55 protein-coding genes and 1 pseudogene (1 of these 56 only partly in view) are annotated in these 57671 nt (G+C 51.0%); 25 read left to right on the forward strand and 31 right to left on the reverse strand.

What is annotated here, in order from left to right:
• Positions 1-298: 298 nt before the first annotated feature.
• Both D6M16_RS13965 and D6M16_RS13970 read right to left on the reverse strand, forming a co-directional pair.
• Positions 299-1015: a DUF2799 domain-containing protein gene (locus D6M16_RS13965; RefSeq protein ID WP_120512474.1), complete on the reverse strand. Its 717-nt coding sequence runs from the start codon at positions 1013-1015 to the stop codon at positions 299-301.
• Positions 1016-1342: 327 nt separating this feature from the next.
• Positions 1343-2608, reverse strand: a complete 1266-nt coding sequence (locus tag D6M16_RS13970; RefSeq protein WP_120512475.1) for a D-amino acid dehydrogenase — start codon at positions 2606-2608, stop codon at positions 1343-1345.
• Positions 2609-2810: 202 nt separating this feature from the next.
• On the opposite strand from D6M16_RS13970, the gene D6M16_RS13975 reads away from it, so the two are divergent.
• Positions 2811-3725, forward strand: a complete 915-nt coding sequence (locus D6M16_RS13975) for a LysR substrate-binding domain-containing protein (RefSeq protein WP_120512476.1) — start codon at positions 2811-2813, stop codon at positions 3723-3725.
• Here D6M16_RS13975 and D6M16_RS13980 read toward each other — a convergent pair.
• Both D6M16_RS13980 and D6M16_RS13985 read right to left on the reverse strand, forming a co-directional pair.
• A complete protein-coding gene (locus D6M16_RS13980; protein WP_120512477.1) occupies positions 3714-4484 on the reverse strand; it encodes an ABC transporter permease in 771 nt (256 codons plus the stop codon). The genes D6M16_RS13975 and D6M16_RS13980 overlap by 12 nt on opposite strands.
• Positions 4477-5043 carry an ABC transporter ATP-binding protein gene (locus D6M16_RS13985; RefSeq protein ID WP_338048222.1) on the reverse strand — a complete coding sequence of 189 codons (567 nt, stop codon included), beginning with the start codon at positions 5041-5043 and terminating at the stop codon, positions 4477-4479. Before D6M16_RS13985 ends, D6M16_RS13980 begins: the two co-directional genes overlap by 8 nt.
• A gap of 263 nt (positions 5044-5306) precedes the next feature.
• Between D6M16_RS13985 and D6M16_RS13990 the strand changes: the two genes are divergently transcribed.
• Positions 5307-7175, forward strand: a complete 1869-nt coding sequence (locus D6M16_RS13990) for an ABC transporter ATP-binding protein (protein ID WP_120512479.1) — start codon at positions 5307-5309, stop codon at positions 7173-7175.
• A gap of 73 nt (positions 7176-7248) precedes the next feature.
• Here the strand turns inward: D6M16_RS13990 and D6M16_RS13995 are convergent, their stop codons facing one another.
• Positions 7249-8556: a cytochrome c peroxidase gene (locus D6M16_RS13995; protein ID WP_120512480.1), complete on the reverse strand. Its 1308-nt coding sequence runs from the start codon at positions 8554-8556 to the stop codon at positions 7249-7251.
• A 508-nt stretch (positions 8557-9064) separates the two neighbouring features.
• Here D6M16_RS13995 and betI point away from each other — a divergent pair.
• From betI to choV, 6 genes are all read left to right on the forward strand, one after another.
• Complete coding sequence (gene betI / locus D6M16_RS14000) at positions 9065-9655, forward strand: transcriptional regulator BetI (protein ID WP_120512481.1); 591 nt, start codon at positions 9065-9067, stop codon at positions 9653-9655.
• 86 nt (positions 9656-9741) lie between these two features.
• Positions 9742-11202, forward strand: coding sequence for a betaine-aldehyde dehydrogenase (gene betB, locus D6M16_RS14005; protein ID WP_120512482.1), 1461 nt, complete (start codon positions 9742-9744; stop codon positions 11200-11202).
• 56 nt (positions 11203-11258) lie between these two features.
• A complete protein-coding gene (betA, locus tag D6M16_RS14010; RefSeq protein ID WP_120513181.1) occupies positions 11259-12953 on the forward strand; it encodes a choline dehydrogenase in 1695 nt (564 codons plus the stop codon).
• Between the two features lie 153 nt (positions 12954-13106).
• Entirely contained in the window at positions 13107-14051 is a 945-nt protein-coding gene (locus D6M16_RS14015) for a choline ABC transporter substrate-binding protein (protein WP_120512483.1), read from the forward strand.
• Positions 14052-14122: 71 nt separating this feature from the next.
• Positions 14123-14971, forward strand: coding sequence for a choline ABC transporter permease subunit (choW, locus tag D6M16_RS14020; RefSeq protein ID WP_120512484.1), 849 nt, complete (start codon positions 14123-14125; stop codon positions 14969-14971).
• A gap of 2 nt (positions 14972-14973) precedes the next feature.
• Positions 14974-16182, forward strand: a complete 1209-nt coding sequence (gene choV, locus D6M16_RS14025) for a choline ABC transporter ATP-binding protein (RefSeq protein ID WP_120512485.1) — start codon at positions 14974-14976, stop codon at positions 16180-16182.
• Between the two features lie 129 nt (positions 16183-16311).
• On the opposite strand, the gene D6M16_RS14030 is transcribed toward choV, so the two are convergent.
• A complete protein-coding gene (locus D6M16_RS14030) occupies positions 16312-16584 on the reverse strand; it encodes a hypothetical protein (RefSeq protein ID WP_162941042.1) in 273 nt (90 codons plus the stop codon).
• A gap of 262 nt (positions 16585-16846) precedes the next feature.
• Between D6M16_RS14030 and D6M16_RS14035 the strand changes: the two genes are divergently transcribed.
• Positions 16847-18493 (forward strand): GMC family oxidoreductase, encoded by a 1647-nt coding sequence (locus tag D6M16_RS14035; RefSeq protein WP_120512487.1) that lies wholly within the window; start codon positions 16847-16849, stop codon positions 18491-18493.
• A gap of 75 nt (positions 18494-18568) precedes the next feature.
• Here D6M16_RS14035 and D6M16_RS14040 read toward each other — a convergent pair whose 3' ends face one another.
• On the reverse strand, positions 18569-19597 hold the full coding sequence (locus D6M16_RS14040) for an AraC family transcriptional regulator (RefSeq protein ID WP_120512488.1): 1029 nt from the start codon (positions 19595-19597) through the stop codon (positions 18569-18571).
• A 377-nt stretch (positions 19598-19974) separates the two neighbouring features.
• Between D6M16_RS14040 and D6M16_RS14045 the strand changes: the two genes are divergently transcribed.
• Complete coding sequence (locus tag D6M16_RS14045) at positions 19975-21945, forward strand: alkyl/aryl-sulfatase (protein WP_162941043.1); 1971 nt, start codon at positions 19975-19977, stop codon at positions 21943-21945.
• 76 nt (positions 21946-22021) lie between these two features.
• Here D6M16_RS14045 and D6M16_RS14050 read toward each other — a convergent pair whose 3' ends face one another.
• From D6M16_RS14050 to D6M16_RS14070, 5 genes are all read right to left on the reverse strand, one after another.
• On the reverse strand, positions 22022-22411 hold the full coding sequence (locus D6M16_RS14050; RefSeq protein ID WP_205576895.1) for a VOC family protein: 390 nt from the start codon (positions 22409-22411) through the stop codon (positions 22022-22024).
• A 15-nt stretch (positions 22412-22426) separates the two neighbouring features.
• A complete protein-coding gene (locus D6M16_RS14055) occupies positions 22427-23008 on the reverse strand; it encodes a sugar O-acetyltransferase (protein ID WP_120512489.1) in 582 nt (193 codons plus the stop codon).
• Between the two features lie 31 nt (positions 23009-23039).
• Positions 23040-23549 carry a GNAT family N-acetyltransferase gene (locus D6M16_RS14060; RefSeq protein WP_120512490.1) on the reverse strand — a complete coding sequence of 170 codons (510 nt, stop codon included), beginning with the start codon at positions 23547-23549 and terminating at the stop codon, positions 23040-23042.
• 110 nt (positions 23550-23659) lie between these two features.
• Positions 23660-24391, reverse strand: coding sequence for a type I methionyl aminopeptidase (gene map / locus D6M16_RS14065; RefSeq protein ID WP_240435649.1), 732 nt, complete (start codon positions 24389-24391; stop codon positions 23660-23662).
• A gap of 28 nt (positions 24392-24419) precedes the next feature.
• Positions 24420-24632, reverse strand: a complete 213-nt coding sequence (locus D6M16_RS14070) for a ParD-like family protein (RefSeq protein WP_027251232.1) — start codon at positions 24630-24632, stop codon at positions 24420-24422.
• Between the two features lie 169 nt (positions 24633-24801).
• Here D6M16_RS14070 and D6M16_RS14075 point away from each other — a divergent pair, with 169 nt between their 5' ends.
• Together D6M16_RS14075 and D6M16_RS14080 are read left to right on the forward strand one after the other, a co-directional pair.
• Positions 24802-25968 carry a glutathionylspermidine synthase family protein gene (locus tag D6M16_RS14075; protein ID WP_120512492.1) on the forward strand — a complete coding sequence of 389 codons (1167 nt, stop codon included), beginning with the start codon at positions 24802-24804 and terminating at the stop codon, positions 25966-25968.
• A 413-nt stretch (positions 25969-26381) separates the two neighbouring features.
• Positions 26382-27122 carry a hypothetical protein gene (locus tag D6M16_RS14080; RefSeq protein WP_120512493.1) on the forward strand — a complete coding sequence of 247 codons (741 nt, stop codon included), beginning with the start codon at positions 26382-26384 and terminating at the stop codon, positions 27120-27122.
• Positions 27123-27264: 142 nt separating this feature from the next.
• Here D6M16_RS14080 and D6M16_RS14085 read toward each other — a convergent pair whose 3' ends face one another.
• Both D6M16_RS14085 and D6M16_RS14090 read right to left on the reverse strand, forming a co-directional pair.
• Complete coding sequence (locus D6M16_RS14085; RefSeq protein ID WP_120513184.1) at positions 27265-27921, reverse strand: Qnr family pentapeptide repeat protein; 657 nt, start codon at positions 27919-27921, stop codon at positions 27265-27267.
• Between the two features lie 305 nt (positions 27922-28226).
• A complete protein-coding gene (locus tag D6M16_RS14090; protein ID WP_240435621.1) occupies positions 28227-28493 on the reverse strand; it encodes a hypothetical protein in 267 nt (88 codons plus the stop codon).
• Between the two features lie 462 nt (positions 28494-28955).
• Here D6M16_RS14090 and D6M16_RS14095 point away from each other — a divergent pair, with 462 nt between their 5' ends.
• From D6M16_RS14095 to D6M16_RS14105, 3 genes and pseudogenes are all read left to right on the forward strand, one after another.
• Complete coding sequence (locus D6M16_RS14095; RefSeq protein ID WP_120512494.1) at positions 28956-29912, forward strand: DnaJ C-terminal domain-containing protein; 957 nt, start codon at positions 28956-28958, stop codon at positions 29910-29912.
• Positions 29909-30226, forward strand: coding sequence for a chaperone modulator CbpM (locus D6M16_RS14100; RefSeq protein WP_120512495.1), 318 nt, complete (start codon positions 29909-29911; stop codon positions 30224-30226). Before D6M16_RS14095 ends, D6M16_RS14100 begins: the two co-directional genes overlap by 4 nt.
• 121 nt (positions 30227-30347) lie before the next feature.
• A pseudogene (locus tag D6M16_RS14105) lies at positions 30348-30479 on the forward strand (glutathionylspermidine synthase family protein); the annotation flags it as partial.
• 145 nt (positions 30480-30624) lie between these two features.
• Here the strand turns inward: D6M16_RS14105 and D6M16_RS14110 are convergent.
• The 10 genes from D6M16_RS14110 to rimK all read right to left on the reverse strand — a co-directional run bounded on the left by D6M16_RS14110 (position 30625) and on the right by rimK (position 39372).
• Positions 30625-30918 (reverse strand): antibiotic biosynthesis monooxygenase family protein, encoded by a 294-nt coding sequence (locus tag D6M16_RS14110; protein ID WP_120512496.1) that lies wholly within the window; start codon positions 30916-30918, stop codon positions 30625-30627.
• A gap of 89 nt (positions 30919-31007) precedes the next feature.
• Positions 31008-32609, reverse strand: coding sequence for a mechanosensitive ion channel family protein (locus D6M16_RS14115; RefSeq protein WP_120512497.1), 1602 nt, complete (start codon positions 32607-32609; stop codon positions 31008-31010).
• Between the two features lie 150 nt (positions 32610-32759).
• Positions 32760-33200 carry an NUDIX hydrolase gene (locus D6M16_RS14120; protein WP_120512498.1) on the reverse strand — a complete coding sequence of 147 codons (441 nt, stop codon included), beginning with the start codon at positions 33198-33200 and terminating at the stop codon, positions 32760-32762.
• Between the two features lie 115 nt (positions 33201-33315).
• Positions 33316-33648 carry a DUF3332 family protein gene (locus D6M16_RS14125; protein ID WP_120512499.1) on the reverse strand — a complete coding sequence of 111 codons (333 nt, stop codon included), beginning with the start codon at positions 33646-33648 and terminating at the stop codon, positions 33316-33318.
• Positions 33649-33831: 183 nt separating this feature from the next.
• The gene (locus D6M16_RS14130; RefSeq protein WP_120512500.1) at positions 33832-34227 is read right to left on the reverse strand and encodes a DUF2391 family protein; all 396 of its coding nucleotides are present in this window, start codon (positions 34225-34227) and stop codon (positions 33832-33834) included.
• Positions 34228-34418: 191 nt separating this feature from the next.
• Complete coding sequence (locus tag D6M16_RS14135) at positions 34419-35801, reverse strand: magnesium transporter (RefSeq protein ID WP_120512501.1); 1383 nt, start codon at positions 35799-35801, stop codon at positions 34419-34421.
• Between the two features lie 32 nt (positions 35802-35833).
• Entirely contained in the window at positions 35834-36430 is a 597-nt protein-coding gene (locus tag D6M16_RS14140; RefSeq protein WP_120512502.1) for a mechanosensitive ion channel family protein, read from the reverse strand.
• Positions 36430-37386, reverse strand: coding sequence for a zinc transporter ZntB (locus D6M16_RS14145; RefSeq protein ID WP_120512503.1), 957 nt, complete (start codon positions 37384-37386; stop codon positions 36430-36432). The genes D6M16_RS14140 and D6M16_RS14145 overlap by 1 nt, the downstream gene beginning before the upstream one ends.
• Before the next feature lie 50 nt (positions 37387-37436).
• Positions 37437-38480 carry a succinylglutamate desuccinylase/aspartoacylase family protein gene (locus D6M16_RS14150; RefSeq protein WP_120512504.1) on the reverse strand — a complete coding sequence of 348 codons (1044 nt, stop codon included), beginning with the start codon at positions 38478-38480 and terminating at the stop codon, positions 37437-37439.
• Positions 38467-39372 (reverse strand): 30S ribosomal protein S6--L-glutamate ligase, encoded by a 906-nt coding sequence (gene rimK / locus D6M16_RS14155; RefSeq protein WP_120512505.1) that lies wholly within the window; start codon positions 39370-39372, stop codon positions 38467-38469. Before rimK ends, D6M16_RS14150 begins: the two co-directional genes overlap by 14 nt.
• Positions 39373-39755: 383 nt before the next feature.
• On the opposite strand from rimK, the gene D6M16_RS14165 reads away from it, so the two are divergent.
• Positions 39756-40733, forward strand: a complete 978-nt coding sequence (locus tag D6M16_RS14165) for a DUF3187 family protein (protein ID WP_120512507.1) — start codon at positions 39756-39758, stop codon at positions 40731-40733.
• Here D6M16_RS14165 and D6M16_RS14170 read toward each other — a convergent pair.
• Entirely contained in the window at positions 40705-41616 is a 912-nt protein-coding gene (locus tag D6M16_RS14170; protein ID WP_120512508.1) for a LysR family transcriptional regulator, read from the reverse strand. The genes D6M16_RS14165 and D6M16_RS14170 overlap by 29 nt on opposite strands.
• 163 nt (positions 41617-41779) lie before the next feature.
• On the opposite strand from D6M16_RS14170, the gene D6M16_RS14175 reads away from it, so the two are divergent.
• A complete protein-coding gene (locus tag D6M16_RS14175) occupies positions 41780-42874 on the forward strand; it encodes an HlyD family secretion protein (protein ID WP_120512509.1) in 1095 nt (364 codons plus the stop codon).
• Positions 42867-44450: a DHA2 family efflux MFS transporter permease subunit gene (locus tag D6M16_RS14180; RefSeq protein ID WP_120512510.1), complete on the forward strand. Its 1584-nt coding sequence runs from the start codon at positions 42867-42869 to the stop codon at positions 44448-44450. The genes D6M16_RS14175 and D6M16_RS14180 overlap by 8 nt, the downstream gene beginning before the upstream one ends.
• A gap of 209 nt (positions 44451-44659) precedes the next feature.
• Here the strand turns inward: D6M16_RS14180 and D6M16_RS14185 are convergent, their stop codons facing one another.
• The 4 genes from D6M16_RS14185 to D6M16_RS14200 form a co-directional block, all read right to left on the reverse strand.
• Positions 44660-45151: a methylated-DNA--[protein]-cysteine S-methyltransferase gene (locus D6M16_RS14185; RefSeq protein WP_240435622.1), complete on the reverse strand. Its 492-nt coding sequence runs from the start codon at positions 45149-45151 to the stop codon at positions 44660-44662.
• Positions 45148-46554 (reverse strand): DNA-3-methyladenine glycosylase 2 family protein, encoded by a 1407-nt coding sequence (locus tag D6M16_RS14190; protein ID WP_120512511.1) that lies wholly within the window; start codon positions 46552-46554, stop codon positions 45148-45150. Before D6M16_RS14190 ends, D6M16_RS14185 begins: the two co-directional genes overlap by 4 nt.
• Positions 46555-46686: 132 nt before the next feature.
• Positions 46687-47001 (reverse strand): YbjQ family protein, encoded by a 315-nt coding sequence (locus D6M16_RS14195; protein ID WP_046221044.1) that lies wholly within the window; start codon positions 46999-47001, stop codon positions 46687-46689.
• 80 nt (positions 47002-47081) lie between these two features.
• The gene (locus D6M16_RS14200; protein WP_205576896.1) at positions 47082-47834 is read right to left on the reverse strand and encodes a dienelactone hydrolase family protein; all 753 of its coding nucleotides are present in this window, start codon (positions 47832-47834) and stop codon (positions 47082-47084) included.
• Between the two features lie 438 nt (positions 47835-48272).
• Between D6M16_RS14200 and D6M16_RS14205 the strand changes: the two genes are divergently transcribed.
• From D6M16_RS14205 to D6M16_RS14225, 5 genes are all read left to right on the forward strand, one after another.
• Entirely contained in the window at positions 48273-48605 is a 333-nt protein-coding gene (locus D6M16_RS14205; protein WP_202602042.1) for a YegP family protein, read from the forward strand.
• Between the two features lie 202 nt (positions 48606-48807).
• A complete protein-coding gene (locus D6M16_RS14210) occupies positions 48808-49575 on the forward strand; it encodes a (Fe-S)-binding protein (RefSeq protein WP_120512513.1) in 768 nt (255 codons plus the stop codon).
• The gene (locus D6M16_RS14215) at positions 49568-51013 is read left to right on the forward strand and encodes a LutB/LldF family L-lactate oxidation iron-sulfur protein (protein ID WP_120512514.1); all 1446 of its coding nucleotides are present in this window, start codon (positions 49568-49570) and stop codon (positions 51011-51013) included. The genes D6M16_RS14210 and D6M16_RS14215 overlap by 8 nt, the downstream gene beginning before the upstream one ends.
• Complete coding sequence (locus D6M16_RS14220) at positions 51013-51675, forward strand: LutC/YkgG family protein (protein WP_120512515.1); 663 nt, start codon at positions 51013-51015, stop codon at positions 51673-51675. Before D6M16_RS14215 ends, D6M16_RS14220 begins: the two co-directional genes overlap by 1 nt.
• Positions 51676-52297: 622 nt before the next feature.
• Positions 52298-53263, forward strand: a complete 966-nt coding sequence (locus tag D6M16_RS14225; RefSeq protein WP_120512516.1) for a TDT family transporter — start codon at positions 52298-52300, stop codon at positions 53261-53263.
• 39 nt (positions 53264-53302) lie between these two features.
• Here the strand turns inward: D6M16_RS14225 and D6M16_RS14230 are convergent, their stop codons facing one another.
• Entirely contained in the window at positions 53303-54487 is a 1185-nt protein-coding gene (locus D6M16_RS14230; protein ID WP_120512517.1) for an MFS transporter, read from the reverse strand.
• A gap of 97 nt (positions 54488-54584) precedes the next feature.
• Here D6M16_RS14230 and D6M16_RS14235 point away from each other — a divergent pair, with 97 nt between their 5' ends.
• Positions 54585-55469 (forward strand): LysR family transcriptional regulator, encoded by an 885-nt coding sequence (locus D6M16_RS14235; protein WP_205576933.1) that lies wholly within the window; start codon positions 54585-54587, stop codon positions 55467-55469.
• A gap of 114 nt (positions 55470-55583) precedes the next feature.
• Positions 55584-56390: a 2,5-didehydrogluconate reductase DkgB gene (dkgB, locus tag D6M16_RS14240; RefSeq protein WP_120512519.1), complete on the forward strand. Its 807-nt coding sequence runs from the start codon at positions 55584-55586 to the stop codon at positions 56388-56390.
• Here dkgB and D6M16_RS14245 read toward each other — a convergent pair.
• Positions 56359-57671: the 3' portion of a sensor histidine kinase gene (locus D6M16_RS14245; RefSeq protein WP_162941044.1), read on the reverse strand. The gene runs 145 nt beyond the window's last position; the window shows 1313 of its 1458 coding nt (coding positions 146-1458); its start codon lies beyond the right edge, outside the window — the gene reads right to left on this strand; it ends in the stop codon at positions 56359-56361. The two genes, dkgB and D6M16_RS14245, sit on opposite strands and share 32 nt — an antisense overlap.

The raw sequence follows: 57671 nt of genomic DNA on the forward strand, positions 1-57671 counted from the left end.
AAGCAGGAATTAAATTCGTTAAAACAAGATTTAATAATAATAAGCACTAAGGCAATCAGATGTTATCGGGAAGGTAACATACAGCACTCTGACACTCACAACGGTATGACACCTGATTGGATGTCAGTCTGGTATCTTTCGCTGAGGCGATCGCGCGATTCACTTTACCCTCACTTAAGATAATGCCATTCCCACAACAAATGGGCATTCATCAACGCATGAGGGCAAAGCAGAAAGGCAGGCTAAAGCCGTTAACGGCCATACTCAGAAAGCATGGCGAAAAGCCACTCAGTCACATTTAAAATAAATCAGCAATATTTTTGATATTCTGAATCGTATTTTCAGTGGTTGATAGCGTCTCGTAATATTTGCGCTGGCTGTTCAGACTGGCAAGACGTTGATTCAGCGCTGTCTTCTGCGATTGAGGCAGTTTATCCGAGGTCAGCTGGTTTTGAATCTGCCCCATTTCTCTGTCAATCTTATGAACGGCAAGCTCATATTCAAAACGATTGACGTCGAACTTCGCTCGTTCCATTCGCGACTTGGCAGATTTCAGCTCTGCTTTAAATGTTTTCCTGTCATCACTGGACAGCGTGTCCTCTTCCAGCCTCGCTTTATAATTATTCACACTGCTTTCTGCCGAGCTTAACCTGGATTGTGCTTGCGCCAGGTTATGGTACGGGGTATAGCCTGACAGAAAATCTCTGGCTAAATCAGCCGGACAGACATTGTCATAACTTGCATTAGACTGGCCCACCAGAGTGCCATTTTCGTAAGTGCAGTATGAGGTTAATCCTTCGCGGCGACCTTCCTGGTAAGATTTCAAATCAACAGATACGCCGTATTCAGCACATTCTTCACTGTAAATGGCCGAGTAATTCTTTTTCCCTTTTTGACCATCGGCCAATCCTATCTGATACCAATCACCCAATCTGCATTCTTCTTCACTGATTGAAGAACAGCCCGACAAGGTCAACATCATTGCCAAAGCTGGCATCACATATCGTTTATGCATTATTCGGATATCCCTGATTCACACTACGTCACTCTCTTTCCTTGAGTTAGTGCGGCGCAGTGTCTTTATTTGTTAACTCAGATAACCAGATGGCGCCAGAGATCCCAGCGCCTCATGGCGATAAAGTCCGTAAAGATACAGTACAACCGGTTTCACATCAAAGCTTTAGCTTAAGTTCAGTTAAATGACTGGCATGCATAGGATGCTCAGGTGAATAACTCAAAGCGCGAGCTGTCAGGATGGGGAGTGCGAGCGCACAAAGAGGCTGAAGAGTGTGAAAAAAGGAAGACCCCGGTCAGTCACTGACTGCCTGACCGGGTGAAGACATTAGCCTGCAGTGTGCAGATAACGGTGAATCGATAACCCGTCAGTGTCGATATCCGTGTCTTTGCCACTGACTATATCGGCCAGCAGACGGCCAGAGCCACAGGCCATGGTCCATCCCAGCGTGCCGTGCCCGGTATTGGTGTAAAGATTTTCGAAAGGCGTTTTACCTATAACCGGGGTACCGTCCGGTGTCATTGGCCTCAGACCAGTCCAATACTCGGCCTGATTCAGATCGCCGCCCTCAGGGAACAAATCATTCACCACCATAGCAATGGTTTCTTTGCGCTGCTCGGTCAGGTGCAGATTAAAACCCGCAAGCTCAGCCGTACCGGCCACACGGATTCGGTTATCGAATCGTGTCATGGCGACTTTATAGGTTTCATCAATCACGGTCGACACAGGCGCACCGTCACTGTCTTTCAGCGGCATGGTCAGCGAGTACCCTTTGACCGGGTAAACCGGCAGTTGCATACCCAGGGTGCCCAGCATGGCTGTTGAGTAACTGCCCAGCGCCACTACATAAGCATCCGCTTTGAACTCGCCTTTGTCAGTATCGACAGACACAATGCGCCCCGCTTCATGGCGCAGTCCTTTAATTTGAGTATCAAACACAAAAGTCACACCGGCCTGCTCGGCCAGGGCAGTCAGTTGCTGGCAGAATTTATAGCAGTCACCAGTCTCATCATCCGGTAACCGTAAGCCACCCGCCACTTTCTCCCGCACTTTTGCCAACGCCGGTTCTGCGGCGATACAGCCTGCAGGGTCGAGAAGTTCAAAGCGTATGCCGCTTTCTTCCAGCACCTGAATATCTTTACCGACAGCGTCGAGCTGAGCCTGGGTACGTAACAACTGCAAGGTGCCTTGCTGACGGCCTTCATACTGCAAATCATGTTGCTGACGCAACTCAATCAGACTTTCCCGGCTGTAATTTGCCACACGTAACATACGGGCTTTATTGCGTTGATAGCTGACATAATTGCAATTGGCCAGCATCTTACCCATCCAGCTGTACAAATCCGGCGATAACGACGGTTTGATTTTTAACGGTGCATGTTTCTGTACCAGCCACTTAATGGCTTTTGCCGGAATGCCCGGCGCTGCCCACGGTGAAGAGTAGCCGTAGGAAATCTGCCCGGCATTAGCAAAACTGGTTTCTTCCGCGCTGCGGGATTGACGGTCGATCACCGTCACCTGATGCCCGTTCTGCGCCAGATACCAGGCTGACGTCAGCCCGACAACACCGCTTCCTAATACAATGACTTCCATACGTTTCTCTCTTCGCTGTGGCTGATACAGGTGGGAAAGTGATCAACGTACTCTCCACACCTTAATAAAAGCGCAGATTGCGGGATTTACATCGCCTTAACAATCGATAATTATTAACACCAGCGTATAGTTTTTCTATAAGCTCATCGTTAAAGCCTAGCTGACTGACAATGTCAGCGCGACCCGTAGAGAGAAAGAGAAGATGTCAGTCATAAAAGGCAACCTGCTGGCAGCGCTGGCCACTTTTGATGTTGCCGCCAGAACCACCAGCTTTACCGGTGCAGCCAGTCGTTTACATATCACAACAGGTGCGGTCAGCCAGCAAATACGTCAGTTGGAGCAGCAACTTGGCTTTCCGGTATTTCAACGTCATGCCAGAGGCATCACGCTTACCGAACAGGGTCAGCGGCTGCACCAGGTTGTCAGCACGAGTCTGACTGATATTGCCGGGGTTATTCGAGAACTTCAGACTGGTCATCAACCCGAAGGGGAAATTCGCCTCAGACTTACCCCTTCATTTGCCTTTAAATGGCTGGTTCCCAGATTGCATGATTTCTATCAGCACTTCCCGGATATTAATATCCAAACCTTTGCCGATGGTGCTCTGGTGGACAGCCGGGACACAGATTGCGATTTAGTGATTGATTACCGCCGTCATAACGAAATAAAAGATGACGGCAAAACCAGCCTGTTGATGGCGGAATCCCTGCTGCCAGTCATGAGCCCTGACTATCAGGCAAAGTTCGACTGGCTGCACCCGCAGGCCTGGCACCAGGTGACATTACTGCATGATGCCATGCCGTGGCGCAATGCAGAGCGGGATACGGAATGGCGCTACTGGTTTAACAGCATGCAGATACAGGCCGACAGCCGCCGTGGCCATTTTTTTAACCGGACAGACATGGCAATGGCAGCCGCCGAAGCCGGATTGGGCGTCGCCATGGCGAGGCAGGCACTGATAGGTGATGATGTCAACAAAGGCCGGCTGGTGTCACCGTTTGCCCCCCTGCAGGCCAATGCCGGTTATTACCTGATCCGCCATCGCCACTCCGCGGCCATCGACTGTTTTGTGCAATGGTTAAGTGCCCAGATAAATACGATGGCGCTAGAGCATTAACTGACCATAACGATTGAAAGCAAAGCGGCTCATCATGCCTAAAGTGGTCGCAACACTCACTGAGACGGCCACCAGAATCGCAATCATGATCGCCAGCTGATACTTCACCGCCAGCACAGGCTCTGTGCCGCCGAGGATCTGACCAGTCATCATGCCGGGCAAGGCCACTATTCCCAGTGTACTCATGCTGGCTAGCTGCGGCATTAAAGCCGCTTTAACGGCCTCTCGCTGAAACGGCTGGATCGGGTGCGGCGCGCCCATCGCCAGATAAAACTGGTACTCGTTATTTTTTTCTTTCAGGCTGGCATACCAGCGCTCCAGCGCCAGCACATTGGCGGTCAGGGCATTACCGAGAATCATTCCGGCGACCGGGATCAGATATTGCGCCTGCCACCAGGGTTCAGCATGAATTAAACCAACCAGCATGGGGGGCAGCACCACAAACAAGCACACCAGCAAGCCAGTGATCACGGCCAGTGTGGCTTTTCCGAGCGCAATACCCGCACGACGGCAGATACTCAAACCCGCCACAGTCACCATGATACTCAGCCATAACAGATTCAGACCGAGATGCTGGAAATTAAACAGGGTTTGCAGATACAAACCCACGACAGCCAGCTGCAACGTCATTCGGAGCACGGCAGTGACGGTTGACTTAGTCAGCCCCAATTGCCAGCGATAAAATAACGCCAGAGGCACTAACAGCAACAGATAAAAACCGGCCAGCGACAGGTTTGAAATCGCAACAGCATTATTCATTACTGCCTCCCAGTTCAATCTGATACTCAGCCGATGCCAACCAGTGAGTATCATGTGACACAGACACACATGTCAGTGGTTGCAACGCCAGTTGGGCCATCACCTTATCACGGCTGGTACTGTCCAGCGCCGAGGTTGGCTCATCCAGCAGCCAGACGGGCCGATCCATCAACAGCGCCCGGGCAATGGCAACCCGTTGTTTTTCGCCGCCGGACAACTCGCTCACCGCTTTTTCCAGACCGTGCTCAATGTCCAGTGACAACAGCACATCCACACAGCGTTTATCGTCGGGCCTCTCGCCTTTCAGGGCTTTCAGGGCCCATGGCAGCCGCAAGGTATCCCCCACCGACTCAGCCCCCATCACTGGCGTTTGAGGTAAATAGCAGAATTGCTGACGCCACCAGCGCAAATTAGCGGCGCTGATTTCCTCTCCCTGCCACAGAAAATGGCCTGAACTGGCAGGTTGCAGACCAGCCAGCACTTGCAACAGACTTGACTTTCCGCTGCCTGAGCGGCCGGAAAGGGCAAGGTGTTTGCCTGCTGGCAAACTTACTGTCAATGCTTGATCCTGGGATGTTTCATATCCCGACCTCAACATGTCTATCTTTAACTCAACCTGACTATCAGACATTCTGTTCGCCTATTCACTCCGGACATCTAAAATTGATGCATCATTATGGTCAGATTCTGATAAAATATTGCCGTTATTTCTGACACATTAAAGAGCACTCAAACAGTAAACAGTGTTCAGCCGTATTACTTACGGCCATCCTTTAAGGCTATCGCCTATTGCGTCACATGCACAATTGGAATCAATAATTTATGTTTAAATTCTTTGAGAAACTGACGGCGCCTTTCCCGGACGAAACGCCTCAGCAGCCCCCCGGCAGCCTGCTGGCATTTTGCCGCTACTATACACGTGGTTTCGGTTGGCCATTATTAGCAATGTCTGTTCTCAGCGCCTGTATTGCCATTGTTGAAGTTACTTTATTGGGCTTCATGGGTCAGTTGGTTGACCTGCTGGCGCAACACTCACCAGACACTTTTCTGGCCGAAGAGAGCGGAAAGCTCTGGATGATGGGTCTGCTGATTGTGGTGGTGATCCCCTTCCTTGCTTTCACTCACTCCATGATCATGCACCAGACCCTGCTGGGCAATTATCCGATGTCGATCCGCTGGCTGGCTCACCGCTATCTGCTGCGCCAGAGCGTCTCGTTTTATCAGGATGATTTTGCCGGACGCCTCGCGACCAAAGTTATGCAGACATCGCTGGCCGTCAGGGAAACCGTAATGAAAATGGTGGATGTGCTGGTGTATATCAGTGTGTATTTCACCGCCATGATAGTCATGATGGGCAGCGCAGATTTCATCCTGATGCTGCCTATTCTGGTCTGGCTGATGGCCTATATCGGTATTCAGTTCTACTTCGTACCGAAAATGAAGAAAATCGCCACAGAACAGGCAGATGCCCGCTCTATGATGACCGGGCGTATTGTCGACAGCTATACCAATATCACCACAGTAAAACTGTTCTCGCACACCAACCGTGAAACCGAATATGCTGAAGAAAGCATGCAGGGTTTTCTGGATACGGTATATCGCCAGATGCGCCTGGCAACCAAATTCATTTTGAGTGTCGATGCCATTAACTACCTGCTGCTGTTTGTGATTGCTTCTGTCTCGATCGGGCTGTGGATGAACAGTGCCGTGACTGTGGGTGTGATTGCCGTTGCTATCAGTATTGCGCTGCGCGTGCAGGGCATGTCTAAATGGATCATGTGGGAAATCGGTGCGCTGTTTGAAAACATTGGTACAGTCGTCGATGGCATGAAAACACTGTCTAAACCGGTTACGATTGAAGACAAAGCCGATGCGCAACCTCTTGAAGTGACTCAGGGCGGCATTGAATTCGATAACATCAGCTTCCATTACGGCGAGAAAGATAAAGGCGTTATCGAGCAGTTGAACCTGCATATCAAGCCCGGTGAAAAAGTGGGTGTTGTCGGCCGCTCAGGCGCAGGCAAGTCAACCTTGGTCAACCTGCTGATGCGTTTCCACGACCTGGAATCCGGTGCCATCCGCATTGACGGCCAGAACATCGCTGATGTCACACAAGACTCTCTGCGCGGAAATATCGGGATGATCACTCAGGATACTTCTCTGCTGCATCGCTCTATCCGTGAAAACATTCTTTACGGCCGACCAGATGCAACAGAAGAAGAATTGCTGGCCGCTACCCGTCAGGCGCACGCCCATGAGTTTGTCGAAACACTGACCGATCCGCACGGCAATGTCGGCTACGATGCACAGGTCGGCGAGCGCGGCGTGAAACTGTCCGGCGGTCAGCGCCAGCGCATTGCCATTTCTCGTGTCCTGCTGAAAGACGCGCCGATTCTGGTGATGGATGAAGCGACCTCAGCACTGGACTCAGAAGTCGAAGCCGCGATTCAGGAAAGCCTGTACCAGCTGATGGAAGGCAAAACGGTCATCGCAATTGCGCACCGTCTGTCGACAATTGCAGCCATGGATCGCCTGATCGTCATCGACCAGGGCCAGATTGTTGAGCAAGGCAGCCATCAGGAACTGCTGAGCAAGAACGGCATTTATGCCCATCTTTGGGCCCATCAGACCGGCGGCTTTATCGCCTGTGATCTGGAAGAAAGCCAGCCTGAAGCGGAAATGGCCAAGTAACCAGCTCCCAACCTGAAACAGACAAAACCAGCCTGCGGGCTGGTTTTTTTATGCTTCCCTCAACCACTATTTATCAGGGCGTTTCACTCTCTGCGCTCGTCCCTTCCTGCTCTGGCGGGAAAGGATCACTGAAGATAGGATTGCTCAGAAAATTTTCATCGGTCAGGGTTTCGAGGAACGCCACCAGCGCTTCTTTGTCCGCCTGCGTTAATCCCATTCTGACGGGCCGTCCGGTGCGGTCTCTCAGATCAGGACTGAGATTAGCGTGATTATTGATGCCACTGTTGTAGAACTCAATCACTGACATCAAATCAGGCAAGTGCCCATCGTGAAAATAAGGGGCGCCGACGGCAATATTCCGCAGCGATCCTGTTTTGAAAAATCCGGACAGATTACCGCCCACTCCCTGATCCGGGTCATTATTAGTGACTGAGCCATTGTTGTGATTCCTGTCCAGCACAAAGGCGGTAGTGGTGTGACAATTAATGCAGTTCAGGTTGTCAAACAAATCCAGCCCTCTGAGCTCCTGCTCACTGAGCACAGGCGTTGTGTCATTGCTCAGCTCGGCCTGAACAGCCTGATCAAACTTGGACTCATAGCTCACCATGGCCCGCATAAACTGCGCCAGGGCCATTTTAATGCGTCCTTCAATAATTGCTTCATCACCGAACGCATCGGTAAACAGCTGGCCGTAAAAACTGGTCTGTCCCAGTTTAGTTTCCAAGTCAAGTATGTTCATCCCCATTTCAACTGGATCCTGAATCGGCATCACTGACTGCTGTTCGAGCGTTTCAGCCCGTTCATCCCAGAAGAAACGGCCGGGATCGTAATAGCGTGAATTGGTCAGCCCCATAGAATGGCGCCCTGTGTGTCCACCATCAAAGCCTGTACTCAACTGCGCCGGGTCGGTAAACCCATGTTCCTGCTGATGGCAGGAGGCACAGGAAACAGTGTTATTGGCAGATAAACGCACATCATAAAACAGAATCCGGCCCAGCTTAGCAACCGGATTGCTCAGCTCATTATCATTGGGCGTATTGTCTTCCGTTGCTACGCTGGTAAAGCGAATATTGTTAAACTCGGTACTGGACAAACTGGTGTAATAACCAGGCTGGCCAGCCACATAAGTTTCATAATCAGGACTGGTTTGGGTATCGGGTAATGGCAACCCATCGACATCCACCCTGGGCTCCGGATCAGGATCACCATCTCCGGGAGGCTGGCCGTCACCTGAACCATCATCGGGACTGTTTACAGGCGAACCGTCACCGGGAACCACAGTAGAAGGTGAGTCGTCTCCGACTGTCGGTTCATCGTCATCATTACATCCCGCGAGTGCTGTTATTGCCACAGCCAGCAAAAAGACATGTGAGTACTTCATGGTTACACCTCTGCCTAACCACTGCATTTGTTGTTATTCGTCGAGGATTTCGGCGGTGTAGTCCCGCCTAATGAAAACAGTAGCAGTTGAACGAGAGGGAGGGTTTCTGAATAGTAAGACGCCATTCCAACTGCTTTACCCGAAGCGTCCGGGGACAATAGTGACAGACAAGCGTAACTGGCACAGCAGCGATACATACAGAGCCATTCATGTTAAAGAAAGTGTCAGCAACAATCAGAAAAGTCTTGGTTTTTAACGGCGTTAAAACACAAATATCGTCTTAACTCACGCGAAAGATTCGACAGCAAATCAAATTAACCTGGAAATTTTCTGAACAAACAGAAAACCCCCAACAAAACCCTTTAAAAACAGCAAAATAATCTCATTTCAACCAAAAATAATCACACAACTAAACATTACAACACTAAACATTTTTTTGACTTAGATCAGTCAATGTGTCATTTTATTTTTAATTAATCGTTCAATTAAAAAAATTGGTGACTGATTCATGCCCAAAGTAGGAATGCCGGAAATCCGAAAACCACAACTGGTGGAAGCCACTATGGCAGCCATAGATGAAGTGGGGCTGGCCGGGGCCAGTGTGGCGCTGATCAGCAAAAAAGCGGGGGTGTCACCGGGCATCATCAACCATTACTTTGGCGGTAAGCACGGTTTGCTGGAAGAAACCATGCGCTCAGTACTGCGCCAGCTTTCCCACACTGTGATGGAACATCTGGCAAGCGTTGACAAAACAGATGTCCCGGGCCGGATCAAAGCCATCGTCGCCGGTAATTTCGACAGCTATCAGGTCGACAACAAAGTGGTGAAAACCTGGCTGTCATTCTGGGCGCAGGCCATGCATGACCCCCAATTGCACCGCCTGCAGCGGGTTAACGAAAAGCGCCTGCTATCCCACCTTCGCCATGAACTAAAACAAGTGCTGCCAGCCGACCAGGCTTTGTTTGTCGCCCAGGGCACAGCAGCACTGATTGACGGTATCTGGCTACGGGGCGCATTGACACCAGGCGGTATCAGCCCGACGCAAGCGCAATCGATCATTACCGATTATCTGGAAAAGCAACTGGCACCCTATTTGTAAGCCCCGCATTTTCAGCACCAACACACAATTCATTCTTGGGGGCTGATGAAACCTTATCAGCCACGACACAGGAGCAGAGAAGCAGTATGACCATGACATCCCTGTATATTCACGGCCAAGCCACACAAGCCACTTCAGGCGAACAGTTCGCAACCCGCAATCCGGCCACCGGTGATGTGATCGCTGAGATCGGCCAGGCATCAGAAGCCGACATGGCACGTGCGATTGAATCTGCCAAAGCCGGTTTTGCCAAGTGGTCTGCCATGAGCGGCGCCGAACGGGGCCGTATTCTGATGAAAGCCGTTACTTTGCTGCGTGAACGCAACGACGAACTGGCGGCACTGGAAGTGCAGGACACAGGCAAACCGCTGCAGGAAGCACTGGAAGTCGATATTGCGACGGGTGCCGATGTGATCGAATACTACGCCGGTCTGGCAGCCAGCCTGTCGGGCCAGCAGCAGGATCTCGGCCATGGGCAGTTCTTTTATACCCGACGTGAACCGCTGGGCATTTGTGCCGGTATCGGTGCCTGGAACTACCCGATCCAAATCGCGATGTGGAAATCTGCTCCTGCTCTTGCCGCCGGAAATGCCATGATTTTCAAACCGTCAGAAGAAACCCCGCTGACCGCACTCAAGCTGGCAGAAATCTATACCGAAGCCGGTGTGCCGGACGGTGTGTTTAATGTGGTGCAGGGCGATTACCGTGTCGGTCAGATGCTGTCCCGTCACCCTGACATCGCCAAAGTGTCCTTTACCGGCGAATGCGGCACCGGAAAAAAAGTCATGGCCGACGCGGCCGGTACTCTGAAAGATGTCACCATGGAGCTGGGCGGCAAGTCGCCGCTGATCGTCTTTGACGACGCGCAGCTCGATAACGCCGTCTCCGCCGCCATGATGGCAAACTTCTACACTCAGGGCGAAGTGTGTACTCACGGCACCCGAGTTTTCGTCCACGATGCGGTTTATGACGAGTTCCTAGCACGTCTGGCAACGCGCACCGCCAAGTTGAAAGTCGGCGATCCGAGCGACATCAACACCCAAATCGGCGCTCTGATCTCTACCGACCATCTGGAAAAAGTGCTGGGCTTTATTGCAGCCGGCAAGCAGTCCGGCGCCCGTCTGCTGGCCGGTGGCCACCGCGTGACCGAAAACGGTCTGGACAAAGGCAACTTCGTCGCACCGACCATTTTTGCGGACTGCACCGATGACATGCCACAGGTTAAAGAAGAGATTTTTGGCCCGGTCATGTCTGTGCTGCGTTTCAGTGATGAAGAGGAAGTGCTCCGTCGTGCCAACGACACCGATTACGGACTGGCTGCGGGTATTTTTACTCAGAACCTGTCACGCGCCCATCGCCTGATTGCTCAGATTCAAGCCGGGATCTGCTGGATCAATACCTGGGGTGGCTCTCCGGCTGAAATGCCGGTTGGCGGTTACAAGCACTCGGGCGTTGGTCGCGAAAATGGGCTGGAAACACTTAATCATTACACCCAGACCAAGAGCGTGCTGATAGAACTGGGTGATCTTGAATGCCCTTACCTGTAACCACGTATGTGGAAAAAGCACGCCAAGCCAAAGAGAACAGACGTAAAGGGAACGCCATGAAGCAAGAATTTGATTACATCATTGTTGGTGCCGGTTCAGCAGGTTGTGTGCTGGCCGACCGCCTGACCGAAAACGGTGAGCATCAGGTGCTGCTGCTGGAAGCCGGCGGCAGCGACAAGAGTATTTTCATTCAGATGCCAACGGCGCTGTCGTACCCGATGAACAGCGATAAATATGCCTGGCAGTTTGAAACACAGCCGGAATTTGGTCTGGATGGCCGCCAGTTGCACTGTCCGCGCGGAAAAGTGCTGGGCGGCAGCTCGTCCATCAACGGCATGGTGTACGTTCGTGGTCACGCTTGTGACTTCGACGAATGGGAAGCCCACGGCGCGTCCGGCTGGAGCTATCGTGACTGCCTGCCCTACTTCCGCCGGGCTGAGAAATGGAAAGATGGCGAAGATGCCTACCGGGGTGGAAACGGCCCGGTCGCGACCTGTAACGGTAATGATATGACGCTTAATCCGCTCTATCAGGCCTTCATTGATGCCGGTCAGCAGGCGGGTTACCCGGCCACTGACGACTACAACGGGTATCAGCAGGAAGGTTTCGGTCCGATGCACATGACAGTCGACAACGGTGTTCGGGCTTCGACGTCAAACGCTTACCTGCGCCGTGCCATGAAGCGCAGCAATCTCACTGTACTGACGGGTGTGCTGAGTCGCAAAGTGCTGCTGGAAGGAAAAACAGCCACCGGGATCGAGTTCGAACGCGGCGGTAAAGTACAAACAGCAACAGCAAGAAAAGAAGTGATTCTGTCTGCCGGTTCTGTGGGCTCTCCGCAATTGCTGCAACTGTCAGGCATAGGTCCGAAAACCGTGTTGGAAGCAGCAGGTATTGAGGTGAAACACGACCTCCCAGGCGTGGGCGAAAACCTGCAGGATCACCTGGAAGTCTATTTCCAGTACGAATGTAAAGAGCCGGTGACCCTCAACAGCAAACTGGGTCTGATCAGCAAAGGGATGATCGGCACCCGCTGGATTCTGTTCAAAGACGGTCTGGGCGCGACCAACCACTTTGAATCCTGTGCGTTTATTCGCTCCCGTGCCGGTCTTAAGTGGCCGAATGTGCAGTATCACTTCCTGCCAGCTGCAATGCGTTACGACGGTCAGGCGGCGTTCGACGGTCATGGTTTTCAGGTCCATGTCGGCCCGAACAAGCCAGAGAGCCGCGGCCGGATCTGGGTGACATCGGCTGATCCGAAAGCCAAGCCGGGCATTGAATTCAACTACATCAGCACCGAGCAGGATAAACAAGACTGGCGCGATACTATTCGCCTGACCCGAGAGATCCTGACTCAGCCAGCCATGTCTGCCTACCGCGGACAGGAAATTCAGCCAGGTGCCAATATCCAGAGTGATGAAGCCATTGACGCCTGGGTTCGCGAGAACGTCGAGAGTGCCTATCACCCGTCCTGCACCTGCAAAATGGGCAGCGACCAGGATGCCATGGCGGTGCTGAACAGTGACTGCCAGGTCCGTGGCATCAACAGCCTGCGTGTGGTCGACTCTTCGGTGTTCCCGACCATTCCCAACGGCAACCTGAACGCGCCAACCATCATGGTGGCAGAAAAAGCCGCCGACAAGATTCTGGGCAAACCTGCCCTGCCTGCGGCCCATGTGCCGGTCTGGATTGCAGATAACTGGCAGAAAAAGCAACGCAGCAACGTACCAGAAACGGCCGACGCAACCTAAAGCGTCAGTCATCCGGACACCCCTTTTTGTGGTGGTGAGTTTCACCACCACTGGGCCCGCTCATCTCTGATTTCAGGAACAAGCGGTCCTTACGAAGCACGCCTCACCCTAACACGAGGCTAAACAACAAACGAAATGGATAAAGGACACGTCATGACGACAATGAAGAAGACCATCAAATACACAGCAATCGCAACATTAATGGCCGCTGGCGCACAGCCGGTGATGGCTGCGCAGTGCGACACAGTACGTTTCTCTGATGTTGGCTGGACCGACATTACCGCCACCACAGCCGTAACCAGCGAAGTACTGAAAGGCCTGGGCTACAAAACCAAAACACAGCTGCTGTCTGTGCCAGTGACCTACTCCTCTATGGCAAATGGCGACATCGACGTTTTTCTGGGCAACTGGATGCCAACCATGGAAGGTGATATCGCCAAATACCGTGATAACGGCACAGTGGAAACCATCCGTGCCAACCTTGAAGGCGCCAAATATACGCTGGCCGTGCCGAAATATGTTTACGAGGCCGGTGTACGCAGTTTTGCTGATCTGGCGAAATTTGAAGATAAATTCCGTGGCCGCATCTATGGCATCGAGCCAGGGAACGACGGTAACCGTCTGATTCAGGACATGATCGACCAGAATGCCTTTGGTCTGGAAGAATTCCGTTTAGTCGAGTCGAGTGAAGCAGGCATGGTCTCTCAGGTGAAACGTGCTGTGAACCGTGACCAGTGGGTCGTCTTCCTGGGCTGGGCACCGCATCCGATGAACAGTAACTTTGAGCTGGAATACCTGTCCGGCGGTGATGATTTCTTCGGTCCGAACTATGGCGGTGCCAGTGTGTATACCAATGTCCGCAAAGACTACATGAAAACCTGTCCGAACGTGGGCCAGTTACTGCAAAACCTGCAGTTCAGTATGGACATGGAAAACGAGCTGATGGGCGACATCCTCAACGAACAGAAAAAACCGGCAGCGGCTGCCAAAGCCTGGCTGCAAGCGCATCCGGAAGTCCTTGACCAGTGGCTAGAGGGCGTGAAGTCCGTTGATGGCAGCAACGGAACTGAATCTGTGAAGCAATACCTGAATATCTAAATCCTTTCTGCAGGCACCAGTCTGCCGGTGCCTGCAAGTGCTTTTGTTGTACCCCTTTTTAAGGAGTTATTGTGAATTTTATTACCGATCATAAGATCCCACTGGGTGAATGGATGGCAAACCTTGTCGACTGGCTGACTTACAATGCGGCCGGATTTTTCGACGCCATCTCCTACAGCCTGGAATCTCTGATCATGATGCTGGTCGATGTATTCAAATGGATGCCGCCTGCAATGCCGATTCTGATGACCGCCGCACTGGCCTGGGCACTGCATCGCAGCTTTTCGCTGGTCGCCTTCGTGGTTGCCTCCCTGCTGCTGATTCTGAATCTGGGCTACTGGCCGGAAATGCTGGAAACTTTCGTGCTGGTGCTCACCGCCACCTCGATCTCGGTGCTGGTTGGTGTGCCGATTGGCATCATGGCAGCCCACCGCCCGTGGTTGTACACCCTGATGCGTCCGATTCTGGATCTGATGCAGACTATCCCGACCTTTGTGTACCTGATCCCTACTCTGGTGCTGTTTGGTCTGGGTGTGGTCCCTGGGCTTATTTCCACCATTATTTTTGCCATTGCTGCTCCGATTCGACTGACCTATCTGGGGATCAGCCGCGTGCCGGAAGAACTGCTTGAAGCAGGTCAGGCCTTCGGTGCAACCCGCTCCAAACTGCTGTTCAAAGTAGAACTGCCGGCGGCAATGCCAAACATCATGGCAGGGATCACTCAATGCATCATGCTGTCACTGTCGATGGTGGTAATTGCCGCACTGGTGGGGGCCGATGGTCTGGGTAAACCTGTGATCCGCGCCCTGAATACAGTGAACATCTCGCAAGGCTTTGAGGCCGGTCTGGCCATTGTGCTGGTCGCCATCATTCTCGACCGCCTGTGTAAAACTCCAGCCAGCAAAAATCAGGAGGGCTGAACATGACTGCCATTCGAATTGAAAACTTAGACGTTATCTTCGGTAAGCATACCGAGCAGTCACTGGCATTGCTGGATCAGGGCAAAAGCCGTCAGGAAATTATTGATGAAACCGGCGATGTGGTCGGCGTGAATAACGTCACTCTTAACGTGCAGCAAGGCGAGATTTGTGTGCTGATGGGTCTGTCCGGCTCAGGGAAATCCAGCCTGCTGCGGGCTATTAACGGCCTGAACCCGGTCTCCCGCGGTAAGCTGGAAGTGCAGGATGGCGATAACATGGTCGATCTGGCCAGCTGTGATGCCACGAGTCTTCGCCACATGCGCACCGAGCGTATTTCCATGGTGTTCCAGAAATTTGCCCTGATGCCCTGGCTATCCGTGCTGGATAACGCCGCATTTGGTTTGGAAATGCAGGGTATCAGTAAATCTGAACGTCGCCGCCGGGCGATGGAAAAACTGGAGATGGTGGGTCTGGCTGAATGGAAAGATAAATTCCCGCATGAACTGTCAGGTGGTATGCAGCAACGTGTCGGTCTGGCCCGTGCCTTTACCATGGACAGCGATATTCTGCTGATGGACGAACCGTTTTCGGCGCTGGATCCGCTTATCCGCAGTCAGTTACAGGATGAACTGCTCGATCTGCAACGCAAGCTGAATAAGACCATCGTCTTTGTCAGCCACGATCTGGATGAGGCGCTGAAAATCGGTAATAACATTGCCATCATGGAGTCCGGGGAACTGATCCAGCACGGCAAACCGGAAGAGATTGTCCTGAAGCCTAACACTCAGTATGTGAAAGATTTCGTCGCCCACACCAACCCGCTTAACGTGCTGCGGGGCCGTTCGCTGATGACACCCGCCAACGAGCTGGAAAGTCTGGACGATATGCTGATCCTCAACCGTCATGAAGGCACACGGCTAAACACCAATGACGCAGGAGAAGTACTGGCAGCACGCCGTCAGGATCAGGATCTGGCACTGCAAAGCTGGAATCAGGGTGATGATCTCGACCACCTGTCTCAGACAGATATTGTCACAGCCAGTCCGGATATCTCAATGCGTGATGCGCTGGAAATCCGCTACCGTACCGGACAGCCAGTGCTACTGACCGAGCGGAAAGAAGGTGACAAAAATGCGTTGGTGGGTGTGCTGTCCGATCAGGACTTCTACCACGCCTTGCTGGGGAAACACTTTGAGGCAAAAGTGGCGTAATCCTTCAGCCTCACGCCCTTTCTCCCACAATCAAAAGCACGCGTCCAGGCGTGCTTTTTTATACTGACATTATTTCCTGCTCACCACGCCCTTTTTCCTGCCGGCCATGCCTTCGCTAACTTGCACAGATTAATACCGATCCAGTTCAGGGCTTGCCACCAACCTGCCCCAAAATGATGACAGGCCTTCACCCGCACGGATTCTCTCCGCCCATACCGCTCCGACAATCAAGCCAATAGCAATGAAACTCATCACTACGGCCCCATTGACTTCACCCAGCACCAAACAAACCGGTCCGGCAAGTAACAAACCAAACATCGCAGGCGTAACAGCGAGCATTATCCACATCGAAAGAGCAATCAGCCCAGAGACAGCTTTCAACACAGTGACATCCTTATCCACAGGGTAATCCGCTTACCAGATAGTAAGATCCTAATCCCAAATGCACTATGTTGCACTTATGATTACCAGAAAATGTTAAGAAGTGTGATCCTGTGCCAGAAGCAAGCGATTGCTTATAAACCAATGATTTTTAAGTAATAAATTTTCATTAATTTGACATAATTTATAAAAACGGCCAAATGATAATGATTTGGCGTCCTCAGCAAACCTCAAAATGTTAACAGTTTGATAAAATATTATCAGTTGCTTGCAAGGAGGCGCTATGAAATCTCGTTATGATTATATTGTTGTCGGTGCCGGCTCTGCTGGCTGCGTACTGGCCAACCGCTTAACAGCCAATGGAAAATACTCAGTACTGGTACTGGAAGCCGGTCCGTCGGACAAAACGCCTGTTGTCAGCACTCCTGGTGCCTTCGCGTATTTCATGTTTTCCAGGAAATACAACTGGGCCTACAACGCAACGCCCGATCCAGCTCTTCGTAACGGGCAACCCGTCTTCATACCGCGCGGCAAAGTACTGGGTGGCAGTTCTTCAGTTAACGGGATGCTGTATATCCGTGGTCAGAAAGAAGATTACGACCATTGGGCAGCACTGGGAAATACCGGCTGGGGCTTTGATGATCTGTTGCCTTACTTCAAAAAATCCGAATGTAATGAGCGCGGGGCCGATGCCTTTCATGGTGACAGTGGCCCGCTGCATGTCAGTGACCGTCAGGCGCAGTTCCCGCTCACAGAGGCTTTTATCAAGGCCGGCCAGCAAGCCGGGTTCAGATTCAATCCCGATTTCAATGGCGAAGATCAGGAAGGCGTGGGTTATTACCAGTGCACAATTAAAAACGGCCAGCGCTGCGGTGCGGCCCGTGGTTATCTGCACCCCGCCTTGGGACGTCAAAATCTGACCGTACTGACGGAAGCCACAGTCAATAAAGTCGTCATTGAAGATAAAAAGGCGATTGGGGTCAGCTTTACCTACAAAGGGCAGGATCTCACTTTCCATGCTGATCAGGAAGTTATCCTCAGTGGCGGTGCAATCAACTCACCGCAATTACTGATGCTGTCAGGTATTGGTCATCAAGATCACCTCGCAGAGCATGGAATTGACTGCCAGCACCACTTACCGGGCGTCGGTGAAAACCTGCAAGAGCATGTCGATGCCTGTGTGCTGGTCAAAAGTAAGAAAAAAGATGGCTTCACCGCTTCACTCGGCGGCCTGTTGCGTATGGCTCCCGATACACTGAAATACGTGCTGAAAAAGGAAGGCAAGCTATCGAATTCCATCACTGAAGCTGGCGGATTTATCAAATCGCGGGATGAATTGGATCGCCCTGATATCCAGCTGCATATGCTGCCGTTATTGTTTGACGACAGCGGCCGCGATTTGAAACTGATGGCTCAGCATGGTTATTCCTGTCACGTTTGCGTGCTGCGCCCGAAAAGCAGCGGGACAGTCAAACTCAAATCGGCAGATCCTGTCACAGCGCCTGATATCGATTTTAACTTCTTTGCCCATGAGGAAGATAAGAAAGTGCTGGTCAACGGCATTCGCCAGCTACGTAAGATCCTGGCGGCGCCGGCATTCGATGGCTACCGGGCTGAAGAACTGAATCCGGGCATTGAAGCTGAAACCGATGATGCGATCTTTGACAAGATCAAGCAGCATATAGGTTTGGTTTACCACCCGGTTGGCACCTGCAAAATGGGTCATGACGCAATGGCAGTGGTCAATACCGAACTCAAAGTGCATGGCGTGAAAGGTTTGCGGGTAGTCGACGCTTCAGTAATGCCGACTTTGATCAGCGGCAATACCAATGCGCCGACTATCGCAATTGCAGAGAAAGCCGCGGAGATGATACTGAACGGGAAAAGCAGCCTTAAGCTTAAAAGTCAGACAGATAGCATCACTGCTTAATGTGTCACACTTTCGCCCAGTACAACCGGCTGAAAAATACAGCCGGTTGTTTCCTGCAAAGAAGTAATGATTGCCCTACCGGGCTTGTTCAGAAAGCTGACTGCGGTAGCGGCCCGGTGTTTCTTCCGTCCAGCGCTTGAATGCCCGGTTAAAGTTCCCCACGCTGGAATAACCCACCAGATAGCCAATCTCACCCAGTGACAGGTGCGGTTGCTCAATATATTCCAGCGCCAGCTTTTTGCGGGTGCTTTCCAGAATATCGGTAAACGATGTGCCTTTGTCCTGTAATTTACGCTGCAGACTGCGCAGGCTGAGCCCCATAGATTCCGCCATCTCAGTCTGAGTGGGAACCCCCATAGGTAATAACTGGCACAGTTTGTTGCGAATAATCTGAATCAAATCATTTTTATCCATTCGCGTCAGAAACTCATCCAGCATTTTTTCATGGGTTTGCGCCAGTAATGAATTTCCCGTCATGAGACGGCGAGAAGCCTGCTCATTATCAAAAACGACCGCATTCATTGCCTGACCGTAGAGGATCTCACAACCCATGAACTCACACAGAAACCTCTGCCCCTGATCTGGCGCCATCAGGCAGACCCTGACCGGGTACAACTCTCCGGGGACCATATCTCTGGCAAATTGCACCATGGTGGCTAAAAAGGTTTCAGCAACTATGTCTGGTATTACCGGAGTATGGCTACCTTCGTGGCAGACGATATTCATTCGGAAAACGACCTGCTCTGCAGATTCAGTCAACTCAATCGAACAAGTATTAGAGACCACCCTTTTATAGCGGGCGACACGTTCCAACGCGTCTTTCAATGTACTCGATGACATCATGGCGTAGCCCAGCGCATAAAATACACTGGGGTGAAAATTGCGGGCAACCTGCACACTGACATCTTGACGCGGTAGCCGCTGATTGCAGTACTGTAACAGCTTGGTGATTTTTTCTATGCCAATGCGACTTTCCTGATGTAACACCTCATTAGGTGAAATCCCGCAAGCCGACAATGCCTGTTGCTCGTTGATCTGGTTTGCAGCCATCATGCGGCTAAAAGGGATCAACCAGCCACTCAGGGTTGAGTAATAAGCATTCATACGCGTATATCGCCTCACTGTTCACATCGAAAGCGTTGTGTCATTTTTCCTGGTCATTTAGCCACAAAACACGGTCTTTGTGGACTGACCACTCAGTGAGATTTTCAAGCAGACTCACACTTTCACTGATAAAAACGCTATCCCCTGAACCAGCGAAAATCAAAGCCTCATGCTGACCTGACATTGGATGCACCCCACACCAATGACACATTTTATTAACAATCAGCACCTGCGCAACATAAAATGGCGTGAACTGAGAACTCGATAAGACAGTCGTCCTATAAGCTAGTTGACTGAATGAGCCTGTGTGGCCTGTCAGGGGGGAAGCAATCACGCCCTGAACGCCTGGCCTCTACAACACATAACAAGGACGAACTATGCGCCATAAAACTTTAATTGCCAGTATGATTGTGGCTGTCTTTTCTCAGTGCGCTTTTGCCGCCGATCTCAACACAACAGCAAAAAATGCCACTCCCTCAACAAAAGCTTACCAACAGCAGCAGAGAGACAGACTGCCATTTTCCGATACCAAAGATTTTGCACTGGTTGAAAAAGGCCTGATTAAACGCCCTGAGGCAGTCACCATCAAAGATGAGAACGGCACTGCGGTCTGGGAATTAGGCAGCTATGATTTTCTGCTGGGTGATACATCAATAGACACAATTAACCCCAGCCTGGAACGTCAGGCCAAGCTGAACATGGCCTACGGCTTATATAAAGTCACTGATCGTATTTATCAGGTACGTGGTTATGACTTGGCTAATATCACCTTCATTAAAGGTGATACCGGCTGGATAGTGTTTGATCCCCTGCTTACCCCACCGACCGCTAAAGCCGCTTTTGCATTAGTGTCCAGGGAATTGGGCGATTTTCCTATTCACACTGTGGTCTACAGCCATGCTCACGTTGACCATTTCGGTGGGGTAAAAGGGGTTGTCTCTCAAGAGCAAGTTGACAGCGGAGAAGTTCAGATCATTGCCCCTCGCCACTTCATGGAGCATGCCATCAAAGAAAACGTACTGGCCGGTAATGCCATGACACGCCGCGCGACGTATCAGTATGGCAACGCTCTTCCTATTGGCCCTAAAGGGTTAGTTGATGCCGCCATCGGCAAAGGCACATCACTGGGCATGATTGGCTTAATTACCCCAACACGAGAGATCAGTCAGGATACCGAAACCGTCACGATCGACGGTATTGAGATGGTATTCATGAACACGCCAAATACAGAATCACCTTCTGAGATGAACACCTATTTCCCGCAATTCAAAGCATTGTGGACAGCTGAGAACGTGATTGGCACCATGCACAATGTCTATACACTGCGTGGCGCTGAAGTGCGGGATGCCCAGGGCTGGAGTAAGTACATTAACAGCCTGATCCATGGTGTGGCTAAGGAAGCCAACGTGATGTTTGCTTCGCATTCCTGGCCGCGCTGGGGTAACGATTATTTGATGGACGTACTTAAAAAGCAACGTGATATGTACGGCTACATACATGACCATGCCTTGAACCTGGCCAACAAAGGCGTGACTATCAACGAGATCCATAACGAGTTTGAAGTACCTGACTCCCTTGCCAATGAATGGTACAACCGCGGCTATCACGGCTCGTATTCACATAATGTCCGTGCCGTTATCAACAAATATCTGGGCTTCTTCGACATGAACCCGGCAACCCTGAACCAGCTTAGTCCGGCTGACTCAGCGCCGAAATATGTCGAGGCAATGGGCGGGGCCGATGCCATCATCCAGCGGGCAAAAGCCAGCTTTGACAAAGGCGAATACCGCTGGGCGGCAGAGGTGCTGGACAAAGTGATTTATGCCGATCCTGATAACCAGCAGGCTCGCCTGCTTCAGGCTGATATTTTCGAGCAGATGGGTTATCAGTCTGAATCAGCTGGCTGGCGAAACACCTATCTGGTCGGCGCTTACGAATTGCGTAACGGTATGCCCACCAATGCGCGCGCAACCCGTGTTGGCCCAGACTTTGTCAGTGCCATGAGCACAGATCTGATTTTCGACTTTCTGGGTGTGCGCCTGAACGCGGAAAAAGCAGAAGGGAAAAAACTCACACTTAACTTTGTCTTTCCGGATCGTGATGAACGCTATCTGCTGGAGCTGGAAAACAGCCACCTGAACAACATCAAAGGTCAGCAAAGCGACAACGCCGATATCACCATCACCATAAACCGCAGCGATATGGACAAAATGCTGATTAAACAACAAAGCTTCCAGCAACTGTTACAAGACGGTAAGGTTAAAACTCAAGGCAATATTCAGGCCTTTGCTCAGCTGATGGGCATGATGGACGAATTCCCGTTCTGGTTTAAGATTGCAACGCCATAATCGCAGACAACTTAGTGTGTCATTCTGCAAAGCCGCTGAAATTCAGCGGCTTTTTCATGTTTCGGCGCAATCTGGCTCAAGGCAGGTTAATTTGCCAGGACACACCAAAACGATCTGTTACCCAGCCGAAACGCTGGCTGAAACCGTAATTATCCGCTGGCATCAGTGCATTACCGCCATCGGTGAGCGAAGCGTATACCCGCTCAAACTCGGTTGCCGATTCACAGTCTACAAAGACAGACATCGCAGGTGTGAACGTAAAATTGTGCGAAATGAACGAATCAATGGCGATAAACTCCCGGCCGGCAAGCACAAAACGGGCTTGCCTGACCATGCCTTTTGAATCGCCATCCGGGTAACGCTCAATGTGAAGGATGTCAGATCCGGCAAACAGACTGACATAGAAATTCATCGCCTCTTCGGCATCCCCTTCAAACATCAAATGAGTCAGAATCGCTTGCGCCACAACACTCCTCCCTGATTAGCCGCCGGCCAACACAGCTGATGGCTCAGACGGTGTGATTTCTCTGACCACACGGCATGGGTTCCCCACAGCAACGCTGTTATCCGGAATATCTCTGGTAACAACACTGCCCGCACCAATCACGCAGTTGTGGCCAATACGCACGCCCGGCAAAACTGCCACGTTGCCTCCAAGCCAGACATTATCGCCGATCCACACTGGGGCGCCGTCTTCTCCATGTAAACGCTCAACAGGATCGATGGGATGAGAGGCCGCGGAAATCATGACATTGGGGCCAATAAACGCATTCTCACCGATAGTGACTTTGCAGACATCCAGTATGGTCAGGTTATGGTTCGAATAAAAATTCGCGCCGACCACAATATTGTAACCGTAGTCGCAGTAAAAAGACGGTTCCATATGAGCATCGCCGGAAAATTGTACCCGCTCTGCCAGAATCGCCATTCTGGCTTGCGTATCGCGCGGGTCGGCCAGATTAAAACGGTGACACATAACCTTGGCTTCCTGACGGTCATTGACCAGTTCGGCGTCTCTGCCACTGTACGCCAGACCCGCGAGCATTTTTTCTTTCTCTGTCATTGATTCAGACACTGTGTACTCCTTTATTTATTCACAGCTCAATGCCATACAGCACAAGCAACCCGCCGTCAGGCAAGGTCTCATGGTTCAATTCATAATGAAAGCCCAGCCTGGTCAGCAAATCAATGCATCTGTGATTCTCGGCATCGGTAATGGCGACCAGACGCTTCAGTGCCAGCGTTTCACGAGCAAAAGACAAGATTGCCTGAGCCGCTTCACAGGCATAACCCTGCCCCTCAAAGCCCGGCAAATACCCATACCCTAAGTCAATGTCTTTCAGGAAGTCACGTTTGATCAGGCCGCAGATACCAATAGGCGTATCATCACTTTTCAAAGCCACACGGTGAAGTCCCAGCCCTTTAGTCTGATACATGCTGATAAGCGATGCTTCGAGATAATTCAACGCAGCCTCACGCGTATGGAGTTGTTTGTCGCCGACAAAACGTTTAAACCCAGGCGTGTTATACAGTTCAAAAATGAAATCGACATCTGCCGCCGTTAACGGCTTTATCGTCAGCCGTTCCGTGGTGATCGCTGCCATGCTATTTATTCCGATGATGATTTTACGGTGAAGTGTCTGTTATCTGGAACAGGGTGCCAACAACAGCCCGTCAGACGAAACTGACATATCCAGTTTGCCGGCATTACCCGTCAGTGTTTTTCTTCTTCTCTCAGCGTCAGTACTTCATAACCGGTTTCGGTCACCAGTATGGTGTGTTCCCATTGCGCCGACAGTTTTTTGTCTTTGGTCACCACAGTCCAGCCGTCTTTCTTGGTTTTGGTTTTGTAGGTGCCTTCATTGATCATAGGTTCAATGGTGAATGTCATGCCTGGCTGCAGCCGCAGCCCGCGTCCTTTCAGCCCATGATGAAGTACTTGCGGTTCTTCGTGCATTTCACGGCCTATGCCGTGGCCGCAATATTCCCGAACAACAGAATAACCATGGCTTTCCGCATGCTTTTGGATCGCATAACCAATATCGCCCAGTGTCGCGCCAGGTTTCACCTGCTCAATACCCTGCCACATGGCTTCATAGGTTGCTTTTACCAGCCGGGACGCACGTGGCTGAACCTGGCCGATACAATACATTTTGCTGGAATCGGCAATAAACCCGTTTTTCTCCAGTGTGATATCCAGATTAATAATATCGCCCTCTTTCAACAGACGGTTTTCATCTGGCATGCCATGGCAAATCACTTCATTAATAGATGCATTGAGGACATACGGATAATCATACTGGCCCTTACTGGCTGGCCGGGCCGACAATACGTCGGTTATAAAAGCCTCGACCTTGTCGTTAATCGCCATGGTCGATACACCGGCAGCCACGAAGTCATCCAGCATGGAAAATACTGAGGCCAACAACCGGCCAGACTCCCGCATCAATTCAATTTCTTGTGCGGTTTTGATATTAATTCTGTTCACTCATTAATTCCTGTACTGATCCCGCGTCACTGAGTAACAGCTTACGAATCAGTTCGTTATACGTCAGTGTTGGGTTCATTTCCGCCAGCAGGCCCATCTTTATCCAAAACTCGGCCTGAGCATTGATGGAACGCGACATCGTGCTGCTGGCTTTACGGATTTCCTCATGAAGTTCATCCGATATTTTTACTATCCCCATAGGGTACCCTGAAAGATATACATAGAATACACGGAGTGTATACGAAACGTATATTCGCATCAACGATATGCGATCATGATCCAAGTCGGCCTTTCCAGACACGGGGAATCTTTACTTTCTCACCCGTCCCCCCTGATAATATCGGCCTGTTGACCATTCGAGCAGTATTATGATTCAGGTTCCTATCACCCCCCGCCCAAACTGGAAAATGCTGGCAGATGAGTTCGGATTTCGTTTCCATACTCTGGAAGGCGAACCGTATTGGGTCGAAGATCGCTACTTTCAGTTCAGTTTGCAGCAGATTGAAAATGAACTGGAAGCGCCCACCGCCGAGCTCCATCAAATGAGCCTGGAAGCCGTCGATAAAGTCATCCGTGATGAAGCTTTACTGAAAAAATTTCAGATCCCGGAAACCATGTGGGATCTGATTGCCAGCTCGTGGAAACAAAAAGCGCCCAGTCTGTATGGGCGACTGGATTTTGCCTACGATGGCCGGCATCCGGCAAAATTGCTCGAATTTAACAGCGACACACCGACCTCACTTTACGAAGCCAGTTTCTGGCAATGGCTGTGGCTTGAAGATCAGGTCAATGCAGGCAAATTGCCAAGGCGCGCCGATCAGTACAATCTGATTCAGGAGCTGATGATCCAGCGCATGGCAGCATTAGGCAGCTACCAGCCGGGACAAACACTGCATTTCGCCTGCTGCCGGGACAGCGTGGAAGACAGAGATACTGTGCAGTATCTTGAAGACTGCGCCAGAGAAGCCGGGCTGAAAATCGCGTTTGTTTACATTGAAGATATTGGTATCAATCAGGACGGGGAGTTTACCGATCTGGACGATAATCCTATTCGCTGGATGTTCAAGCTCTATCCGTGGGAGTTTATGTTCCGGGAAGAGTATGCCGCGTATCTGCACACCGCCAATGTTAACTGGCTGGAACCTATGTGGAAAAGCATCAGCTCAAACAAAGCGATTCTGCCGTTGATGTGGGAAATGTTTCCTCACCACCCGAACCTGTTACCCGCCTACTTTGCCGATGATCCTAAAGCTGCGAGTCTGACAGATTTCGTGAAAAAACCGATTTTCAGCCGCGAAGGAGCCAACATCAGTGTGCATCGTGCCGGTGAAATACTGCAGCATGAACCCGGCCCGTACGGCGACGAAGGCTATATAGTCCAGCAATATACCCATTTACCGCGTTTCGGTAACAACCATATGCTGATCGGCAGCTGGCTTATCAATGACGAACCCGCCGGACTGACGATCCGGGAAGATACAGGTTACATCACCAAAGATACTTCAATGTTTATTCCGCATATCATTCTGGATTAAACCGGCAGGTACAAAAGCGGCGGATAATTCCGCCGCTTATTCGAATCAGTCTCTTTGACAATAAAACAATCAGGCCTAGACTCTATCCTTCCTTGCGTATCGATTCAGACTTGGCATCAAGCATAAATACTTCTCCTACTCACTTCCTGAACGATAAACTGAATCATAAACAGCCGAAACATAACTTCATCTCAGTAAACTTGATTCAAAATCAACCAATTGAATATATATAGATCAATAGCTTGTGTTGAATCGTATCTGCATAGATACTACATCACTTGAAATGCTGACCGAAATATTTCGCGCTCTGCTCTGCATGAACACGTTAAGGAATCGTTTGAAAAAGCATAAAGCGTCATGATCCTTTAAGGCAGGTCAGTCTCTCTCCATAAAATAAAAAGTAAGGAAATATCGTGAAAATAAAGCTGTTATCAGCCCTCTCTTTGATTACCTTAATGGGTTGTGGAGGTTCTTCGACAGAAAACATCGGAAATGTAAGTGATAGTTTGACAAAAACTGCCGAAGGTTATTCGAATGAGATTACAGATTGGTTTGATATCGAAATTGAACTTTACCACCCACTTCAAGAGCCGATTCATCAATCGAATATAGAAATGACTTTTGATGTCAATCAAAATGGCCTTTTTGATGATGGAGATATTCGAATTATCGCAGGGAATGCATCTGGTAGTTTTACAGATATCATCAGTTCATGGGCTTACAGCGCTGATTATTTAGTTCAGTTAAACAGCAACAATACCATGATCACATTCCGCGAAATGAGCGGGGTCATTATTGGTTCATCGAATACAAACTATGTAAGTCAACTCGGCGGTGTGAAAACGTATCAACATTTAGTGAATGATCAATTAACCGAGCAGAAAATCACCTTACGCACAAATAGAAGTTTGTCCGGCTCGTCACCACAATTAGATCAACTCATGCAGCAACTGAGATTAATTGATGCCAATACACCGATAAATGTGGCACTTACCGATGGCCTGACTGACGCGAGCAGTGACTATGTCCCTGAGCCTGGTGTATTTACTCAGCAGCCCATCCTCTCTTTACAGGATAATCAAAACGATTACATCGGCAACAATCAATGGGTTGATATCAAGTCTGTCCATTTTAGTTCGAGCACTGCTGAATAAATCATATCTCTGAAGTGTCAGCACTGTTGGTTTGATGGCTTTTCAATATGAATGAATAAGTTAATCTTTCCGTCTTCGTGGACTCTTCACGTACGCCGCTAGTCATTGACTAACGGCGTAATTTCACGGCTTTAAAAACGCATCAACCCGGCAGAACGACAATACCGAAAGGCTCCAGCAATTGCTCTTGCTGCCAGTCGCAGATTTTCACACCCGTTAAATCGACTTTTCGGGGATCTAACCCATCAAGCTCTGAATGACTGAGATCAGCCCCCTGAATAGAAAATTGCCCCCAACAATCTTCAGAGAATGACCCTCGACTTAAATCAGACGACTTAAAAGAGGCCCCTTGCAAATTTGCTCCGACCCACCGGTTTTCAAACAAATCGCATTTTTCAATACATTGCCGCTCCAGATTGACATAAGACAAATTACACCCTGTGATATAAGCCGAACAGAAATACATCTGATGACTAACCTGATTCACAAAGCTCGCCTGAATAAAATTGGCACCTTTCAGATCACTATCCCGCAATTCAATACCAAAACAATTTGCACCTTTAAAGTTTGCTAAAGCTAGCTGACAGTCTTTAAAACTCGCATCGCGCAAATCGCAATAGTCAAAATGACAGCCTTCGATAGCCCCAGGCTCAATAAACTTACAGTTTTCAAACACTGCATCCCTTAAATTTGATCGGCTAAAGTCACAACGATAAAACTGACAATTCTTGAATACAGCTTCTGATAAATCCTGGCGGGAAAAATTAACCTGATTAAATAGTTTATTCTCTTGATACATCATCATCTCCACTCATTTGATTCAGAGTCTAGCATTTAGAATGTATAGAATTAAGAAAAACAAACTATTATAAAACAACAAGTTAAATCACCCTGATTTTGCCGTTTTAAGGCGCCAAATCGGCTTGTAGTGAAGCGTAAAGCCAACTCATCGATGCCGCAGGCGAAGAAAAAAGTTTACCTGCGCAGGAGGCGCAGGAGGATGATTTATCCTGAATAGATGTATCAAGCTGTGCTGCAAGAAATCGTTAACAGCACAGCTGAATTCAACCTGATAGAATTATTGATTAAAACTGTATTGCCGCTTCACTTCCACAACCTGCACTGTGTAGGAGGCATACCATTTTTCACGGCCAAACTGCTGGGCCAGTGCATGCTGGCTGTCTTTATGACAGTTCTGGATATCCGCTTCGGTATGCCAATAGGAAATCGCAATTTCCTGACCCCTTCTGTCACCGCGATAAAGTCCAGGCAGCCATATTTTTCAAATGCCAGATCCCGCATCACTTTGACCATCTCGGCATACTGGCTGTCCTGCTCACCTGTCTTAGCCTTGAAAATCACTGCAAACATTTATCTCTCCTTGGTTTTTCATCTGAACATCCATATCTGAACAGTCTGAAGTGCCGATAGGGGCCACAACCCGGACTCTTCGGGCACAACTGGATCTGAGGCTGAGACGATGGACTCAATTCGAGCACCGACAGCAAAATACCGTTCAGTCCATGGCCTGTCATCAGGATCAAAGAACTAACAAAAAGTGACAACAGTAACTCCAGTGTCGCGATAATAAACACGATGGTGCCTTCTCAAACCCGCTGATGAGTGGTGAGCAGTTTATCTTTACTTGTAAACATAAACGCGTGTCTTGTGTTGTCTCTCTCATGAAACCTGCACTATTTTGCATTGAGCTATAATGGAATGGGCGCAGACGGGAGCCGTGATGTCCTGCCACGTCAGAGCTACAAATCAACCGGGTAAATAGCGGCACGCCCGGATAAACCAATCTCAAACGTCAGCCTGAATCGTGGTGTTATGGAATATCGTGATTATTACGCCATCCTTGGAGTTTCCCGCGATGCAACATTAGCGGATATCAAACGAGCTTATAAGAAAAGTGCGCGCAAATATCATCCAGATGTATCGAAAGAAACCGACGCCAAGGAGAAGTTTGTTCAGGCCAAAGAGGCCTACGAGGTGCTCAAGGATCCCCAGAAGCGGGCCGCTTATGATCAATTGGGTAAAGACTGGCATTCCGGGGAGCATTTTCATGTACCGCCAGACTGGGAACGCAATTATCAGTTTTCCAGTGAGGGTTTTTCCCAGGGTGATGCATCTGCATTCTCTGATTTTTTTGAATCGCTGTTCGGCGCTCACTTTGATCACAGCGCAGGGCGGCATCATCACGCTCATAGAGCACATCAACATTTCACAGCCAAGGGCGAAGATATCCACGCCAAGGTTCAAATTGATATTGAAGACAGCTTTCATGGCGCGGTACGCACCCTCACCCTGCCGTCATCTCCGCTCGACGGCGCGCAACCTCAGACCGTGAATTTAAAAATTCCTAAAGGGGTCCGGGAAGGTCAGCATATTCGTCTGGGCGGCAAGGGAATGCCCGGCCATGGCGGCGGTGCGGCGGGCGATCTTTATCTTGAAATCAGTTTTCGTCCGCACCCGTACTACAGGCTTGAGCAGAAAAATCTGTACATGACCCTCCCCGTCACACCATGGGAGGCAGCCTTAGGCGCTAAAATAAAGATACCGACTCCTACTGGGCCCATCGAGGTGACGGTGCCGGCCAATTCGGTTTCAGAGAAAATACTGCGGCTTCGCGGCCGGGGACTCCCCGGAGCCTCACCCGGGGATATGCTGATCACTCTGAATATTGTCCAGCCCAAGGTGAATAGCGAGCAAGAAAAAGCTCTGTACCGGCAGATGCAGGATCTGATGTCCTTTAACCCTCGTGGCCAATTTGGATTTGAGTCATGAAGAAAAAAATTACGTCAAGCCAGCTCAGTATTACGGTCATTGCAGAGCATGAGCCGACGCTTAACCTGGCAGAGTTTTGTCGCGCTTGTGGTCAACCTGCTGAATGGGTGATCGCCCTGGTTGAAGAAGGGGTTCTGGATCCTCAGGGAGATCGGCCAATTCACTGGCGCTTTGCCACCATCAATCTGCGCCGTGCTCTACGCGCCAGTCGTATACAGCAAGATTTGGATTTGAATGTACCCGGAGTCGCTGTGGTGCTTGATCTACTGGATGAAATCGAACGGCTGCAACGTCAATTGGATTACCGATATTAAATGCCGCTTTAGCCGTCACTAAATCATAAAACTTAGAATTTATTGACATAAGGTGACAAGTCATAAAATAAAACCAGGGTGAAAGTCGCTTTACGAAGCCAGTTTCTGGCAGTGGTTATAGCTTGCAGACTGCGCCAGAGAGGCCGGTCTGAAAATCGAGTTAGTTTATGTTGAAGATATCGGCATCAATCAGGACGGCGTGTTTACCGATCTGGACGATAACCCTACTCGCTGGATGTTCAAGCTCTATCCATAGGAGTTCATGTTCCGGGAAGATACAGGTTACATCACCAAAGATACTTCAATGTTTATTCCGCATATCATTCTGGATTAAACCGGCAGGTACAAAAGCGGCGGATATTTCCGCCGCCTGACCACGCAATTCGCTATCTCTCATCTCACTCATTAAAACTGTATTGCCGCTTCACTTCCACAACCTGCACTGTGTAGGAGGCATACCATTTTTCACGGCCAAACTGCTGGGCCAGTGCATGCTGGCTGTCTTTGTGCCAGTTCTGGATATCCGCTTCGGTATGCCAGTAAGAAATCGCGATTTCCTGATCCCCTTCTGTCACCGCGATAAAGTCCAGGCAGCCATATTTTTCAAATGCCAGATCCCGCATCACTTTGACCATCTCGGCATACTGGCTGTCCTGCTCACCTGTCTTAGCCCTGAAAATCACTGCAAACATTTCTCTCTCCTTGGTTTTTCATCTGAACATCCATGTCTGAACAGTCTGAAGTGCCGATAGGGGCCACACCCCGTCAGCCGGAAGATTCCTTAAGGCTGAAGCTGGGCATCAAACGTGGCCGGGACGATTCTGGATCCCTGCTTTTCGACGATTTCCATGATGCCTAGGTGGATTTCCTGAGCAGCCACCTGATACACCGGCAGGCTCTTGGTGCCAATGTACGCAAATACATTGATTTCCAATCCATGCGCTCCGAAGCCACGAAAGGTTACCCGCAGCGGCTTTTTATCGACTTTTTCATGATTTTCCAGCAGCAGTTTTATCTCATCAATAATCTGCTTTAATTGCGTGGTCGATGTGCTGTAATCCAGGCGAATATCCGATTTGAACCGGATCTTTTCCCGCATCGAAATATTTTCGATTTCCATTTCCGATAACTTGGCATTCGGCACATGGATCACGGTTCTGTCTATGGTTCTGATACGGGTGCAACGCAGGCCAATTTCTTCAACTGTGCCCCGGATCCCGCCGAAATTGCACAGATTCCCCACTTTTACCGGCGCCGCGGAATAGAGCATCATGGTACCAATGAAGTTTTCCAGTGTTTGTTTGGAGGCCAAGGCGAGGGCAACCCCACCCACGCCCATACCTGCCAGCAGGGCTGTGGCATTAAAACCCTGATACTCCATCCAGGACAACACTGCAAAGATCAGCAAAATAATGCGAATAAAGGTCAGGAAAGGGCGAACCATGGCCGCGCCTTGTTTATTACCGTTGTTGATTAAACGCTCACGGATAATGTACTGAAAAAGCCCAATCGCAGACCAGCCCAGCCACAAACTGGTGCCAAACAGAAGATATCCATTATTGAGAAAAGCTCTGGCGTTGGCCGTCAGCGTCGCGCTCGACAGCAACAAATGATCCAGCCCCAGAGCGGTAAAGAACAGCAGCGGCTTGGCGATCAAGCCCGCCAAGTCTTCTTTCATTTTGATGTCTGTTTTGCGGACCAGCCAGGCCGTGATCAGACAAACTGGCGTAACAACAGCAAAAGAGGCGAACAGGCAAGTAAAGAGAAAGACGATTTCCCAGAGGCTGAGTTTGAAGATATAGCCGTCCGGCACATTCTGGATGAACCATTCTGTCAGCGGGCTGTAGCCCAGCTCTTCATACAGGCTCGGGACAAGGGCAACAGTAGCATTCGAAACCTTCCAGATTTTGCCCAGCTTTTTGCTTGGGACTTGCTGCAACAGCAGTGAAACTTCCGTATTTTTAACATTGATATTGCCGAACGACTCACGATAATCGGGCAACAGATCATCCAGATCCCCTGCCGGGGTGTCATCAATATCCTGAAGATTGATCCACAGGTTTCGCTCAATGATTGCATGCAGTTTTCTGGCGTATTCTTCCCCATTGCTGGCGCTCATTCCTTTTGGCATGTAACGCAAGTCCAGGTATTTCGCCGCTTTTGTGTAGTCCTGTTCGTATACGGCGTCCAGAAACCCTTTCAGCGAGCCTCTGGGGGTATCGCGATCCAGCGAATCTTTGTAATCATAGGCAGCATTTACCGCCTGCCCTGCCGCAGTGGTTGCCGGGTCTGCCGGGTTGCTCAACAGTAGGTTAGGAGCCGCTGTCGCAATAAGCGGTACAAAAAAGCAGCAGATCAGAAAGGTTCTGAACAAGGTTTGCATCGTCTGATGTCCGTCTGAATATCCAAAGCTGGTGCGATTTTATAAGCGACTGCTTTCAGAGGCCAGACATTGTTATGCGCTAAACGCACTTACTGTCAAAGGCATGGAATACAAGTGATTGCTCCGCATCAGCATCACGCAAGCCGGGCGCTATGCTGACAAGGTCTGCTGAGCTTTCAGCGCCACGTCGGCCACTTTCTCGATGAGGTCCGCTTGGCTGCTGACAATGTCGGCAACTGACATCCAGCGACAATCACTGGCGTCATCACCCGGCTGCAGCTCTCCTGCCAGATAGCGGCAAAGGACAGGCACCAGAATAAAGTGATGGTGACAATTGTCAGCATCAAATTCATTCACTTCAACCACTTCCAATAAGTGTTCAGCTGCCGCGATCACACTGGTTTCTTCTTTCAATTCGCGCACAGCCGCATCACGCAGGCTTTCGCCAGGCCAGACGGAACCACCGGGAAATCCCCAGCCACCTTTTTGCGGTTCATTTTTGCGTTGAACCAGAATGAGTTGATCGTCTTTGTAGGTGACGGCGAGAACCGCCACTTTAGGTGATGAAAACGCACTGTGTTGCTGAGGCATACCGGGCTTCCGAATTCTGTTTCAGGAAACCCATGATATCGCATGTTTTAAGCGGAAAGTACCTGCCACCCCATAGCTATTAACGCAGAGCGGCTGGTTAAGAGGTGTGAATAATTCAGTTAAGAGGCTTAATTGGCGCTGTTTTCAGATCGTCATCAAGCTGATCATTAATCTTGATGTAATCTTCGCCTTTCACGTCATAGATTGATTGTTTTTGGGTCAGCGCATTTTCGCCGGTCCAGAACTCAATAGGGTTCAACACCATGTAATCTGCCACTGTGGTCACAGCATAAACCGGCGCCATCGCAATGGTCAGACCGCCACGGGCGTAACGGTTATCCACCACATCCATATTGAATTTCATGGTCGCGTTAGTGGCAGCCATCTGGCCGGCACACCCCGTTAATAAAGACACCAGAGAGACCGCAACAAAAGCCATTTTTTTCATTGTTCAATACCCATAAAAAAACAGGGTTTAATTGTAACCGTGTGCTTATCGTTTAAAACCTGTGGCCTGTTAAATCTGGTCTAAATTCAGCATGCGTTCAGTTAAAAAACAACGTTCGATTAGATTGAGAAATAGTTAACGGCATCAAATTTGACGGCTGAATGTGTCTTAAGAAAGTGCCCGCTATTCTTTGTCAAAACTGTCCACAATAATCGCTCCCATAGAAGCAGGCATGGCAATAATCAGTGCCCGCTTAACAGCAACGACCCAATTATCGATTAACGGAAACTGATTAAGTGAAAACAGGATCAGGCAAACCACCAGATAGGTGATCAGGTAAGCCCCAAGCACCCTGGCCAGAAAAACGGGCACACGCTTACGGATATTCTGGCCGAACATCGACTGGTAAGCGTACAGACCCATGAAAAGCAAAGTGAGTACAACAAGGACAGACAAATTCAGCAGTGGAAGGGATTCACTCAGTTGCCAGGCTTCTTCAGAAAAGGAAATGGGGACGCCAAGGGCAAAGGAGCCGATCACAAGCTGGCCCAAATCTTCTGCGTTGAATTTCCAATCCATTGACTGCTCCGGTTCCGTTTATTTTGCTTTTGACTATCCCTCCCCCTTTTCAAGGGGGAGGTCAGGAGGGGGTTACAGGGCACAAACGTCAAATTCCTGCCCGTTTCACGAACCCCACCCTAACCCTCCCCTTGCCAAGGGGAGGGAATATTTCTGATTTCAGTAAGCTCTGTACCGCCCCTTGTCGTGGCTCAGCCCAGCAAAAACAGGCTGCCCAACCCTAAGAAAGTAAAAAAGCCCACTACATCTGTGACTGTAGTTAATATGACTGACCCGGACAGAGCAGGATCAATCTCGTATTTATCCAGAATCACCGGAATCACGACGCCGGCGATTGCCGCAACCACAATATTTATGGTGATAGCAGCAGCTATCACGCCGCCAATCGCCACACTGCTGAACCAGACAGCCGCCACAATTGCGATAACGACCGCCCAGAGCACGCCGTTCAGGCAGGCGACCAGCAATTCTTTCTTGGCCAGCGACCAGACGTTACCAAAGGTGATTTGCCCCATCGCCAGACCGCGGATAATCAGGGTTAAGGTCTGGCTGCCGGCAATACCGCCCATTGACGCCACCACCGGCATCAGGACCGCCAGTGCCACCACCTGGCTGAGTGTGGCTTCAAACAACCCGATAGTCCAGGACGCCAGAAATGCAGTGAGCAGGTTAATCCCCAACCACAAAGCGCGACGTTTTGCACTGAGCCAGACCGGGGCAAACAGGTCAGTATCTTCATCCAGACCCGCCCGCGCCATTAATCTGGCTTCATAGGTTTCCCGGGTAATTTCCATTGCCAGCCGCAACGTCGCGCGTCCGACAAAGCGGCCGGTTTCATCCACCACCGCCATCGCCGCCTGATCCGAGTGTTCAAGACGCTCAGCCGCGTCGTAAACATCCATGTCCGCTTTCAGGGGAGAGGCAATATCATCTTCCAGACTGTCTACCCTGACCTGACCATCGGCCGCCAGTAAAACAGACAATGATACTTCACCTCTGTAATGTCCTTTTTTATCAACAATATAAACGCGATCCAGCATAGGGTGATCGGCGCGTCGCACGGCCCGCAAGGCTTCGAACACTCGGGTATTCGGCGTTAACATCACCAGGCTGTGATCCACATAACGGCCTATCTGATCTTCGTCATACTGCTGGCTTTGTTCATACCAGGACTTCTGATCCTGGCTCATCTTCGCCAGCGCAAAGTCCACCAGCTTGTCTGACAGGCTCTGCGACAGTTCGATCAGATCTTCAGCATCCAGCCCATGCAGCATGGCCCGCAGATCCGGCATGCTGAGATTATCGATCAGCACACCCCGGGCATCAGAGCGCATGGCAACCAGTACTTCTACCCGCTCTTCCGGCGCAACGGTCTGCCAGAGAGCCAGACGCTCATCAATCGGCAAAGATTCCAGCAGTAAACCCAGCTCTGACGTTTCCAGCACTTCCGAGGCTTCTGAGAATACCCTTTCCTGCTCTTCATCATGAACCCGGTTAAGATCTTCAACCCACTGACTGAGTTCCTGTTGTGGCAGAAGATCTTTCACCGCTGCTTTGTCTTGTTCTTCATTCATAGTTTTTCTTACATTGGTTACTGCTGCATGGGTTACTGCTGCATTGACTGCTGTGTGCTTGCCTGTGGTGTACCCGCCGCCTCAGGCAGCTCATTGTCCGGCTTAGGATTCACCACCAGCTGAGTCAGTTTAATCACGGGTTTTTGCAAAATGATGTTATTGGGATAAGTAACCAGACTGCCATCGGTGCGCTCAATAATCACATGAAACATAGTGATATCGTTGATCACCCCACTGATGTCATCGTCTTTATCCACCACTTTGACCCGATCGCCGATACGGTAGGGAAACACAAAAAAGATCAGCACACTGGCCGTGACATTGCTCAGCATTGACCATTGTGCGAACAGGGCGACACCCAACACCGCAAAAGCAGAAGAGAAGAACAGCGAAATGTCACTGTATCCCAGTCCCAGGCTGATCACCGTCACACTGAACAACACGAAAAACACCACAGACGATAAAACGCGAGAGATAAAGCGAACTCTGGCTTCACTTACCATCTTGGTTTTACCCAGTCTGGTCAGCCACAAGTTGATAACACGTTTAGCAATCGTGTAAACAATCAGAAAAACCAGAATAATAAACAGGTTATAAGCTAACCGACTTTGTAGAACGGTTTCTATCATTAAATGAATTTCATCCTTCTGAACAAAATAATCTCAAACACGGTCACCACTAATAAAGCGATACAAAACAGCCAGAATGCCGTGGAAGAATCCACGCCGGGCATGCCGCCAATATTAACGCCCAGTAAACCGGTAAGAAAACTGATAGGCAGGAAAATAATAGAGATCATTGAGATAAGATACGTGTTTCGGTTTACTTTCTCAGACTGTACCTGGGCCAGGTGCTGATTGATGACCTGGATCTGGTCGATATAAAAGTTAATCGACTCGTTAATTCGTACCACAAGATCACGGCAGTTCAGCAAGGGCATACGCAAGGATTCCAAACCCGCCATTTCCGACTGCAGCAAATCATCCAGCGCATAGCGCTGTGGAGTCAGAAAACGACGGATTTTGAGCAAGCGTTTATTCAGGTGAGCCAGTGACTGGCTATCGGCTTCATCCTGATGCTCTGCGTAATATTCAATATCTTCTTCAATCGGGTCGAGAAAGGTTTCAATATTGCGGTTCAGTTTATCAACAATAGTTGCCAGCATAGCCAGCAGGCTCGACGGTCCCTTGCCTTCCTCACACTGACGTCGTGCCTCCGCAATTGCCCGCGACGGGTATTTACGGGTAGAGATCAGACAGCCTTTGAAATAAAGAAACCGGATACTTAGCATGTCATCCGGGTTATTGCCTTCATTGAGATTGATGCCGCGCAGGATCAGCAGGAAAGTGTCATCTCCCAGTTGCTCGAAACGCGGACGCGTATCATCAGCCAGTAAAGCAGATATCAGGGACGACGGCACACCCACTCTGGACAACCAGTGCTTGAGTCCGGCTGCATCCCGCTGACAGTGATACCAGCAGTCTTTCTCAAGCGTCTCGCAATCCTCCAGCGTCAGATGACGCGGCGTATCCCCTAATTGCCAACCGTCAATAAACCACTCAGTACCGGGTTCTGCATTGCCCATAAAGTGCGCCTCCCGTGCGCAAAAATAAGAAGGGTAAGTTCGCTTCCTGGTCAGGTGATATCCACTTCATCACTGACTTCGTCAAGGAATGATTCTATTTGTTGTTCAACTTCTGAACTTGCGCCTTTACTAAAATAAGCAAGGTGAAAAACCGCATCCCCTTCATTAACCAAGGGCAGCATTTGCTGGCCGATGACGATGCCGTCTCTGGGGGCTACCATAGTATCTTCACCATGGCCAAGCGGTGCACTGATGTAGGCCAGTACCTGCCCTTTGGTTACCCGCTCCCCCAAAGCCACCACACAACGGACAATACCGTTCTGCTCAGCCCGCACCCAACTGCTGGAACGGGCAATAAATGGCGATGCCTGCTCTTTTTTCCGGCTCACCCGGCGTGTCATACCCAGCATTCTCATGACACTCACAATGCCTTTCACTGCTGCGGCAATCACCAGTGGTTCGAACCGCAACGCTTCCCCGCCTTCATAGGTAATCACAGGAATACCCGCGGCATCCGCTACCGCCCGCAGTGAGCCGTCACGAATCGCAGCATCCAGAATCACTGGCGTGCCGAAGGCATGTGCCATTTCAGCACTTTCCTGATCATCGAGATTTGCCCTTACCTGAGGCAGATTGCCTCTGTGGATCGCTCCTGTATGCAAATCAATAATGTGTGTGCATTTTTTTACCACATGTTCACTGAACTGATAAGCCATACGGGCTGCCGTAGACCCCCGTTCCGAGCCGGGAAAACACCGGTTAAGATCACGCCGGTCTGGTAAATAGCGCGATTTATGAATAAATCCGAACACATTAACAACGGGAACAGCCACTAAAGTACCGTGCAATTTCGACGGGTCCACTTTGTTCAGCAGTTGCCTGACCGCTTCTACGCCATTGAGCTCATCACCATGAATAGCAGCACTGACAAGCAATACGGGGCCCTGATAGCGTCCATTCACCACATGAACCGGAATGTGCAGTGGTGAATGGGTATATAGTTGAGCGGCTTCTAAATCGATGGTGGCAGATTGTCCTGGGGGCACTTCGGTGCCAATAAATTCGATGACTTTGTTTAATCTAGCCTTTACCACTGGTGCGCGTCCTCTGCGGTTTTGCGGTTGATTCTATGTATTTGATTATCATACCCGCGATATCCTTACCAGTCGCTTGTTCAATACCTTCCAAACCTGGGGAGGAGTTCACTTCCATCACCAGCGGCCCGCGCTGGGAACGCAGCAAATCCACACCTGCCACGCGCAGCCCCATCACCTTAGCGGCAAGCACTGCTGTCTTACGTTCCTCTGGCGTAATCCGAATGAGTGACGCCGATCCGCCCCGGTGTAAGTTCGATCTGAATTCTCCTTCGGCACCCTGACGTTTCATCGCGGCGATCACTTTATCGCCAATCACAAAACAGCGGATATCCGCACCGCCGGCTTCTTTGATGTATTCCTGCACCATGATGTTTGCTTTCAGACCCAGAAAGGCTTCAATCACACTTTCTGCTGCTTTACGGGTTTCAGCCAGTACCACACCAATCCCCTGCGTCCCTTCGAGCAGTTTGATCACTACAGGCGCACCACCGACCATATCAAGCAGGTCGCCAATGTCATCAGGTTTACTGGCAAAGCCAGTGATCGGCATCCCCACTCCTTTGCGCGACAGCAATTGCAGCGAACGTAATTTATCCCGTGAGCGCGTAATCGCCACAGATTCATTGACCGGAAAAACCCCCATCATTTCGAACTGACGCAATACCGCACAGCCATAAAAAGTCACCGATGCGCCGATACGCGGAATAATGGCATCAAATCCGGATAAATCCTGTCCTTTGGAGTGGATGGAAGGCTGGTCGGAATTGATGTTCATGTAGCAGCGTAACGCATCAATGACCTGTGCCTCGTGCCCACGCTCACGGCAGGCTTCAATCAGACGACGGGTAGAGTACAGCTTTGAATTACGGGAAAGGATACCAATTTTCATTGTCACTCCAAAAATGCATAAACAGGTATTGCACGTCAAAATGGAACAACCGGTGCAACGACTTAGGATGCCAACCGGTACACTCGCATGCTACTCAAAAACGCGAAAAACACTCATGACTGAATGCCAAGTGCATAGTCTCAGTGTAGACAATCAGATAACGGTCGACTTTCTCAGCCTGAGGGTTGCAATTGTGAGGCAAGTTGCACACAAGACTTTACTTATACTGCTTTTATCGCAAGTAAATTAATCCTGACTTTATCTGATGACTATATTTATCTCATGACTATAGTGACAGATTGGTTATATTGCACAACAGCTTAGCTGAATGCGATCACAATCAAATACGATAAAAACGGATTATCCGGCATCCGGAGAAATCAATGATATGCTCCCAGCATCCGGCAGTGACAGGCACTCTCGTCATTGGCTTGTCTGTTTGGCACACAGCCTTTGCAGCGCCGCCAAATCCTCAGGATTATGGTCCGCTGAAAACCTATGCTCAATCGCCGCTGCAGTCTAACAGCCTGAGCCCACAGCTCAGGAGCGGTTTTGCGTTGCCCGAAAATACACTGGAATTTTACGCCACAGCGGCCACAGCCAGCATCTGGGCGGAAACCCCTGAATATCGGGCCGACTACTATCAGTCGACGTTCAGCACCGGCTTAATGTGGCAAGTCACAGCTGGCTGGCAGCTTGAGCTGGACGCCAGCTGGCGTATTGCCCTCGACAGCCACTTAGATAACCTTACATTTGGTTTTCATAACCTGTTTGGCATCGATTTGAATGGCCGTGAAGAAGTGCCCAGGCACAGCTTTGATATCTCAATTCCTGAATACGGGGTAGCGTATTCAAACTTCAAAGGAGAGACGCTGACACGCACCCTGACCCTGTACAGCGGATGGCAGATAATGGATCGTCCAAGGGAAGCCCTTTCTATCGGCGCCTCACTATATTACAACTATGTCGATGCCGGCCCGTTCCGCAACCATAACCTGGAGCAGGCTTTACAGCTGAATTACAGCTATCACCTGGACCGCCATCGCTTTCACGCCATGTTAGGCGGGGTTTATCGCCATAATCCGGCGGCACTCATTCCTTATAACACGCTGACTTATTCCGCAGCCGCAGGCTGGCAGTATCAGTTCAATGGCCCCCACAGAGTATTGCTTGAATACCATTTTTACGAAGGTGCCTCAGAAGCCACCTCTGCCCTGTCTAAAGCATCTAACGAAATTCTGGCAGGCTACCGCTACCATTTTCCCTCCAGCGTACTGGAACTGGTCCTGACAGAGAATATATTCAATATGGATAACAGCCCTGACGTGGCGATTACGCTGGGTTATCGGCAACGTTGGTGATCACCTCAAAACGCTCAAGCAGAAAATCAATAAACAAACGAAGCCGGTTCGGTATTAAATCCCGCTGCGGGTAGACAAAACTGATCGGCACAACCGGCGACACCCAGTCTGGCAGTAACTGTATCAGTTCTCCACGATCTATGTGCTCCCGACAGATAAACTCCGGCAACATGGCGATCCCCAGACCATCCAGGCAGGCTGACACGGCAGAAGTAATAGTGTTTACCCTGAAGCGATACGGCAGTTCAATCTGTACCTGCTGTCCGTCTTTTTCCAGCGCCCAATGCGGTATCTTCACAGCATTGTAGATTTTGATCTGATGATGAGGCGCAGCCATATCCGCCGGCGACTCAATATTACCGTTCAGCAAGAGGTAGCCAGGACTGGCCACCAGAATCCGCCGCGACGTATGAAAGGGTCTTGCCACCATACCGGAATCGTTGATATCACCCACCTGCACATACAAATCTATCCCTTCAGCAATCAAGTCAACTTCCCGGTTGCTTAATTCAAGGTGCAGACTGACATGCGGGTACTCCTTCAAAAACGCGTTGATGCTTTTGCCAAATACTTTCTGTCCGACTTCGACAGGCATTACCACATTCAGCCTCCCTCTGATTAAGTCCTGATTTGCTGTGACTTCAAGCTCGGCCTGATTAGCAATTTCAACCACCTGACGGCACGACTGATAAAAGGCTTCCCCTTCATGGGTCAGCACCAGATTGCGGGTACTGCGTGTGAGCAGACGCACCGCCAGCTCTTTCTCCAAATCCGCAATTTTCCTGCTGATTGTCGATTTCGTCATGTCCATTGCCTCGGCGGCCTGCGTAAAACTTCCGCATTCCACCACCTGGGCGAACATCACCATTACATTTAAATCCATTCCACCCTCTATTCATCAGAACACTGCCTGCACGAATGCAGCAAGCAAGAACACTATTAGTGAAAAATCCGCAACAGTGTTTTCGATATTTCCTATCTAATAAACTAATTCATAATTTTTTACAATTCACGCCCAAACATAAATCACAACAATATGAATTCTCATGACCGAGCAAGCTTTAAAGACATCTTCACGCCTTCCTCTTATTGTTACGCTGACGCTGGGTCTTATCGCCGTGTCCGCAGGGGGTTACTGGTACAGTTACGGCCGTTATTTTGAAACCACTGACAATGCTTATTTACAGGGTGAGATCACCAATATCAGCCCCAAAGTGGCCGGCTATATTAAGGCAACGTATGTCAGTGATAACGACAGCGTCAAAGCAGGGCAACTGCTGGCCACCATTGACGATCGCGACTATCAGGCCGCGCTGGAAAAAGCCAAAGCCAATCTGGTTGTAACACAAACTGCCGTTGACCACCTGAATGCCCAGTTTGCACTGCAGAAAACCGTCATTCGCCAGTCCGCCAGCCAGGTCAGCTCCGCACAGGCAGAGCTGGAACGCGCTCAGCAACAAGACCGCCGCGCCCGCTCCCTGCTGGCGAAAAACTATTCGTCACAGGATGAAGTCGACGATGCCAGCTCACACCTGAAAGTCAGTGCCGCCGCGCTCGAAGCCGCGAAGGCCAGCCTGCAGGCAGCAAAAGATCAGCTTTTAGTGCTGAACAGCCAGAAAGGTCAGGCGGAAGCCTCGGTACAGGAAGCCAGGGTGCAGGTGAAACAGGCTGAGCTGGATCTCAGTTACACCCGTATTTATGCCCCGGTTGACGGTATTGTCGGTAAACGCAGCCTGAGGATCGGACTGTATGTCCAGCCGGGCATGCCGCTGCTCAGTCTGGTGCCCAGCCGCGACGTCTGGATAGAAGCCAATTTCAAAGAAACCCAGCTCGCCAACATCCATCAGGGCCAGCATGTAGAAGTTGAACTGGACGCCTATCCGGGTCAGACCTTAGACGGGGTGGTAGACAGTTTTTCTCCTGCCACCGGTGCAAAGTTTGCTTTGCTGCCGCCCGAGAATGCCACGGGAAACTTCACCAAAATTGTTCAGCGGGTGCCGGTCAAAATTGTGATCCCCCATCCTGATCAGCTCGCCGGTCAGCTACTGCCGGGGTTATCTGTGGTCGCGACCATAGATACCCGAGCACTGTCTGCGCAGGGGGCAGAGACTCTTGCAAACGCTGAGGTCGCTCATGAGTGAACAGGTCCTGCCTCAGGCAAACCCTACCCTTGATCAGCGTTCCGAGAGTGACGTCCCGTTCCGGCACTGGATTGCCCTGCTGGGCGGCATGCTGGGTGCTTTCATGGCAATCCTTGATATTCAGATCACCAACTCATCCCTGAAAGATATTCAGGGCGCGCTGTCCGCCACGCTGGATGAAAGCTCGTGGATTTCCACCTCCTATCTGGTGGCAGAAATGATCGCGATCCCGCTGAGCGGATGGCTATCAACAGCACTGGGAGCACGCCGCTACCTGATTGGCACAACGGTCATTTTCACCGTGTCGTCTCTGCTGTGCTCTGTCGCCTGGAGTATGAGCTCCATGATTGCCTTTCGCGCCATGCAGGGTTTCAGTGGTGGCGCGCTGATCCCAATGGCGTTTTCACTGGTGGTCCAACTGTTACCGGTTCATAAACGCGCCATAGGGATGGCAATGTTTGGCGTCACGGCCACTTTTGCGCCGTCTATCGGCCCGACTCTTGGCGGCTGGCTGACCGAGCATCTGTCGTGGCATTACATTTTTTACATCAACCTGCCACCGGCGTTGCTGATGCTGGCTATGCTCCGCTATGGCCTGGATGATCAGCCCATGAATATCAGCTGCCTGAAAAATGCCGACTGGGTTGGCATCGCCACCATGGCGGTTGGCCTGGGCTGTCTGGAAGTCATGCTGGAGGAAGGCAACCGGGAAGAATGGTTCAGTTCGCACTTTATCATAGGACTGACGGTTATCGCCGCCCTGAGCTTAGTGGCGTTTGTCATCAATGAACTGCGGCACCCAAAACCCCTGGTGAACCTGAGGCTGCTCAGTAATCCGCACTTTGCAATGTCAGGGTTGGCTTATTTAATTCTGGGCATGGCGTTGCTGGGTTCCATTTTTGTTCTGCCGATGTATCTGACGCAAATTCATCATTACAACGCGCTGGAAATCGGAAAAGTGCTGATGTGGATGGGGTTTCCTCAATTGCTGCTATTCCCTTTGATCCCCAAACTAACGCAAGTTGTTAAGCCCAAGTTTCTGGTCGCATTTGGTTTCATCATGTTCGCCATCAGCTGTTATGTGAATACCCACATGAATCAGGATTTTGGCGGCCAGCAGATGATATTGTCGATGTTACTGCGAGCCATAGGCAGCCCCTTCATCATTGTACCGCTGTCACTGGTCGCAATGCAGACCATACAAAAGCACCAGACACCGGATGCCTCGACCATCACCAATGTGTTACGTAACCTGGGCGGCGCCTTCAGCATCGCACTGATAGCCACCATGCTGGATAACAAAGCGCGGGAGCATCTGGCTCACATCAAGGCCAGCCTACCCAGCGTCAGCAACGATGCATGGCACCAACTGGCACAGCAAGCCGGGCATTACCTGCAGCAGGGTACCGATCCGACAACCGCGATGCTGAAAGCCAAAGCCAGTCTGGCACAAAGCATGCAAACCGACGCTTACATCATGGCGTATAACGATATTTTCATGATGATGACAGGCTTTCTGGTCTTCGCCGCAATTCTGGTGCTCTCCTTACCGGATGCAGAACCGGCTAAGGGCTGAACTAAATCAACTATATATCTTTCTACTGTGCCTCCGCGCCTTGTCAGCTCAGATACTGGCAAGGCGCTTTTCAATGAAGAAAACCATTAATTGCAACGCTCAATATCATCTTGATAGGGTGAGGTTTGTGCCACTCAATACAGTTTATCGAATAAAAAGCCGCGCAAAGACAACATAAGGGGCGAGCAGCGCCCCATTTACATTGTAAATTACGCTTTGATGCTTAACCCTTCATGCTCAAGCAGCCAGCGCTTTTTATCCAGCCCGCCGGCATAACCGGTCAGGGTACCGGAGCGGCCGATAATCCGGTGACAAGGCACCACTATAGGTATCGGGTTCTTACCATTTGCGGCGCCCACGGCCCGGACGGCTTTAGGCCGGGCGATTTGCCGCGCGACATCTGAATAGGAACAGGTGACACCGAAAGGCACATCCGTGAGAGCCTGCCAGACCTCACGCTGAAACGCGGTGCCCGGCATAGAGAGCGGCAAATCAAAGTGCTTACGCTGGCCGGCGAAATACTCGTTCAGTTGCTGCACGCCTAACTCGGTGACGGCATTACTGACATCGTCAGGGGCAGGCTGTGCGTCGAACTCAATGGTCGTGATAGCCTGATGATCGGCCACCACGGCCAGCCAGCCAATGGGTGTATCAATCCGTTGCCGGAATCGCTGAATCGTGCGCATCGGGGTTGAGGTCATAACAAACTCCATAAATACAAAGTGAGATAACTGCGCCAGGGTGCAGCGGCCGTTTCATTAACCGGTTTTTCCAGCGTGGCCAGCGCTTTTTTTACACCTAAATCACCGGAAAGAAAGATATCCGGATCGCTGTGTCCCCGCATGCGCATGTAATGTATCGTCCATGGGCCAATCCCGGGCAACGCCAACAGTTCTTTCTCAGGCGCATCCATACCAAGCGGGTGTGTCTGCGCAAAACCGGCCAGATTTTTCAGGGTATCCCTGCGTTTCTGTGGCATGCCAAGCTGCTGTAAATCCATCTCAAGCACCTGATCCGGCGTGGGGAAATACTTGAAATCCTCACCACTGTCCGGATTCAGCGTGACCAGTTTTTCGACCAGATTTCGCGCCGCTTTTACCGATACCTGTTGCCCCAATACCGCGCGCATACCAGCTTCAAACGGACTCCATATACCGGGCAGGCGTATTCCGGCATCCGGTTCTGAAACAGACACAGAGGAGGTTGCCAGGCAAATGGCGGTTGCGATACGTTCACTGTCCGCATCCAGGTCCAGACAGCGGCGGATGTTTCGGATCACAGGGATCAGACCGCTGAGATTATCAATCCGGATATCCACATCAAAACAGCATTTTTCAGGACAATGGGTCGCCGTAAAGTGTCCCTGATAATGTGTCGCAACATCCCCGGCACGTGAATAGAAAGTGCGGCCGTAGCTGTTATTCGTTTGCCACTCCAGCCCGGGAATGAGGCGGGCGGCATAAAAGCCCTGCACCTGTCGCCAGTCATAAGGCGGCCGGTAGGCCAGTTGCAAACGGATGCCCTGGCCTGCCCCCTGTTCGGCTTTGCCCTGTTTACGCAATTGTGAGGGTGAAAGCGAAAACTGCTTTTGGAAACAGTCGTTGAACCGGCGTACGCTGTGAAAACCGCTGGCAAAGGCCACTTCCGTGACGGGCAACCGGGTTTCATGCAGAAGTTTTTTTGCCATCAGACATTGCTGATACAGGCTGTAAGCTTTGGGAGAAAGTCCTGTAGCCTGAGTAACCAGCTGACGCAGATAACGGTCGGTCACACCCAGACGAGCAGCAAGATGTTCGGTGGACTGAGACATCAAAGCCCCTTCATCCAGCAGAGACAAAGCACGCTGCACTGTCGCCCCGGTTCCCAGCCACGCCGGTGAGCCGGGAGCACTGTCCGGACGACAGCGCAGACAAGGACGATAGCCAGCCTGAGCCGCTTCAATGGCGGTGCGGAAATATTCGACATTCACTTCTTTCGGTGCAGGCGCCGGGCAGACCGAACGGCAATAAATGCCGGTGGTTTTCACCGCGGTAAAAAACAATCCGTCATAACGGGGATCTTTGGCCAGTCTGGCTTGCTGACACTGGGTTGGCGATAAACTCATACACTCAGCCTGTATTACGCAGACGCAATTTCGTTAATCACGCCACTCTTCATCCATGCGCTAAGTGTACGCCTCTGGCCAGGCAAAACTAGCCAGAATCGGAACTCAATAGGAAGGGAGGAAAAAGCAGGTTCAGCTCAGCCTGACCGCTGTGCCATACACCAGAATCTCAGACGCCCCCTGCATGATAGTGCTGGTTGTAAAGCGCATATTCACAATGGCATCCGCTCCCATGTGTTCAGCCTCGGCGATGGCTCTGTGCATGGCCTCTTCACGGGCTTCAACCAGCATTTGCGTGTAACCACGGATTTCCCCGCCAAAAATGGATTTAAAACCCGCCATAATATCTCGGCCGACATGCTTGGATTGCACCACGCTGCCACTGACAGTACCCAACACTTCTTTAATAGGACGGTGTGCCACATCCGGTGTTGTTACACATAACATAGAAAGCCCTCAATCGGTGGAGGCAGAAAATCTGCCCCCATTATTTTTATTTCAGAGAAATGTAATTTAAGAGCAATAAGTTACCGCTGTTCACTCAGGTATTCCAGAAATCGTTGCCAGGATTTTTTATCGGCATCTTCACGATAACGGTCCGATCCGAAAACAGTGAAAGCATGTGGCGCCCCGCTGTAAACGATCATCTCATTTTCAATGCCGGCACTTTCAAGCGATTTGTTCAGACTGACAAACTCTTCCATCGTTACGGCTGTATCGGCCGCCCCATGAAACACCAGGACATTACCTTTGGTCTTGCTGTAATCCTGACCTTCCGGGGTATCGAGACCCCCGTGGAAACTGACAAAGCCTTTCATGTCTGTCCCGGAACGGGCCAGCTCTAATACAGCGGCACCACCAAAACAGTACCCCATTGCCACCGCATCTGAAGTATTTCCGCCAATCTGTTTGGCTTGTGCAATCGCCCCTTGCATCAGACTGCGCATTTTATCGCGGTTCTGATATAACTCGCCGGTCAGCTTCCTTCGGTCATCGACCTTTTCCGGGCGAACACCGGCACCAAACAAGTCAGCCGCGAACACGGCATAACCTTTGTCTGCCAGCATCTGCGCCCGCTTAACTTCATAATCAGTAAGGCCATCCCAATCGTGGATCATCAGCACCAGTGGCGCATCTTTGGCTGGCGAAATGTAGTAACCCTCGTACTCAGCACCATCGACTGTATAACGCACTGCTTTGCCTTCATCGGCCACCGCAGCGGGTGCCATCAGTGCTCCTGCCAATATCGCTGCGGTTCCCAGCACTGCCGTTATTTTCATGCGATTATCCTCATATTGTTGAAAAACGACTGATTACAAGTGTAGGACAAGTATAAAAACCCGCTAATTAATACACTTAGATAATCTGAAAGACCAATATGACGCTTTACCTCAACACCCTTAACTCAATCGATGAAATTATCGTCAACTGCAGCGCCCTTCATCCCCAAAGTTACCCACTGTTTTTGTGGATAAACTTTTTTCTTCTTTTCAAAACAGTCGTTTAAAAAATGCAAATGCCTTTTACGTCAAAATCATGAATCTTTTTTTGCCGGAGAATGTACTGATGCGTATCGGCTTCACTTAACAAGGCACAGTGCCTACACCAGCCCTATCAGCTGACAATTCGAAATGGCCCCGTTTACGACAAATATCACTCTTTTTTGTGAAAACGGGACTAATCTTTATCTAAATTCACGACACAACAAGGGGTTGGACATGGGCAGCTATGAGCTGAAAAAAGCAAAAAATGATCAGATCTATTTTGTGCTGAAAGCGGCAAACGGCGAGGTTATCCTCAAAAGTGAAATGTATACCACCAAGGCGGCGGCCAATAACGGGATCAAGTCTGTTCAGACGAATTCTCCCCATGCTGAGCAGTACGAACTAAAAGAAGCCGCAAACGGTCAATTTCACTTCAATCTCAAGGCCAAGAACCACCAGGTTATTGGCAGCAGTGAGATGTATAAATCCAAGTCCGGTGCAGACAACGGCATTAAGTCGGTACAAAAAAATGGCCCAACCGACAAGATCAAAGATCTCACTGTCTGACTCCCCGAAGACCTGAGACTTCACTCCGTCATCTCCATTGGCGAGTGCGAATGGAGATGACCCTTTCTGTGGCTTTGGTACGACACTTTTTCATTTTTTCTCTATTTATCCTCCTCTTCTGCCGCTAGTATCAATTCAGTTACATTTTGATAACAATCGACATATGGCCCCACACGGGTACTGACCGCTATGGAGACTCTGCATGAAAGTCCGCCGCCTTTATCCCGCCAAGCCCAGGCATGTTTATCTCTATGTCACCTGTTTAGTGGATCTGTTTGATCCGCAGGCCGGTTTGGATGCGATATCCCTGCTGGAACGCGAGGACATAGCCGTCACTTTTGTCCCCGGGCAGACCTGTTGCGGACAGCCCGCCTACAGCAGTGGCTACAATCGCGAAGCGCGTCAGATTGCACTCAGTCAGATAGCGCTGTTTCCAGAGCCCTGGCCAGTCGTCATCTTATCCGGATCATGCGGGGGCATGATGCATCATCACTATTTACGGCTGTTTAAAGACAGCGAACACGAGCAAACAGTGGCGGCCTTTAGTGATCGCGTGTTTGAACTGACGGAGTTTCTGGTCAATGTCTGCCGGGTACAATGGCGGGACTCAGGCGGGCCGACCTCAGTGGTCATGCATACCTCCTGCGCGGCGCGGCGTGAAATGCAGGTGCATGTGAGTGCCGGCCAGCTTCTCAGCCAGTTGGAGAAAGTTGAGCTCCGTGAGCAGGCTTGTGAAAGTGAATGTTGCGGCTTTGGTGGCAGCTTCTCAGTGCGCCATCCTGATATCAGCCAGGCGATGGTAGAAGATAAAACCCGCCAGCTGTGCGCAACCGCTGCCGACCATTTGGTCAGCGCAGACTGGGGCTGCCTGCTCAATATCAACGGTGCTTTGTCGTACCAGAGGAAATCATTACAGGGCCGGCATCTTGCCAGCTTTTTGCTGGAGCGAACCGGAGGGCATCATGAGTAAGTACCAGCCCGAATATTTCCACCAGCAGGCTGCTGATGCTTTAGCCAATCCTCAGCTACGGCAGAATTTTCGTGGCGCGATGGACTACTTGCAAGACAAACGAAAAGCCGCCTTTGCCGATGCCAAAGAAGAAAGCGCCATCCGCGACAAGGCTGAAGCCATCCGGCAACGCTGCCTGCGCAAACTGCCAGAGTTACTTGAGCAGCTTGAAGCCAACTGCACCGCCAATGGTATTCAGGTGCACTGGGCTGAAAATGCTGAAGACGCCAATGCGCTGTTTCTCTCCATCGCGCAAAGCGTTCACTCCCCCTCAGATCAGCCGCTGCTGATGATCAAAGGCAAATCCATGGTCAGTGAGGAAATTAACCTTAACCAGCAAATGGCCAGGCATGATATTCAATGCCTCGAAAGCGACATGGGGGAATACATCATTCAGCTCGACGGTGATACTCCATCGCATATCATCATGCCGGCGATCCATAAAAATAAGCAGCAGGTCAGTGATACCTTTGCCGGGCATCTTGACGGTTTCACTCCTACCACAGATGTGGACGCCTTGATTCAGACCGGTCGCCAGCAACTGAGGGAAAAGTTTCGTACTGCGCCAATTGGCGTGTCAGGTGTCAACTTCGCCGTCGCCGAAACCGGTACGCTGTGTCTGGTTGAAAATGAAGGCAACGGCCGGATGTGTACCACAGTGCCTGATACCCACATCGCAGTGACCGGGATAGAAAAAGTGGTCGAGTTCCTCAGTGACGTGCCTCCCCTTTACAGCGCGCTGACCCGATCGGCGACAGGTCAGGCTATTACCACTTACTTCAACATGATTTCCTCTCCCCGCAAGCCGGGTGAGCTGGACGGCCCGAAAGCAGTCCATCTTATCCTGCTCGATAATGGCCGGACTCAGGCTTACCACGACAACGAAACACGCCAGACGCTGCAATGCATCCGCTGCGGCGCCTGCATGAATCATTGCCCTGTGTATACCCGCATTGGCGGCCATGCTTACGGCACTGTCTATCCGGGCCCGATAGGTAAAATCCTCTCACCTCACCTGCTCGGACTGGAGGCGACTCAGGATCTCGTGACAGCCTCCAGCTTATGCGGGGCCTGTGAGGAAGTGTGTCCGGTACGAATCCCCATCCCCTCACTGTTACAGCGTTTGCGCCATGATGCCAAGCTAGCGCAAGAGCCGGGACACCTGCCTTTACGCGGGCAGCAGTGCGCAGCCAGCAAAACCGAGCAAATCATGATGAAAGCATTCACACTGGCCGCTACCCACGCGCCGCTGTACCACTCTGGCACCTGGCTGGCCGGTCAGGTCAGAAACTGGTTACCCGCCAGGTTCGGAAGCTGGACTCAGTGCCGGACTCCCCCCAAGCCGGCGGCGTTGAGCTTTCATCACCTCATGAAAAAGAAACAGAAAGGGCAGCAATAATGAGTCAAGCCAGACAGGCCATACTGGCCCGCTTACGGGCCGCAGATGTTCATACTGATCACCAAGGTTCGCCTGATTCCGAGCCTGTGTATACCCCCTGGCAGGCAGCGAATGACGCACAGCGTACCGCTCGCTTCTGCGAGCAACTGACGGGTAATCATGCTGAAATTTATCGCTGCACATCCGGTGGTTTAACCGATCAACTCCGGCAGATTCTCAAACACGCGGGCGCTCGTAAAACGGCAGCTGGCACAGCCGGCGATTATCGCAACAACATAGAAGAAGCGACCCGGGATATATCCCTCGTGCCTTTTGATAAGCCGATAGAAGATTGGAAAGCCAGTCTGTTTGCTGACATTGATGCTGGCATCACGCATGTACATGCCGCTATTGCGGATACCGGAACACTGGTGCTGAGACCGGATGAAACAGAACCGAGAACGCTGTCTCTGGTGCCGCCCTGCCATATTGCCATCGTGAACCATTCCTCCCTGACCGACAACTTCGCTGCGCTGATGGACACGCAACACTGGCAGCAGGGGCTGCCGACCAATGTTGTGCTGATTTCCGGCCCGTCAAAAACAGCCGATATTCAGCAAACTCTGGCCTATGGCGCTCACGGCCCGCGCCGACTCATTGTGATTTTGCTTGAAGACAAGTGAAAACAGGCGATTGATAGCTAAATTCACCCATAACGTGCAAAAGAAAAAGCCGCACGTTGCGTGCGGCTTGTGTACTTTCTTGCTACCTTCAGTCTACCTACTCAGCACACTGATGGCCTTTCTTAACGCGGGCTTCGCCACTCATTACGTTGAGTATGCCGTACTCGATAATCGTCATTCATTTCAATCGAGCATTGTGGTTATTTGGCGAAGAAGTATTAATTGTCTTGTGTTGTTGCATTCCAAATTGTAACACTAAGTTTTCACCGTCTTAGTGCCTTGGTGCTTTAGCGGTTGCGTCCTCTGAAGCCGGAAACAACCAAGAAGCAGGAACATGAGAGTATCGAAGAACAGCTAAATCCTCCAGAAGCTAGAGCATGAAACTCTCTCACTTCACACGCTTCACTAATACTATGGTATCAAATCCTGTATTTCGCAACTTTTGCAGCGATGTTTAGGTGATTTTTCCCTGATACCTATCCGCCTTTCACAGGCAGCCCAAACGACTGGCAAACTGCTCAGTAACAGTGAGCAATCAGCATCATTTTTTCACTATATAGTGTAGAATCCTCCGCTTAAATTCAGGGTCAACACCCGCCAGCAGGACAGAAAAAGAGGAGAGATTGTGGCACTCGGCAAAGCATTTATTCAGGTCCCCACCGCCCAGGCAGCACTGGCATTAGCCATTACGGGCACCGGGCTTGCCTGGTCACTGTTTTATCCTGAATTCGGTATTCATGTCCGTTCTGTTTGCGCATTGATTGGCGCCTGCCTGCTCATTCCTGTAGTAATGAAATACCTGCTCAATCCCAAGCTGTTTCTGTCAGATTTACACCATCCGCTGTACGGCAGCCTGATGGCGCCTATGTCGATGACAATGCTGGTACTGGCTGATTACCTGGCAGGCGTCCACCCTGCCAGCGCCCGCGTCCTGTGGTATCCGGCACTGGTACTGCACCTCACCATGATGGTTTTGTTTTTCAGCTTTCAAATCAATAATTTCCGTCTGATACATTTGTATCCGAGCTGGTTCCTTTATCCCGTTGGCGCGATCAGTGGTACGCTGGCAGGCTCACAGCTGGGCTACGCTGAATTTTCCATCTTTATGACCAATGCCTGTGTGGCAATTTACTTCTTTATGCTGCCCGTGGTGCTGTACCGCTTATGCTTTGCCGGTCGCCTGCCCCGGGTCGCTCGCCCCACCCTGACCATCATGGCCGCCCCGGTGAACCTGTCGCTGACGGCGTACCTGACAAATCTGGCCAGTCCCGATCCTATTCTGACCGGTGCGCTGGCGGGCATTGGCATCACGATGACCATCTTCGTTTACCTGTGTTACATCGACATTCTCAAATACAGATTCCAGCCTTCCATGGCCGCGATCACTTTTCCTTCCGTGATCAGTGCGGTTGCCATGCACCGATTGACAGAGTGGCTGCCGGATGACCATGCGCTGTCAAAATACCTGAATCTGACAGGTGTGATCGAAATCAGTGTTGCTACCCTGCTGGTGTGCTGGGTCGGCGCTAACTATGCACTGTATTACTGGAACTCCTATTTCAGAGAGCCCTCCAGAGCCAGCCACTAAACGCGAAAAGGCCCACAAGGGCCTTTTCAGTTCGGGTTGTCAGACAGACGATGGTGCAACAGCCACTCGGGGCTTATCCAGCCTGCCGGAAACCCAGGTTAAGGCAAATGCCAGCATCACAATCACAGCGCCAATCCAGGGTGCATCGGTCAGCGACATCTGCTCAATCACGACACCGCCTATCAGCGAACCCAGCGCAATACCGACATTAAACGCGGCAATGTTCAGTCCTGAAGCGACATCCACAGCCTGAGGGGTATAACGCTTGGCAAGCTGAACCACGTACACCTGCAGGCCCGGCACATTGCCAAAGGCAAATGCCCCCCACACCAGCACAGTCAGGACCGCGAGCACAGGACTGTATGCGGTAAAAGTGAATGCCAGCAACACCAACGCCAGTGCGGCAAATATCCACAACAAGGCGGTTACCGGCCCTTTGCTGTCGGCCAGTTTTCCACCCCAGATGTTACCTGCCGCCACAGACACGCCGTAAATCAGCAAGATAACACTGATCGCTCCTTCCGCCAGGCCGGTTACCTGCTGAAGAATAGGGGCCAGATAAGTAAACGCCACAAAGGTGCCGCCGTAACCAACGGCTGTCATGGCATAAACCAATAGCAGGCGCGGGTTCACTAACACCGCCAGTTGCTGTTTCAGTCGGGTTGGAGGCGACTGTTTCAGGTTTGCCGGTACCAGTAAGGCGCTGCCGATCAGGGCAACCAGGCCAAGTAACGCCACAATCAGGAAGGTTGCCCGCCAGCCGAATAACTGACCAATCCAGGTCCCCAGAGGCACGCCAGTCACCAGCGCCACGGTCAGCCCGGTAAACATGGTCGCGATAGCGCTGGCTTCTTTTTCCTTGCTGACCAGGCTGGTTGCTATGGTTGACCCGATGGAGAAGAACACACCGTGGGCCAGACCAGTCAGTATCCGCGCCGCAATCAGTGATTCATAGCCGGGCGCCAGCCAGGCCATCAGGTTTCCCGCAATGAAGAGCATCATCAGCGATAAAAGCACGATTTTACGCGGCCAGCGGCCGGTCAGTGCCGTCAGTACCGGTGCGCCAATGGCGACACCCAGGGCATACAAACTCACCAGCAAACCTGCAGAGGGCAGGCTGACATGTAAATCTTGCGCTATGGTGGGAACCAGCCCCACGATGACAAACTCTGTGGTTCCTATGGCAAAGGCGCTCAGAGTGAGCGCCCATAATGCTAAAGGCATAAACTTATCTCCGTCTCAAAAGGTTGACGGCGAGTATGCCCGGGCTTATTTTTGTTTAAAATACCGCAAATTACAAATTACTATATCGATAATGACAATAATATCGCGTACAGAAGAGCTGGAGATTTTCCTAGCCGTGGTGGACAACGGCGGTTTTTCTGCCGCCGCCAATCAATTGGATCTGCAGGTGGCTAAAGTCTCCAGAGCCATCGCCCGGCTGGAAGCTGAACTGGGTGTCAGCCTGCTGACCCGCACTACCCGGCGGGTCGAGCTGACCGAAGAAGGACGCTTTTTTGCGCAGCATATTCGCAATGGGCTCAGTCAGATTTCAGATGCGGAAGAAAAACTACGAGGGCTTAAAGGACAACCGGCGGGCCGTCTGAGAGTTGATTCAGCCAGCCCGTTTATCCTGCATCAGCTCGTCCCCCATATTGCCGATTTTCGCGCTCAGTATCCTGACATTGATATTGAGCTGATCTCCAGCGAAAGCATTATTGATTTAATCGAAAAGCGCACCGATCTGGCGATCCGGATTGGCGAACTGAAAGACTCCAATCTTCATGCCAAGTTCCTGGGCCGCAGTGCGCTGCGGATAGTGGCCAGCCCTTCCTATCTGGCAACATTCGGCACACCACACACCGCCGCCGATCTGGCTCAGCACCAGTGCATAGGGTTTGCCGGACAACCCAATCTGAATAAGTGGCCTTTAATCTCAGGACCCACCTCACCGTTGATGTCCCTCCAGGCCAGCAGCGGCGAAACAGTGCGCCAGCTTTGCCTTGAAGGCAACGGACTGGCGCTGTTGTCGAATTTCATGGTGTGCAGGGATCTGGCAGCCGGCCGCTTGATTGCGGTAATGGATGAGGCGATCGCCAGCCCGAATAACCGGGAGCCGGTACAGGCGGTCTATTACAAAAACTCCGCACTGTCCCCCCGCATCAGGGCATTTCTGGATTTTATTGCAGAAAAACTTTGTCTCTAGTGAAAATTATTGCAATAAGTGAGACAGTCTTTTGTCAGATGTGGTCTTTTTCCTGCGGCTGAAAAGCCTAAGCTAAGCGACACTGATTCACTGATCTCATACAGGAAACACATGATGAATACTCCCCTGCCACATCTGGGCTTCGGCACCTTTCGGCTGGAAGGCCAAACCGCCTTCGACGCTGTCACTATGGCACTGAACGCCGGCTACCGGCACATAGATACGGCACAGATTTACGGCAATGAGCAAGCGGTTGGCGATGCAATCAAAGCCTCCGGGATTGCCAGAGCAGAGCTGTTCCTGACCACCAAAGTCTGGACCGACAATTTACACCGTAATGCCTTCATTCCCAGTGTCGAAGCCAGCCTGGCGAAACTCGGCACCGAATATGTTGACTTGCTGCTGGTGCACTGGCCGCTGAACAACAATGTCGTGGCGATGGCCGATTATCTGTCGTCGCTGAAAAAGGCGCAGGATATGGGCCTGGCTCGCCTCATCGGGGTCTCAAATTTCACCGCCGCTCAGACCGAACAGGCCGTCAGCATTCTCGGCGAAGGGATACTGCTGACCAATCAGTTTGAAGTCCACCCTTATCTTCAAAACCACAAAGTGGTGGCGAAATGCCAAGATCTGGGTTTGATCGTGACCGGTTATATGCCTTTTGCATACGGCGCCGTGCTGAAGGATCCTGTGATTCAGGCCATCGCTGAAAAACACGGTGCCACCGCGGCACAAGTGGTACTGGCATGGATGCGTCAGCTGGGTTATGTCACCATCCCTTCGTCCACCCGGCAGGCCAATATTAACAGCAACCTGCTGGCAGATTCACTTGAGCTGGACGCCAGCGATTTTGCCGAGATAGCAGCGCTGGATCGTGGCCATCGGGTCGCTAATCCGGATTTCTCTCCTGAGTGGGACTGATAGCGCCCCCCTCTGTCTTTTTTGGCAGCCGGACGGTAAACCGGCTGCCTTTACCCGGTGACGAGACCAGATCGATTTGTCCCTGCAATGTTTTGACCATAGCGGCGACAAACGGCAGACCCAGGCCATAGCCGGGCTGGTGACGGCTCGCTTCGACCCGGTACAGACGCCGGAAAATCAAAGCGTGATGGGCCTTTGCAATCCCAATCCCCTGATCGCAGACACTGAACCATACCCAGCCATCCTCTTCGCCGCACAGCAGGGTAATGTCGCCGCCAGGCTGACTGTACTTCAGACTGTTATCCAGCAAGTTAACGGCGATTTGTGTCAGACGTTTGGCATCAGAGTGCAGCATCACCGGCTGCAGGGCCGATGTATTTAAGGACAAGCCCGCCTCTTCGGCCACTTCCTCATACCAGGCAGCAACGTCGGCCAGCACTGACGCCAGATTGACCGACGCCAGCTGACAGGGATAACGGCCAACCTGCTCATCATGAATACGCATCAGGGTGGTGAGCATCTGGCTGGCTTTCTGTGCTGATTCCGCACAGTCTGACAAGGCGGCCACCAGTTTTTGTTGTGACTGCTCACTCTGCTGTTTTCCATTGTCCTCGCTGAGTGCAGCTTCTGTGGTCAATAGGATACGGGACAGCGGTGTTCTGACATCATGGGCAATCGCATCCACGGTATTATCCATTCCCCGAACGGCGTCTTTCAGGCGGTTCAGCACCTGCTGCACACTCCGGCTGAGTTGCCCGAACTGCCCTTTGGCTTCGGGGGGCGGCAAGTCAGTGTCCAGCATGGCGTCCAAAGAGCCGCTGCTGATCTGATCCACGCTTCTGGCCAAATTGTGCAAAGGCAACAGTGTCCGGCTCAGTAACTGCCAGACCACCAGTGACATCACAGCGACCATTACAGCCAGTGCCACAATCAGCCAGCTCCCTTGCCTGACTAACTGACTGCGCCTCGGGCCACCGTCCATCACCAGCCAGTAGCGGGCAGGTTTGCCACTGAGCTCAAGCGTAAGATAGGGCGCATCACTGAATAGGTGATACCACAAACGATCCGGTAACAGATAGGCCGACGGGGCATCGGGCAATGCGGCAGGCTCTGCACCACTGATCCATTCAAGCTGCCCTGTCGGTGTCATTTTCAACACGCTGACAGCGTTTTCGATCAGCCGGTTGGGGTTACTGACCACCACGTGCTCAAACTTAGCTTCCGACTCAAAAGTCAGTATGCGCTGATACTCCTGCCCGTACGATTCGAGTAATTTCCTTT

The sequence above is a fragment of the Photobacterium salinisoli genome (genome assembly GCF_003614885.1).
GTDB lineage: Bacteria > Pseudomonadota > Gammaproteobacteria > Enterobacterales > Vibrionaceae > Photobacterium > Photobacterium salinisoli.

Coding starts and splice junctions, on each gene's coding strand:
- D6M16_RS14115 (WP_120512497.1), bottom strand. CDS start 32,609: ATGCAAACCTTGTTCAGAACCTTTCTGATCTGCTGCTTTTTTGTACCG.
- D6M16_RS14205 (WP_202602042.1), top strand. CDS start 48,273: ATGGGCAGCTATGAGCTGAAAAAAGCAAAAAATGATCAGATCTATTTT.
- rimK (WP_120512505.1), bottom strand. CDS start 39,372: ATGAAAATTGGTATCCTTTCCCGTAATTCAAAGCTGTACTCTACCCGT.
- D6M16_RS14100 (WP_120512495.1), top strand. CDS start 29,909: ATGAAGAAAAAAATTACGTCAAGCCAGCTCAGTATTACGGTCATTGCA.
- D6M16_RS14195 (WP_046221044.1), bottom strand. CDS start 47,001: ATGTTATGTGTAACAACACCGGATGTGGCACACCGTCCTATTAAAGAA.
- D6M16_RS14180 (WP_120512510.1), top strand. CDS start 42,867: ATGAGTGAACAGGTCCTGCCTCAGGCAAACCCTACCCTTGATCAGCGT.
- D6M16_RS14230 (WP_120512517.1), bottom strand. CDS start 54,487: ATGCCTTTAGCATTATGGGCGCTCACTCTGAGCGCCTTTGCCATAGGA.
- D6M16_RS13995 (WP_120512480.1), bottom strand. CDS start 8,556: ATGAAGTACTCACATGTCTTTTTGCTGGCTGTGGCAATAACAGCACTC.
- D6M16_RS14170 (WP_120512508.1), bottom strand. CDS start 41,616: ATGGATTTAAATGTAATGGTGATGTTCGCCCAGGTGGTGGAATGCGGA.
- D6M16_RS14140 (WP_120512502.1), bottom strand. CDS start 36,430: ATGATAGAAACCGTTCTACAAAGTCGGTTAGCTTATAACCTGTTTATT.
- D6M16_RS14085 (WP_120513184.1), bottom strand. CDS start 27,921: ATGTATCAAGAGAATAAACTATTTAATCAGGTTAATTTTTCCCGCCAG.
- D6M16_RS14070 (WP_027251232.1), bottom strand. CDS start 24,632: ATGGGGATAGTAAAAATATCGGATGAACTTCATGAGGAAATCCGTAAA.
- betI (WP_120512481.1), top strand. CDS start 9,065: ATGCCCAAAGTAGGAATGCCGGAAATCCGAAAACCACAACTGGTGGAA.
- D6M16_RS14200 (WP_205576896.1), bottom strand. CDS start 47,834: ATGAAAATAACGGCAGTGCTGGGAACCGCAGCGATATTGGCAGGAGCA.
- D6M16_RS14075 (WP_120512492.1), top strand. CDS start 24,802: ATGATTCAGGTTCCTATCACCCCCCGCCCAAACTGGAAAATGCTGGCA.
- D6M16_RS14215 (WP_120512514.1), top strand. CDS start 49,568: ATGAGTAAGTACCAGCCCGAATATTTCCACCAGCAGGCTGCTGATGCT.
- D6M16_RS14190 (WP_120512511.1), bottom strand. CDS start 46,554: ATGAGTTTATCGCCAACCCAGTGTCAGCAAGCCAGACTGGCCAAAGAT.
- D6M16_RS14165 (WP_120512507.1), top strand. CDS start 39,756: ATGATATGCTCCCAGCATCCGGCAGTGACAGGCACTCTCGTCATTGGC.
- D6M16_RS14145 (WP_120512503.1), bottom strand. CDS start 37,386: ATGGGCAATGCAGAACCCGGTACTGAGTGGTTTATTGACGGTTGGCAA.
- betA (WP_120513181.1), top strand. CDS start 11,259: ATGAAGCAAGAATTTGATTACATCATTGTTGGTGCCGGTTCAGCAGGT.
- D6M16_RS14055 (WP_120512489.1), bottom strand. CDS start 23,008: ATGACAGAGAAAGAAAAAATGCTCGCGGGTCTGGCGTACAGTGGCAGA.
- D6M16_RS14110 (WP_120512496.1), bottom strand. CDS start 30,918: ATGTTTGCAGTGATTTTCAGGGCTAAGACAGGTGAGCAGGACAGCCAG.
- D6M16_RS14040 (WP_120512488.1), bottom strand. CDS start 19,597: ATGAATGCTTATTACTCAACCCTGAGTGGCTGGTTGATCCCTTTTAGC.
- D6M16_RS13980 (WP_120512477.1), bottom strand. CDS start 4,484: ATGAATAATGCTGTTGCGATTTCAAACCTGTCGCTGGCCGGTTTTTAT.
- D6M16_RS14175 (WP_120512509.1), top strand. CDS start 41,780: ATGACCGAGCAAGCTTTAAAGACATCTTCACGCCTTCCTCTTATTGTT.
- D6M16_RS14210 (WP_120512513.1), top strand. CDS start 48,808: ATGAAAGTCCGCCGCCTTTATCCCGCCAAGCCCAGGCATGTTTATCTC.
- D6M16_RS14125 (WP_120512499.1), bottom strand. CDS start 33,648: ATGAAAAAAATGGCTTTTGTTGCGGTCTCTCTGGTGTCTTTATTAACG.
- choV (WP_120512485.1), top strand. CDS start 14,974: ATGACTGCCATTCGAATTGAAAACTTAGACGTTATCTTCGGTAAGCAT.
- D6M16_RS13965 (WP_120512474.1), bottom strand. CDS start 1,015: ATGCATAAACGATATGTGATGCCAGCTTTGGCAATGATGTTGACCTTG.
- map (WP_240435649.1), bottom strand. CDS start 24,391: ATGCGGGAGTCTGGCCGGTTGTTGGCCTCAGTATTTTCCATGCTGGAT.
- D6M16_RS14060 (WP_120512490.1), bottom strand. CDS start 23,549: ATGGCAGCGATCACCACGGAACGGCTGACGATAAAGCCGTTAACGGCG.
- D6M16_RS14035 (WP_120512487.1), top strand. CDS start 16,847: ATGAAATCTCGTTATGATTATATTGTTGTCGGTGCCGGCTCTGCTGGC.
- D6M16_RS14045 (WP_162941043.1), top strand. CDS start 19,975: ATGCGCCATAAAACTTTAATTGCCAGTATGATTGTGGCTGTCTTTTCT.
- D6M16_RS14220 (WP_120512515.1), top strand. CDS start 51,013: ATGAGTCAAGCCAGACAGGCCATACTGGCCCGCTTACGGGCCGCAGAT.
- D6M16_RS14135 (WP_120512501.1), bottom strand. CDS start 35,801: ATGAATGAAGAACAAGACAAAGCAGCGGTGAAAGATCTTCTGCCACAA.
- D6M16_RS14130 (WP_120512500.1), bottom strand. CDS start 34,227: ATGGATTGGAAATTCAACGCAGAAGATTTGGGCCAGCTTGTGATCGGC.
- D6M16_RS14120 (WP_120512498.1), bottom strand. CDS start 33,200: ATGCCTCAGCAACACAGTGCGTTTTCATCACCTAAAGTGGCGGTTCTC.
- dkgB (WP_120512519.1), top strand. CDS start 55,584: ATGAATACTCCCCTGCCACATCTGGGCTTCGGCACCTTTCGGCTGGAA.
- D6M16_RS14095 (WP_120512494.1), top strand. CDS start 28,956: ATGGAATATCGTGATTATTACGCCATCCTTGGAGTTTCCCGCGATGCA.
- betB (WP_120512482.1), top strand. CDS start 9,742: ATGACCATGACATCCCTGTATATTCACGGCCAAGCCACACAAGCCACT.
- D6M16_RS13970 (WP_120512475.1), bottom strand. CDS start 2,608: ATGGAAGTCATTGTATTAGGAAGCGGTGTTGTCGGGCTGACGTCAGCC.
- D6M16_RS14090 (WP_240435621.1), bottom strand. CDS start 28,493: ATGTTTGCAGTGATTTTCAAGGCTAAGACAGGTGAGCAGGACAGCCAG.
- D6M16_RS13990 (WP_120512479.1), top strand. CDS start 5,307: ATGTTTAAATTCTTTGAGAAACTGACGGCGCCTTTCCCGGACGAAACG.
- D6M16_RS14185 (WP_240435622.1), bottom strand. CDS start 45,151: ATGACCTCAACCCCGATGCGCACGATTCAGCGATTCCGGCAACGGATT.
- D6M16_RS14015 (WP_120512483.1), top strand. CDS start 13,107: ATGACGACAATGAAGAAGACCATCAAATACACAGCAATCGCAACATTA.
- D6M16_RS13975 (WP_120512476.1), top strand. CDS start 2,811: ATGTCAGTCATAAAAGGCAACCTGCTGGCAGCGCTGGCCACTTTTGAT.